The organism is Salmonella sp. 741265116_PST, from assembly GCF_046567715.1.
In the GTDB taxonomy this organism is placed as follows: domain Bacteria; phylum Pseudomonadota; class Gammaproteobacteria; order Enterobacterales; family Enterobacteriaceae; genus Salmonella; species Salmonella enterica.
In genome coordinates this window covers 1-47,711 of record NZ_JBKFPH010000030.1, presented here as the reverse complement: position 1 = coordinate 47,711, position 47,711 = coordinate 1, and the positions used below count along the sequence as shown (strand labels likewise).

Here is a 47,711-nt window from a genome sequence, read left to right as displayed (position 1 = left end):
TATGTGACTGGGGTGAGTGAGCGTAGCCAACACATAAGCGACTTGAAGTATGAAGGGTATATAAACTGTAAACTGGGCTATGCGTATAATACGAATCTTTCACTCAGAGAAACCTGCTGACAGCGTTAGTACTCCATTAATTAATTTTATACTAAATCTCTGTGGTATGGCACAGGCGTTTAGAAGACAGGTCAATTGCGATCTGCTGGCTGGGATTTCGTCGCGCCACTCAAAAATGCACAGAGTTTTTCCCCCGCCGTCAATGGCTCAATGGGCGTTTTTCCGAGGGCGGTCTCAGTCATGACGATGGCAGGACCAATAAGCATGGACCATGCTTCGCTCGCGTCTTGCTCAAGCGATGTGAAGGTAAGGAACAGTGTTTTATCTGAAGGAAAGCGGTGCTGAGTATTAAAAAGTTTCAGCCAGGCGCGGGACTGCCGGTCGGCCTGTGCTGATCGCGTGCCGAAGCGGAGTACTCTTTTTAGTATGGCGATACCCACAATGCCTGGCCCCAGAATAAAGGGACTCCCGACGTTTATGGTGACGCCGACCCCGAGAAAAACGAGGGCGAATGACAGCATGTTATCGACTCTTCTGGTAAGGGTACTGTACAGCTTTTCCAGAGAGTACCGGTAAAGAATTTGATAACTGATTTCATCCTTGCTCATACATCTCCAGATGGTTTTTCGATTACGCTCCGGTATGTTCCCGGAATCCTGACAGATTCTGCAATTATGCCACACTTCCTGGAGGGTATTAATTAGATAGAATATAAATAGCAGACAAATATTTTGAGCTTTTAGTCGATATCGCTTTGAAAATCATTTCTCCTACTCCAGGAGATGCTGTTGCCGAGAATCGTGTCAAACGTTGCCGCGTCGGTTGGGCTGCACAGGGTAACTCTCGCAGTCAGACTCTCATTATGGTCTCTAAATGGATAACCCGCAGTCGTAACACGCCGGATGTCACGACTGACTTTATTATTACCCTGGCTTGTTAAAGCGGCATGACCACATTTTCTATATATAATAATTTGTTGTCTTTCGACCAGTATTGTCGAGTTTTTTGGTTTAATTCAACAATCCATTTAAAAACGCCTGCTGTTGCCAGATCAGTACAGTACTTTTCATAGGAATGCTCCCTCGAAAAGTGTTTAGCTGAAGTCAATTTTATTAATTCCGTATTCGGTGTTGAATTGACTTTAATCAGCTTTCTATTGCTTTTAATGGAAATGAAGTGGCCTGCATGAGTGATAATTTTCACATTACCGGTAGCAACAAAATAGATGTAATAAGCGATATTATTATATTCCAGATCGATTAGAAATGCGTTGAAATTTGCATCCTTTCTGACGCGCTCGAAAAAGTGGTTAAGCATAAGCTGTAATTCCATTTGTTAATCTATTGTAAGTTATAATGTTGTGTGTTGTGTTAGAGTATTGTTGCTTAAAAGCAGCTATACAAAGATGTTACCTAAAAGCAATAATAATCGTCTGGTATCATATAGTTTACGTTATGATTGGGATAGTGTTGCAATTGTTACTGATTATTTCTTGTAGAGCGCTTTTTGACCACTAATAGATGAGTCAATCCATTTCATTTGTAGTTTTTCTGAACGCCATGAAAAGTCATAATATATAAAAATCAGTTAATTAATTGATGTTTAGATAAGGATTACAGTGGCGGAGAGGTTTGGCGTGGCGACGTTATAGGTTTTGAAAACGCGGCTAACTCGCTGGCAGGATAATTGACAGTCAGCGTTTGAATGGGGGCAAAATTGTAACAACATCAGCATAAATAATAATATTCATGAATGTTTTGTGTGACGCAGCAGTTGAATTGAAGTGATGTTTTACCTGTTCAGGATTGTCCCGATAAAAATGTTCCTCGATAAAAGTCGATCACCTTGCGCCGAAAAAAAAACAGGCTAAGTGACAGAAGAACAAAATTCATCAGGAAAATAAAATTTATAAAGATCAATGAGTAAAAATGGTTGTGGAGAAGGTGGCTATTTTTTGAAAGCAAGAAATATAAACAAAGTGTAGCTATGCATAGGTATCCAAAAGGAGAACTACCGTGACTAACATAACACTATCCACCCAGCCCTACAGAATCCATAGAAGTGACGTTGAACCAGTAAAAGAAAAAACAACGGAGAAGGACATTTTTGCAAAAAGTATTACTGCCGTTAGAAATAGCTTTATCAGCCTGTCGACGAGTCTGTCAGATCGCTTGAGCCTGCATCTGCAAACAGACATACCGACTAGCCATTTTCATCGTGGGAGCGCCTCTGAGGGTAGGGCAGTATTAACCAGTAAAACTGTTAAAGATTTTATGCTGCAAAAGCTCAATAGCCTGGATATCAAAGGTAATGCGAGTAAAGATCCGGCCTATGCTCGTCAGACATGCGAAGCCATGTTATCAGCCGTGTACAGTAATAATAAAGATCACTGTTGTAAATTACTCATCAGTAAAGGGGTCAGTATTACCCCCTTTCTGAAAGAGATAGGAGAGGCTGCGCAGAATGCGGGGCTACCTGGCGAGATAAAAAACGGCGTGTTTACTCCAGGTGGGGCAGGGGCGAATCCTTTTGTCGTCCCCCTCATTGCTGCAGCGAGCATTAAATATCCGCATATGTTTATAAATCATAATCAGCAGGTGTCTTTTAAAGCGTATGCTGAGAAAATCGTTATGAAAGAGGTTACGCCGCTGTTTAATAAGGGGACGATGCCGACGCCACAACAATTTCAGCTAACTATAGAAAATATCGCGAATAAGTATCTTCAGAATGCCTCCTGAAGATAGCAAACACAATACTGCTATTAACCATATGAATTAATAGCAGATTTTCTGAAACTATATATTCATTTTTATGGCGACGCTTTTAACAAAACGTCGTCATATTTATTTTAATATAAAAATCAAATGGATACTCTTAAAATTTAAAATAATTGTTATTACTCTAAATACCGGCATAACCAGACAGCTTTTTTGTAACGCCGCGTGTTGTTAAGTCTATGATATCCGCGCACGGATGATGTCTCGATAAGGATTAATGGTCTGTTAACTGTCAGGAGAGGTTATGCCGCCTTTAAAAAAAATTGTGCTGCTCCTGTTTGTGGGGGCGATGGTCGCCACGGTAATTACACCCGCATTGGCGCTGGTTTGCCTTGAGGATCACTCCGCTAAAGAGTGTGCTATATCGTGTGCTGAGGTGATGTGGTTTATGTTTCCGATATGTTTTTAAGGAGGGATAATATTGAATGTGAACAGGCGATAGTGAGTAGCTCGCTGCGCCAGGGGATAACACTCCCCTGGCGCAGCCAGTTATATTTTATTGCGATGATAACAAAGCATTTACTCGCTACTGATGAAATTTGCTATTTACAACAGTGTACGTTTACTAAGAGCCTATCCCATTAGGGCTATTTTACTTGCCATTTTGGACCTGGGCAGTGCTCGCCAAAACGCGTTAGCGTTTTGAACGCCGCTAGCGGCGGCCCGAAGGGCGAGCGTAGCGAGTCAAACCTCACGTACTACGTGTACGCTCCGGTTTTTGCGCGCTGTCCGTGTCCAAACTGGCTGCGCCAATAACGCCTGGTGGGATAGGCTCTAAGCAAAAAAAATCTGCACACGCTATCTTTTTATATCTGTCCTGGGTAATGAACGACAGGAAAAACATGATGCGGCCTGAAGAGATTTATCAGCGAATAGAGGCAAAGAATTGGCGGCATGTCTGGGTGGTCGGCGATATTCACGGCTGTTTTTCAATGTTAATGAAAAGGTTACGTGAGTGTCGATTTGATCCGCAACAAGACTTGTTAGTTTCTGTGGGCGATCTCATTGATAGAGGCCCGGACAGCCTGGGTTGCCTGGCTTTACTGCGTGAGTCCTGGATGACGGCGGTTCGCGGCAATCATGAACAAATGGCGCTGGATGCGCGGGCCTCAATGCCGTCGACGCTGTGGTTGATGAATGGTGGCGACTGGTTTACCCGCCTGACGGCTGAACACGCTGCGCAAGCTGAAGCGCTTTTTATCCTTTGTCAGCGGCTGCCCTGGATACTGGAAATTCGCTGCCGCCATAGCACGCATGTGATCGCTCATGCAGATTATCCAGCGTCAACCTATCAATGGCAAAAAAAGGTCGATTTACATCAGGTTCTCTGGAGCCGCGAACGACTCATAAATAAGCGCGGCGGGATTAGCGGTGCCGATCATTTTTGGTTTGGCCATACGCCGTTGCGTCGGCGCATGGATTTCGCCAACATACACTATATTGATACGGGCGCGGTATTTGGCGGGCAATTGACGTTAGCGCGGATACAATAGCGGTATCAGCGACCAGGGTTAAAAATCGCTATATTGCTGCGCAGGTCGCCAGAAGCCGTCGATAAAATCCTCTACCGGAAAACAGCCGCCATGGCGAATCCGTTGATCGTCCATCGAATAAAGACATTGCTGCTCGGTATCGTAGATGTCCACGACAATATCCTCGCATCCTCCATCCAGGTAACATACAAAAAGTACCAGTGCGAACATTACATCCTCAATGTTAACTACTTTACACGATAGTGTAGGAGAGGTTAGCGCAGGGGGGAAATGAGAAAAGGAAGAATAAATAACCCGCCTGGCGACGGGTTCTTTTTGAGTCAGGCAAGACGCATAACCCAGGCATCAGATTTAGGATCGTAATGATTACGGAACAAAACGGAATGTTCCCCGTTGAGAATGGCGGGAACGCTGGTTTCGGCATCCCAGGCGTCCAGTTGCATACATAAATCCGGATCGGATTTACAGGGAATAGTTAACGTTCGCTCCCCCGGCGATTCGCCATGTAATTCGGCATCGTCGATTTCAAAAGCGCCAATGCGCACACTGGTTTTCATCATCGTGCTCTCCGTTAATACGCTAATTGTGGTACGACCAGTTTAGCCGTCCATTTTTCAGCGTAGTCAACGTACGCAAAAGCGCCAGTCAAAAAGTGCGGTTTTTTTGTGCGCCTTTTAGCTGTTATCAGTAAAGAGTTTGCCATCACGTACCAGTTCACGCGGGTAACTGTTCTTTATTCTGGCGCCGATACATTTTGCCAGACCAAGAGGCTGATGCTGGAACGTCACCAGGACATCATCAGCGGCAGGAGGTGTTTGCGGATAAATATCCCGACCGCGATACCACTCCTCCGCCTCTTGCGCAGAAAGTTCGAACGCGTGAGCATGAGTCGGGCAGGCAAGGGCTATCGTTGCCTCATGTTGCCAGCGATAGCCTTTATTATGACTTTCGGCCAGCTTAATGCCGAGCCGGGAAAAACGGACTTTTCCGATCAGTGATTCAATCTCTGCCGGGAACAGCCAGACCTCTTTTTCACGCTGCCAAAGATGGAGATTTTCATCCCATAGCAGTCCGACGGCGTTGGCCGCTTGGGTAACGTGTAATGCTTCACGGCCTTTGAGGGGGGTAAAAGGAAACGTCCCCACTTTATACCCCGGTGCGGGCATGGCTGGAAGGGATGACATTTTACGCAGACGTGCGACAAAGAATCCTTCGCAGTCGTAAATTTGCGGGAAGACGTGCAGGAAGCCTTCCGGGGTGAGGGCGCGGTCAGCGTCAGGAAACAGATCACTCAGCGGCAAAAATTCAACGGCGTCGGCGTAGGTCTCTTTCAGCCAGAGGCAGACCTCTTCGTTTTCCTGGCGATTTAGCGTGCAGGTGGAGTAGACCAGCGTGCCGCCGGGTCGTAAAGCATGAAAAGCGCTGTCGAGCAGTTCCCGCTGTGTCGCCGCGATATCCAGATTGCTTTCTGGCGACCAGTTTTTTAGCGCATCAGGATCTTTACGTACTACGCCTTCGCCAGAGCAGGGCGCATCCAGCAGGATAGCGTCAAACATCTCCGGTAACGCAGCGCCAAATACGCGGCCATCGAAATGCGTCAGTGCGGTATTGGCGATTCCACATCGGCTGATATTAGCGTGCAGAACTTTGACGCGGCTGGCCGAAAATTCGTTGGCCAGAATGGCGCCGCAGTTCCCCATGCGGGCAGCGATCTGCGTGGTTTTGGAGCCAGGCGCCGCTGCCATATCCATGACCCGCTGCGGATGATTATCATCGGCGAACAGGGCCGCGACCGGCAGCATCGAACTGGCCTCCTGAATGTAAAACAGGCCGCTTAAATGCTCAGCGGTACTGCCAAGCGGCAATGCCTCTTCATCATCGCGCTCGATCCAGAATCCTTCATGACACCACGGAATTGGCGTGAGTGACCAGCCGTAGGGCGCGATTAGGGCAAGGAAATCAGCCACGGATATTTTAAGCGTATTGATGCGTATACTGCGGCGCAACGGGCGTTGGCAGGCCGAAATAAATTCATCAAAAGAGAGCGTGGAAGGCATTGCTTCACGCATTTGCGTCAGAAAAGCGTCAGGAAAATAGACAGCGTGTTGAGCCACAGGTGTATCGCCGGCAAAAAAACAGGCGCGCAGTGTAGCATAAAACGCTCCGGCGCGAGTACGCCGGAGCCTGGTGTTTAACGTGGCAGAGCGGTGCCCCATTCACGCCACTCTTTCGGTTCGCTCTCTTGTAACAGGAAATGCTTACCGGCTTGCGCTTTTGGCGCCAGCGGCGTACCTGGTGGAGTAGCGAAGGCGATACCGCCACGGATGAACTGATTAAATGTCCCCGTTTTCACCACGCCGCCGGTCAGACCAAAGTCGAGACTATAGCCGGAGGCGAGCCAGAATACGGAGTTATTACGCACCAGATATTGGTAACGCTTACTGATGCGCAAGGTGATCATCACGCGATCGGAGAGCGACCCCAGGGACATTCCGGTGACCGTTCCCACTTCGATACCGCGGAACAGGACGGGGGTGCCAATATTAAGCGAGCCTGCTTCTGGCGCCTCTACGACGATGCTTAACCCATCCAGATAGCGTGAGTCGGTAATCGTGGCTTCCTGCAGTTCAAAGTCGCGCCGCGCCGCGCCGCGTCCTGGCTCAACGTTAATATAGGGCTGGAGAATCGTATCCAGATGCTCGACGCCCGCCGCGGAAATTTGTGGCGTAATAACGGAAAAACGTGTCCCGGCGCGGGCAAATGTCTGTACGTACTCCGGATAAAGTACGGCTTTTGCCTGCACTTCATTACGTGCGGTGATCAATTCCAGCGTCTGGATCTGGCCGATATCAATACCGAGGTAACGAATTGGCATCCCTTCCGCCAGTTTTCCGGCGTCGAACGCGTGCAGCGTAATTTGTCCGCCTACCGCGCGAGCGGAGGTTTCTGAAGCATAAAGAATGCGTTTATCGCCTTTGTGCCGGCTGGCGCTGGCGCCGCTCAGGTTATCAAAACTAATGGCCCCTTTCAGCGCGCGGGAGAGTGGCGAGGCCTGTACCGTTAGGCCGCTGCCGTTAAGTTGCACCTTCGCGCCGCCTTCCGCCCAGAACACGCTATTGCTGGTTAACAGGTGGCGATACTCCGGCTTAATATGCAGGTCGATGTCAAAGGTATTGGCGCGTGGGCGAACGGTGATGACTTCGCCTACTTCAAATTTTCGATACAGCACGACGGAACCTGCCTGGACATCCGGTAACGTTTCGGCCGTCAGCGTTAAGGTGGTAGTTGGTAAGTCACTGAGGCTATTTTCCAGCGCTTTTTCCAGGTTAGCATAGAGCGGGTAGGTGGATTTCATCTTCCCGCCCGTACCGGGTAAAATACGAATTCCGCCGTCAATCCACTCGCTGGCGCTGGCGCCGAGGAACTCTACGCCGTCAAGGCCGACTTTGACATCCACCCGGCTGTTGACCACGAATTTACTGTCGCCCTGTACCAAATCCCGGTGCTGCGGTTCAATCGCGACGGTGAATGACACGCCTTTACTGGATAAGTTGCGCTCAATGACCTGGCCAATTTTTACACCATGTAAAATTAACGGCTGGCCCGGTTCGATGCCGTAACTTTCCGGAGCTGTCAGCGTCAGGGTTAAGGCATTCGCTTCATGCAGCAGGGCTTTTTCACCCGGCACCACCACAAATTCACTGCGCGGTTCGCCGTCGCCCGGCACCAGCTCGAAGGTTTTTCCGGTTAACAACGAACTGATATTCGCGTCACTCAGCGACAGTTTGGGATTGCGTAACTCAATACGCGTATTTTCCCGCATCAGCGGAACAACGCTGGGATCGACGGTCATCTCTCCGGTGACTTTACCGCCAGGGTTGAGCGTCAGTTTCGAAAGCTCACCCACCTCCAGTCCCTGGTACATGAGCGGCGTAGATTCCGCCTTCAGACCGTCTCCGCTGGGCAGCTCAAGTTTAACGATTACCCCTCGTTGGCTGTGGGCTAAATCTTTATATAAGCCGAACGTGTCATCCTGGGCGGCGGGTTTGGAATTGTCCGGCGAGTCAAACGCAATCGCGCCATTGACCAGGGCCGCGAGGCTTTCCAGTTTCACCTTCGCGCCGCTCAGGCTTAGATCGGCGTCAACGCCGGAGACATTCCAGAAACGACTGCCTTTTTTCACCAGATCGGTAAACCGTCGCTCAATCAGAACGTCAATCGTAACGCCCTGTTTGTTAGGGTTAATCGAATAGTCATACACCCGTCCGACAGGGATTTTACGGAAATAGACCAGTGAACCGCTATTAAGCGAACCGAGATCTGGCGCATGGAGATGAATCATCAGATCGCCGTTGCTAAGCCGGTATTTAGGCTGTGTATCCAGGGCGACGAAATGATCTCTGGGCTTGCCTTTACCTGGCATCATACCGATGTAATTCCCGCCGACCAACGCATCCAGGCCGGAAACGCCCGCCAGCGAGGCTTTGGGCGTCACCAGCCAGAATTGCGTCTCTTCGCGCAACGCATCTTCCATATCTGATTTGATACTGACGCGAACTTCAATTTTGCGCAGATCTTTGCTCAGGCTGACATCTTCCACGGTGCCGACCTCTACTCCCTGATAGCGAACGGGAGTACGGCCTGGTACGATACCGTCCGCCGACATAAAATCGATAGTCACGCTATTGCCGCGATCCTGGTAGCTATCCCACACTAGCCACCCTGCGATCATTAGCGCGATAAGCGGTAGCAGCCAGAAAGGTGAAATACGGCGTTTGGTTTTAATTTGCGCTTCAGTCTTCGAAGCGGGCGTTTCCTGACTCATGTGCATCCCAAAGTAAGCGGCTATCCAGCCATTCCACTGCAAGAATAGTCAAAATTACCGCTGCGCCGAAATAAAACGCAGCCGGTCCCATAGTAAAAGCCAGAATCTGATCGCGATTAATCAGAGACATGGTTAACGAGATAACGAAAAGATCCAGCATCGACCAGCGGCCTATCCATGTCACCAGACGCAGCAACAGAATTCGCGTCCGCAGTCCCTGTTCGCATTTAAAATGGATACTCAACAGTAGCGTAAACATCACGATGACTTTGGTAAACGGCACCAAAATACTGGCGATAAAAACGACGGCGGCGACGGCGATATTGCTGCTGGCAAGCGACATAATGCCCGACAGGATAGTATCTTCCTGACGCCCGCCATTAATGTAGATTACCGAGATAGGCAGCAGGTTTGCCGGCAGCAAAAAAACAATAGACGCCAGCAAGGCCGCCCAACACTTCTGTATACTCTGTTTTCTGCGTAACCGTAGCGGAATATGACAACGCGGGCAGCGTCCTTTCGCATCCGGATAGCCGCTAAAGTGGCAGCCAAGACAGACGCGCAATCTTTCGTCCGCACGTTGAGCAGGGCGCTGCGGATAAAATCGTTCCCATAGTTGCTCCACATTCAGATGAATCATAGTCAGAATGCTAAGAACCACCAACGAGACGAACGCTAAAAGCCCGATGCCCGGCTGCAGAAAGGCATAGTCCTGCACTTTGATAGAGGCAACGCCAATACCGACCAGATAGATGTCCAGCATCACCCACTCTTTCAGTTTTTCCAGCATCAGCAGGACTGGACGCAGATTCATGCCGAGAAGGCTGCCAAACCACAGATAAGCAATTGAAAAAACGAGAATAAGCGGCGCGCCCACTACGCAAAAGAGCACCATTGCGGCGGTTAACGGATCGCCCTGTTGCGTCATTTGCCAGATGCCGTGCATCACATTGGCATCAATGCGTACGCCCAACAGGTAGATATGGAGTAGCGGTTCGCTCCAGGCAAACGGCATCAATAGCAGCATGGTTACCGCCATCGCGGTCAGCCGCGTCAGCGACCAGTCGCGCCCATCGCGAATTTTGGCCTGGCAACGAGGACAATAAGCGCTTTGATGAGCGCTCATCTCCGGCAAGCTGAACAGCATGTCGCATTCAGGGCAGCGCTGGTAGTGGCTGCGCGGCAGCGCTTCGCTAATTGACCTGATCGTTAGCTTTTTTGTTGGCGTGACGTGTGAGGTGTTCAGAGCCATGTATCGTGAATCAAAGTGTTAGAATAATGTAATCTTAACTCATGACAGGAATAATCTTGAGCAAGAACGCATTTAATGCTTATTTTAATAGCCTGTGTTTAGGAGTAAGACCACGAAGTGATTATATAATGAGCAAAACAGAGCTATACGCGGCGTTAAACCGCGATTTTCAGTCGTTAATGGCAGGTGAAACCAGCTTTCTGGCTACGCTGGCCAATACCAGCGCGCTACTGTTCGAACGTCTTACCGAGGTGAACTGGGCGGGGTTTTATCTCCTCGAAGGCGATACGCTGGTGTTGGGGCCGTTTCAGGGGCGAATCGCCTGTGTGCGGATTCCGGTTGGTCGCGGCGTGTGCGGCGCAGCGGTAGCGCAGAATAAGGTTCAACGTATTGATGATGTTCATGCGTTTGACGGCCATATTGCCTGTGATGCCGCCAGCAACGCCGAAATTGTGCTGCCTGTCACGGTTGGCGAACGGATTATCGGCGTGCTGGATATAGATAGCACGGCGTTTGGCCGTTTTACCGAAGAAGATGAACACGGCCTGCGTACGCTGGTCGCACAGCTTGAAACCGTGCTTGCAACGACGGATTACAAAAAATTCTTTGCGAGCGTCGCAGGATAATCAACGGATAACGTAGCAATTACTGATGGCGTCATTATAATGACGCCTGTTCATGCCTGCTGCTTGTTGGCTACGTCCGTTGTAATCAGGAAATTTCATGGAAAATCAACCTAAGTTGAATAGCAGTAAAGAAGTTATCGCGTTTCTGGCCGAGCGTTTTCCTCACTGTTTTAGTGCGGAAGGCGAAGCTCGCCCGCTGAAAATTGGTATTTTTCAGGATCTGGTAGAGCGAGTTGGGGGCGAAATGAACCTCAGCAAAACGCAACTTCGTTCCGCTTTACGTCTTTATACTTCAAGCTGGCGTTACCTGTACGGCGTTAAGCCGGGCGCAACGCGCGTCGACCTTGATGGCAATCCGTGCGGCGAGCTGGAAGAACAGCATGTCGAACATGCGCGTAAGCAGCTTGAAGAAGCCAAAGCCCGTGTTCAGGCGCAGCGCGCAGAGCAGCAAGCGAAAAAACGCGAAGCTGCCGCGGCGGCTGGCGAAAAAGAAGACGCGCCGCGACGCGAGCGTAAACCTCGCCCGGTAGCGCGTCGTAAAGAAGGCACTGAACGTAAACCTCGCGCTGATAAACCGACGACGAAAGCGCCTCGTGCGCCTCGCGAAGAGAAGCACACGCCGGTTTCTGATATTTCAGTATTGACCGTAGGGCAGTCCCTCAAGGTGAAAGCGGGTAATAATGCGATGGATGCCACCGTATTAGAAATCACCAAAGATGGTGTCCGTGTACAGCTGAATTCGGGTATGTCTTTGATTGTACGCGCAGAACACCTGGTGTTCTGAAACGGAGGCCAGGCCTGGCATGAACACTTTTTTTAGGCTTACCGCGTTAGCTGGCCTGCTTGCATTAGCAGGCCAGTCCTTCGCCGTGGAAGATATTACGCGTGCCGATCAAATTCCCGTACTAAAGGAAGAGACGCAACATGCGACGGTGAGCGAGCGCGTAACGTCGCGTTTTACCCGCTCCCATTATCGCCAGTTCGATCTGGATGAGGCATTTTCGGCAAAGATTTTTGATCGCTATCTGAATCTTCTCGACTATAGCCACAACGTTTTGTTGGCGAGCGATGTCGAGCAGTTTGCGAAAAAGAAAACCGTGTTGGGCGATGAGCTGCGCACCGGTAAGCTGGATGTTTTTTACGATCTTTATAACCTGGCGCAAAAGCGCCGGTTTGAACGCTACCAGTACGCACTAAAAGTGCTGGAACGGCCAATGGATTTCACCGGAAACGATACGTTTAACCTGGACCGCAGTAAAGCGCCCTGGCCGAAAGATGAGGCTGAGCTAAATGCGCTGTGGGATGGTAAAGTGAAATTCGATGAGCTCAGTCTGAAACTCACCGGCAAGAGCGACAAAGAAATTCGCGAAACGCTGACGCGTCGCTACAAATTCGCTATTCGACGCCTGGCGCAGACCAACAGTGAAGATGTGTTCTCGCTGGCGATGACCGCTTTTGCGCGTGAAATCGACCCGCATACGAATTATCTTTCTCCCCGCAATACCGAGCAGTTTAATACCGAAATGAGCCTGTCTCTGGAAGGTATCGGCGCGGTGCTGCAAATGGATGACGATTATACTGTCATTAACTCATTGGTTGCCGGCGGCCCGGCCGCGAAGAGTAAGTCGATTAGCGTCGGCGATCGTATCGTCGGCGTAGGGCAGGCCGGAAAACCGATGGTCGACGTGATTGGCTGGCGTCTTGACGATGTGGTGGCGCTGATCAAAGGGCCGAAAGGCAGCAAGGTCCGACTGGAAATACTGCCGGCTGGTAAAGGGACGAAAACGCGTATCATCACGCTGACGCGTGAACGGATTCGTCTTGAAGATCGCGCGGTTAAAATGTCGGTGAAAACCGTCGGCAAGGAAAAAGTTGGCGTACTGGATATTCCAGGCTTCTATGTCGGCTTGACCGATGATGTCAAAGTTCAGCTTCAGAAGCTGGAAAAACAGAACGTTAACAGCATCGTTATCGATCTGCGTTCAAACGGCGGTGGGGCGCTGACGGAAGCCGTTTCGCTTTCCGGTCTGTTTATCCCTTCTGGTCCGATAGTTCAGGTGCGCGACAATAACGGCAAAGTGCGTGAGGATAGCGACACCGACGGCGTGGTCTACTACAAAGGCCCGCTGGTGGTGCTGGTCGATCGTTTCAGTGCCTCGGCATCGGAAATCTTCGCTGCTGCGATGCAGGATTATGGTCGCGCGCTGATTGCCGGTGAGCCGACCTTCGGTAAAGGGACGGTACAGCAATATCGCTCGCTAAACCGAATTTACGATCAGATGCTTCGCCCGGAATGGCCTGCGCTGGGTTCGGTGCAGTACACCATTCAGAAGTTTTACCGTGTCAACGGCGGTAGTACGCAGCGTAAAGGGGTCACGCCCGATATCATCATGCCGACCGGCAATGAAGAGACGGAAACCGGAGAAAAATTTGAAGATAACGCCTTGCCGTGGGATAGCATTGATGCGGCGAAGTACGTGAAATCGGACGATTTGACCCCGTTTGGTCCGGAATTATTGAAAGAACACAACGCGCGTATCGCCAAAGATCCTGAGTTTCAGTACATCATGAAAGATATTGCACGTTTCAATGCCATGAAGGATAAGCGCAACATCGTCTCTCTGAATTATGCGCAGCGTGAGAAAGAGAACAATGAAGAAGACGCTCTGCGTCTGGCGCGTATTAACGATCGGTTTAAACGTGAGGGTAAACCGTTGTTGAAGAAACTGGACGATCTGCCAAAAGATTATCAGGAGCCGGACCCGTACCTTGATGAAACGGTGAAGATTGCTCTGGACCTGGCGCATCTTGAAAAAGAAAAACCAGTGGAGCAGGCGGCAGCCGATAAGTAACGCTAAACAGGCACAAAAATTGTGCCTGTTTTTTTTTAACAAGCGCAGAAGTCGTCAGGATAATGCTACAAAATGTAAAGTTGTGTTTTTCTCGTGACTTACCGCCTGGTGATGCTTGAAAATGGCCATAAGACCCATACGATGTGGGTAATCGCATAGTGCGCTTTGTTAAATTGAGGTTAAAAGAAAATTATGATGCGAATCGCGCTCTTCCTGCTGACGAACCTGGCCGTGATGGTCGTTTTCGGGCTGGTTCTGAGCCTGACAGGGATACAGTCGAGCAGCGTGCAAGGCTTGCTGATCATGGCGCTGCTGTTTGGTTTTGGCGGTTCTTTTATTTCATTGCTGATGTCCAAATGGATGGCGTTAAAATCCGTAGGAGGGGAAGTTATTGAACAGCCTCGCAATGAAAGAGAACGCTGGTTGATGAACACCGTAGCAACGCAAGCGCGCCAGGCCGGTATCGCCATGCCGCAGGTTGCTATCTACCATGCGCCGGACATTAACGCGTTTGCGACGGGCGCACGCCGTGACGCCTCATTGGTCGCTGTGAGCACCGGTCTGTTGCAAAACATGAGCCCTGACGAGGCGGAAGCCGTCATTGCGCATGAAATCAGCCATATTGCCAATGGCGATATGGTGACGATGACGTTGATTCAGGGGGTGGTTAACACCTTCGTTATCTTTATTTCGCGCATTATCGCGCAAGTTGCTGCTGGTTTTCTGGGCGGCAACCGTGATGAAGGCGAAGGAAGTAACGGTAATCCGCTAATCTATTTCGCCGTTGCGACGGTGCTGGAACTGGTCTTCGGTATTCTGGCGAGCATTATCACCATGTGGTTCTCCCGTTACCGTGAGTTTCATGCCGATGCGGGATCGGCGAAGCTGGTAGGCCGTGAAAAAATGATTGCCGCGTTGCAGCGCCTGAAAACCAGCTACGAGCCGCAAGAAGCGACCAGCATGATGGCGTTTTGTATTAACGGTAAATCGAAATCGTTAAGCGAGCTGTTTATGACGCACCCACCGCTTGATAAACGCATTGAAGCGCTACGTAGCGGTGAGTACCTGAAATAATAAGCCCACTGGCAAGTATGAAAAGCGCGTCGAATGACGCGCTCAGACTGCTGACAAAGTCCTGGCTGAAAAGCCCGGACTTTGATCTAATAAGGTCAGTGCAAAAAACGGACTGACCGCCATGCTCAGAGAACCCTCCCCACAGCAGTACCAGTTTGAAACCATCACCCTCGACGAACTCGTTCCCGAAGACCATCTGGTGCGCAAAATAGACGCCGCCATCGACTTTGAATTTATCCGTGACGCCGTCGCCCATCTCTACTGCCCTGACAACGGCAGGCCTGCCATCGACCCGGTCCGCCTGATTAAAATGATGCTGCCAGGCTATCTCTTCGGCATCCCCTCCGAACGCCGTCTGGTGAAAGAAATCCAGGTCAATACCGCCTACCGCTGGTTCCTGCGCATGAGCCTGACGGAGAAAGTCCCGGACGCCTCCACCCTCAGTCAGAACCGCATCCGTCGCTTCAACGGCAGCGATGTCTTCCAGCAGATTTTTGACCATATCGTGGCGCAGGCACTGAGCCAGGGCATGGCCAATGGCCGCGTCCTCTATACCGACAGCACCCACCTGAAAGCAAACGCAAACCCGCGCAAAGCGGTGAATGAGCCGCGTCCGGAGGGCGTCAGCGAATACTTCGCAGAGCTGAACGCCGCGGTGGAGGCCGACAGGAAGCTGCACGAAAAAAAGCCGCCGCCCGGCGTAAAAAAGACGCCAGAAAGCGCCGTCGCCGTTAAGAACACCAAAGTCAGCACCACCGACCCGGAGAGCGGGTTCATGCACCGGGAAGGCAAGCCGAAGGGGTTCTTCTGGCTGGACCACCGCACGGTGGACGGGAAGCACGGCATCATCATGGACACGCACGTGACGCCGGGCAATGTGCACGACAGCCAGCCGTTTATCGCCCGGCTGAAGCGGCAGACGGAGCGGTTCGGACTGGAGCCGGTGGCGGCAGGCGTGGACGCCGGATACTTCACGGCGGCGGTGTGTCATCTGACGCAGGAGATGGGTATCGCGCTGGTGCCGGGGTACCGGAGGCCGAATAAAGGGCAGAATGATTACCAGAAAAAGCAGTTCCGGTATGACCCGGAGAAGGACGTGTATGTGTGCCCGGCAGGAGAGACGCTGAACTACGGCACCACGGACCGCAACGGCTACCGGCACTACCGGTCGGACAAAGCGGTGTGCGCGGGGTGCCCGGAGCGGGAGAGATGCACAAAAAACAGACAGATGCAGAAGACGATAACGCGGCACGTATGGGAAGAGGCGAAGGAGCAGGCAAACGCGCTGCGGCTGACGCCCTGGGGTAAAAAGACGTACGCGCGGCGTAAGGAGACGGTGGAGCGCAGCTTCGCGGATGCGAAACAGCATCATGGTCATCGGTATGCGCGGTACCGTGGTCAGATGAAGGTGCAGATGCAGTGCCTGCTTGCGGCAACGGCGCAGAATATGAAGAAGATGGCGCTGCTGGCGCTATTTTACTGGCTGATAATGGTGCTGAAAGGGTTGTCAGGGCGGTTGAGAATGCCGTCAGGGCAGCAACTCATGATGATGGGATGATACTGAAAAATATCGCGATCGCGACCTGCGGTCGCTACAAAAGAAAACCCCCATGCAAAAACATGGGGTTCGTCAGCAATCTGAGCGCGTCGAATGACGCGCTTTTTTTACGCCTGAACGCGTGGTTGCGTAATACGTAAACCGCTCACTACCGCCGCGAGAGTCGCCAGGATCGCCGCCGCGAGCAGCGAAAGGTGCGTACCGCTATCGCCAAACTGGTTCAACATCAGCGCTACCAGCGCGGCGCCAGTACTTTGGCCTAACAGTCGCGCCGTGCCCAGCATCCCGCTGGCGCCACCGCTGCGCTCACGCGGCGCGGAAGTGATAATGGTGTGATTATTCGGCGACTGGAACAGGCCAAACCCTGCGCCACAAAGGATCATCGGCCAGATAATATTCAGATCGGAGGGGGAGGCTGGCAACATGACCAGCGCAAACAACCCGGCTGCCATTATCACCATTCCCAGCGCCCCCAGCAAACCGGCATGAAGACGTTCTATCAGGTATCCCGCCAGCGGCGCCATCACCATCGTTGCCAGCGGCCAGGGCGTCAATAACAGGCCGGTTTCTACTTCGCTACGGCCCAGCACGGTTTGCAGATAAAAAGGTAGCGAGACCATGGCTAACATTTGCGCGCAGAACGAGCAAATTGACGTGCCGATCGAGAGTGAAAAAAGCGGAATGCGTAACAAGTCGATGGGTAACAAGGGTACGGGCAAAGAAAGCTGGCGGCGCACGAAGAAAAACCCGACCACGACCAGAACGAACAGCTCTGCGCCAATCAACGTTAGCGACTGTCCCTGGGCAAATCCGCTCAATGCGGTAATCAGCAGGCCAAATGTGAGCGCATTCATTACCGCGCTCGGTAAGTCAAAGCGCGGCTTAGTGTCATGGGCGATGTTTGCTGGTAAAAAGCGTATGGCCAGAATTAACGCGATGATACCTAACGGGACATTAATCAGAAACAGCCATTTCCATGATGAGATGGACAAAATCGCCGCGGCGATCGTCGGACCCGCGGCGGAAGAGACTGCGACGATAAAAGAGTTAATTCCCATACCTCGTCCCAGATGACGCTGGGGGTAGATAAGACGAATCAGCGCCGTGTTTACGCTCATTAGCGCCGCGCCGCCAAATCCCTGCGCGATGCGCGCCAGCGTCAGCATCTGCAGCGAGTCTGAAAGCGCGCAAAACAATGATGAAAGCAGAAATACCACTAAACCACATTTGTAGATCCGGCGATAGCCAAACATGTCGCCTAAAAAAGACAGGGAAAGCAGTGAGACGACAATGGCAATTTGGTACGCATTGACAATCCAGATAGAGCTGGCAGGGGAGGCATGTAAATCAGTCGCAATGGTTGGCAGTGCGACATTAGCGATTGCGCCATCCAGAACCGCCATCGAAATACCGATAATAATCGTCAGGATAGCGCCGTATCTCTGCGGGAGGGGCAGGCCATCGGCCCGTGTTTTTTCCATAAGTATTTTGTAATAAGGGGAATTATGAGCTGAATAATAATGTTAGCATTAATACTGAGTTGTTATGTCGCAGATTTGTAACGAAGTAAGCAAAGATGGATTGCGGGCGACCTGGCGTGAAATTATAATAAAAACTCGTTCTGAATTTTATAAAACGCTCGTAATGAGGTGATAAATGGCAAACGCAGATCTGGATAAGCAGCCTGATTCTGTATCTTCTGTGCTGAAAGTTTTCGGCATTCTGCAGGCGCTGGGTGAAGAGCGTGAAATAGGGATTACCGAGCTATCGCAGCGCGTCATGATGTCGAAAAGCACCGTTTATCGCTTTTTGCAAACCATGAAAACGCTGGGCTACGTGGCTCAGGAGGGGGAGTCTGAAAAATACTCTCTGACGCTAAAGCTGTTTGAGCTGGGCGCGCGAGCTTTGCAAAATGTTGATCTCATCCGCAGTGCGGACATTCAGATGCGCGAACTGTCTCGTCTGACAAAAGAAACTATCCATCTTGGCGCGCTGGATGAAGACAGCATTGTCTATATCCATAAAATTGACTCTATGTACAATCTGCGGATGTACTCACGTATTGGGCGTCGTAATCCGCTGTACAGTACGGCCATCGGTAAAGTACTTCTGGCCTGGCGCGACCGTGATGAGGTTAAGCAGATTCTCGACGGCGTAGAGTATAAGCAAAGCACTGGACGTACGATTACCAGCACTGAAGCGTTGCTGCCGCTGTTGGATGACGTGCGTGAGCAAGGTTACGGTGAAGATAACGAAGAACAGGAAGAAGGGTTACGTTGTATCGGCGTACCGGTATTTGACCGTTTTGGCGTAGTCATCGCAGGGTTAAGCATTTCGTTCCCGACGCTGCGCTTCTCAGAAGAACGCCTACAGGAATATGTGGCTATGTTACACGCCGCCGCGCGTAAAATTTCTGAACAAATGGGTTACAACGATTACCCCTTCTAAGCAACGTTATTAGCATGACGTTAAAAAAAAGCAGCTGCGAAAAATGTAGCTGCTTTTTTTATAACATAGAGCGGGATGAAATCGTAAAAGAAGATAATATCCGTCGGCTTATTTAACGGTTATTAAAATATTATTTAACAGTGCTTATAAACAACAGCCAAAATAGGAGAATTTATTGGTGATAGTTTCACTGTGAAATTATTTATTGCCGCTTAGCCATTATCCACTACGGTGGCGCTTTTTCTGAAAATGGGGCAGTCGGAAAAGCCAATAATGCCGCTGTTGGTATGGAGATATTGCGCCGTGCTGGTGCCGCGTGCGGTCAGGTAATGGCACTGTAAACCCAGCCCCGCAGCGTTCACTTTACTTCCCACCAGGACGCCATAGCCGCTCATCAGCAGGCCTATCCACACCAGGGCAAACAATACAATTGCGCGAATGATCAAACGCATTACTACCTCTTTTCTTTTTTAGTTAGAATAAGAGTAGCGTGTACATTGATTGAAACAAGTGAATCATTCCTAAAAACATATAATGCCGCTACAGTTACTCCTGGTTTAAGTAACTCATGATAATTTAGCGACATAAGATGTAAGATCGGAGAGTGGAGTGAAAAAATTTCGATGGGTCGTTCTCGGCATCGTGGTGGTAGTATGCCTGTTGCTGTGGGCGCAGGTGTTTAATATCATGTGCGATCAGGATGTACAATTTTTCAGCGGTATTTGCGCCATCAATAAATTTATTCCCTGGTAAACGTTTTACACCAGAGATTTCCTTCCCGTGTAGCAGTGGTAGAATGACGTCTCTACATTGAGGTGGTGAAATGAACGACGTTTTAAACTCTGGTGCGTTTTCTCTTGCATCTTTAATAGTATCAATGGTGGTTCTGGTGGTGGGGCTGGCGCTCTGGTTCTTTGTCAACCGGGCAAGTTCCCGTGCCAACGAGCAGATAGAACTGCTCGAAGCGTTATTGGATCAACAGAAGCGGCAAAACGCGTTGTTACGCCGCCTTTGCGAAGCAAACGAACCAGAAAAAGAAGCGGAACCCGCAACAGCGGCAAGCGAACCAAAAGAGGATGAGGACATCATTCGTCTGGTTGCAGAACGATAATGCTTACCGGGGCGCAAATGGCGCCAGTGTCATACGCCCCATTTCCCCGTCGGATCTGTCCGCGTTGCCGTTTGCAACTGATACTACAGCATCAACACCTTACATAATATATGGCTTTATATGAAACATAGTTTTATATATATAACAAATGGATATATGTCAATTTTGTGATACCGCTCATTCTCTATTAAAAGCGAAACGTTTCTCTCTCTTTATGGATTGTCATTGTTTGTTCATTATTTTAAGGCATTCTGTAAAGACGCAGAACATCACAAAAAGCGGTGTCGAAAATCGCTTTTCTTTTCTATTATTTTGATTAAAAGGTGTTTTTTATCATTGTGACAATTTATGCATAACTCAGCATAAAAAGTGATATGAAAAATACAGCTTTTAAATGTGATTTGATGCACTGGAAGAAGCGAAGTTATTGAGCTATGGTAGAAAAATGGCTTTTCAGCAGTGACGTTGTCAGGTGTCCGTCAGCGCGTGAGGATATATCTTTCGCAATTTTGTTGCATAAACGTGCTGTCAATTTGTGAAGGTTCTCGTAATTTGTGCGACGGATCGAGACACGTTTAAAAATGGCTTGCCATAATTAACGTTGTATGTGATAACAGGCTTTGGGTTAAACGAGGTACAGTTCTGTTTATGTGTGGCATTTTCAGTAAAGAAGTCCTGAGTAAACACGTTGACGTTGAATACCGCTTCTCTGCCGAACCTTATATTAGTGCCTCAAGCAGTAATGTCTCAGTTTTATCTATGTTATGCCTACGGGCAAAGAAAACACTCTAAGGAATTTTGCAAATGGCAAAGATTAAAGGTCAAGTTAAGTGGTTCAACGAATCCAAAGGTTTTGGCTTCATTACTCCGGCTGACGGCAGCAAAGATGTGTTCGTACACTTCTCCGCTATCCAGGGCAATGGTTTCAAAACTCTGGCTGAAGGCCAGAACGTTGAGTTCGAAATTCAGGACGGCCAGAAAGGTCCGGCTGCTGTTAACGTAACAGCTATCTGATCGACACCACTGATTTGATGCGTTTGTCGCGTCAGCCTCAGATATAAAGCCTCGCTAAAACCGGGGCTTTTTAATTCAATATCCTTCAAAATGTGTCTGGATGCACTCTCGTTAGCGATTTGTTGCAAAGGCGCGAGGTTATTAGCATTGTTTTTTCTGGTTTTTCCCGCCGTTTCCCGTTAAATCAATCACCTGAAAAATGATTCGGCTGGAGATCAGGTGAAAAAGAAAAGCGACGGCGATACCCGTAATTTTACGCCCATACGTTTTGCACTACTTTGCACTGCCATTCTGCTCAGTATGGCATTGTTGTTAGGGCGGGTGGCATGGCTGCAAATTGTTACGCCGTCGAAACTGGTGAAACAAGAAGATATGCGCTCGCTTCGTGAAGTGACCACAGCCTCTCCACGCGGCATGATCACCGACAGAGAAGGGCGACCCTTAGCGGTGAGCGTTCCGGTTAATGCTGTCTGGGCCGATCCGAAGACTATCATAAGCAAAGGTGGAGTTGGCTACAATGAGCGCTGGCAGGCGCTGGCTAGCGCCTTACATCTGTCGCTCAGTACGCTTGCGGAACGGGTAAACAGTAACCCGGCAGGTCGTTTTATCTACCTCGCGCGCCAGGTTTCACCCCAGCAAGCCGAATGGATAGATAAACTGAATCTACCGGGTATTAACCTGCGGGAAGAGTCGCGCCGTTTTTACCCTGCCGGACACGTAGCGGCCAATTTGATCGGCTTTACCAATATCGACGGGCAGGGAATAGAAGGTATTGAAAAGAGCTTTAACGCGCAACTGACGGGAAAACCGGGCTCCCGGCTGGTGCGTAAAGATAAATTTGGTCACGTTATTGAGAACATTACGGAAGTGAATCCGGTTCCTGCTCATGAACTTCAGCTTAGCATTGATGAACGTCTGCAAACGGTTACCGAAGATGCGCTGGATAACGCCGTCATCTGGAACAAAGCAGAATCCGGCGCTGCCGTATTGATTAACATCCCAACGGGTGAAATTCTCTCGATGGCGAGCTACCCGGATTTCAACCCGAACAACCGTGAAGGCGCGCAGTTGGACGATTTTCGTAACCGCGCGATTAGCGATACTTTCGAACCCGGTTCTACTGTGAAGCCATTGGTCATTATGACTGCGTTACAGCAGGGCATCGTGCAGCCGGACAGCGTTATCGATACCCATCCTTTTACTCTCGATGGACACCGTATCCGCGACGTCGGTTACTATCCGGAACTGACATTAACCGGCATTTTGCAAAAATCCAGCGATACCGGCGTTTCTCACCTTTCTCTGGCGATGCCGGTGCAGAAATTAATGGATACTTATAAAAGCTTTGGTTTCGGCGTGCCTACCGGACTGGGTCTCACCGGAGAGAGTAGCGGGTTATTACCGAAACGCCGTTACTGGAGTGATTTAGATCGCGCTACCTTCGCTTTTGGCTATGGATTAATGGTGACGCCGCTGCAACTGGCGCATGTTTATGCCACGATTGGCAGCTTTGGTATCTACCGTCCGTTATCGATCACCAAAGTTGATCCGCCCGTGATCGGCACGCGGGTAATGCCGGAAGAACTGGTGCACGAGGTGGAACATATGATGGAGAGCGTCGCGTTGCCTGGCGGCGGCGGAACAAAAGCCGCAGTAAGAGACTACCGTATTGCGGTCAAAACCGGGACGGCGAAAAAAATTGGCGATGATGGTAAATACGTCGATAAGTATGTGGCATATACCGCAGGCGTCGCGCCGGCAAGTAACCCCAGATTTGCGCTGGTGGTGGTGATTAATAATCCGCAAAATGGGGCTTATTATGGCGGCGCGGTATCTGCGCCCGTATTCAGCCAGATCATGGGCGATGTGCTGCGGCTGGAAAATATTGAGCCAGACGGTATGCCAGCCGATTCAGATCACCTTCTGGTGATGCATGACAGCCACGTTGCGGTTCCGGGCTCGTAAAGGATTTTCCCGGGGCGCAATTCGCGTTACACTTGCGCCCTTTAGCGCCCCAGTCCGGAGTTGTCATGTCGTTTACCTGTCCGCTTTGCCATCAGCCGCTTACGCAGATGAATAACAGCGTTATATGCCCACAGCGCCATCAGTTTGATGTGGCGAAAGAGGGCTACATCAATCTGCTGCCGGTACAGCATAAACGTTCGCGCGATCCGGGCGACAGTGCCGAAATGATGCAGGCGAGGAGAGCGTTTCTTGATGCGGGCCATTATCAGCCGCTGCGCGACGCGGTGATTAACCTGTTGCGTGAGCGGCTGGATCAGTCGGCCACGGCGATTCTGGATATTGGCTGCGGCGAGGGGTATTACACTCATGCTTTTGCCGAGGCGTTGCCGGGAGTCACCACGTTTGGACTGGACGTTGCTAAAACGGCGATCAAAGCGGCGGCGAAACGCTATTCGCAGGTGAAGTTTTGTGTGGCGTCAAGCCATCGACTGCCCTTTGCCGATGCGTCAATGGATGCGGTGATCAGAATCTACGCTCCGTGTAAGGCGCAGGAGTTGGCGCGTGTGGTGAAACCTGGTGGTTGGGTCGTTACCGCCACGCCGGGGCCGCATCATCTGATGGAACTAAAAGGGCTCATTTATGATGAGGTGCGTTTACATGCGCCGTATACCGAGCAGCTCGACGGATTCACATTGCAGCAGAGTACCCGCCTTGCTTATCACATGCAGCTCACCGCCGAAGCGGCTGTAGCACTGTTGCAAATGACGCCATTTGCCTGGCGCGCCAGGCCAGAAGTGTGGGAACAACTGGCTGCCAGCGCCGGACTTAGCTGCCAGACGGATTTCAACCTTCATCTCTGGCAGCGTAACCGTTAACCGTGAAAATGCGTCCAGAGGATCTGGACGCCAATTCCTATCAGTACGACCCCGCCGAGAATTTCAGCACGCTTACCCAACATTGGGCCGATAAAGCGACCGATCATCATTCCGAGGGTGGACATGATAAGCGTGGCGCAACCGATAGCTAATGCGGTAGCGATGATGTTTACCTGCAAAAACGCCAGACCGACGCCAACCGCCATCGCATCAAGACTGGTCGCAATAGCCGTCGTGACTAATAGCCAAAAGCTGTGGCGGCGTAACGGTGTTTCGTCTTCATCACTACCGCCGCGGATACCTTCGATGATCATGCGTCCGCCCAGAAAGATCAGCAGAACAAAGGCTATCCAGTGGTTCCATTCCAGAACGAATTTACTCGCCAATATCCCCAGCCCCCAGCCGATTAACGGGGTCAGCGTTTCAACCGCGCCAAAGATAAGACCGGTACGCAATGCTTCTGAGAATTTGGGTTTATGTAGGGTGGCGCCTTTGCCAATTGATGCCGCGAAAGCATCCATCGACATGCCGAAAGCGAGAAGAACAGTAGCAGTAAAGTGCATGACAACGTCCTGACCGGGGTATCCATTAAACACATCACTGCCCCCAGCAAACATGCATGTCGCCATTCTGTGACGAAATACACAGCAGTTGATGCGCCTATGGTCTCGCCTGACCAGCGGCGGCTGGTCCGTACGCGCCACGTTTTGCAACGAGTATGTTGACGCGTACATTTCCGGAGTCTGGAAATCGGCTACTCCCCAATTGACGGCGCAACATTAACATATTTTTAGAATATAAAACAACAGCGCTAAAATATTATTTGCCTTCTTATTGAAAACGATTTTCATTTAGATTTATTCATCAATAAAACGTTAAATTAAATAACAATTGGTCAATAGAAAATATAGCCTTAGCTATATTATGATTCGAAATAAAATTCGAAAAACATAGTTGAGGCTATATCTTAGATTATTGATTTTCAATAAGAAGCTTATATATTTTTTCCAGATCGTCGATATTGCGTACACGGATAAGCAAGCGTCGTTGTTCTAATTGCATCACCAGTACGCCGTCTTCCGATAAATTCATCTCTTTAATACGGTTATATTCTATCCAGACATTGGCGAAGAAAAAGCCACGTTGTTTAAAGATGATCCGTGGCGTGCGGATCCAGAATATATAAAACCCCATTAACGCCAGCGCGCTTAATAACCATGTGGTCATCTGCGCTCCGTGGCCGGTTACGTTGTTATAAATAAGGATGGCGACCAGCCCAACGAAGATAACGCTGTCTACGCGACCACGGCGGAGCAGGGCTATAGAAAGCAGAGTGGGGCCATTGCGACGGGGCATGATGAACTGATCGTAGAGAGCGTAAGCCAATAATGCGGCAATAAAGAGAATCAGCACCAGGTCCGTGATAGTCATTTATCCTCCAGAGAAATAAAAAAACGGGGCCGTTTGGCCCCGGTAGTGTACAACAGCCTTACTGGCCCAGCAGTCCTACGGAGTAGCCGGCGATACCAATGACGAAGAAGCCCACGATAATCCACAGCGGGTTAACTTTCTTACGCAGCAGCCACATACAGGCAAAGGTCAACAGTAGCGGAACCAGACCCGGCATCAGCTGGTCGAGAATGGTTTGCACGGTGGTAACGCGTGTCTGACCATCCTGACCGGTGATGGTGGAGACCACCAGCGGGATATTCACATGCGTCCACTTGTTAACCAATGCCCCCATGACAAACAGGCCGAGGATTGACGCCCCCTCAGTCAGTTTTTGCAGGAAGCCGCCGCCCATATCTTTAACGATATCGACGCCTTTGCGGTAGCCATAAGCCACGCCATAATAACGGGTCGCCAGACGCACCAGGTTAAACAGGATGAAAAACAGCAGCGGACCAAGCAGGCTGCCGCTCATTGCAATACCTGCGCCCAGCGCCGCGAATACCGGACGGACGGTACCCCAGAAGATAGGGTCGCCGACGCCTGCCAGCGGTCCCATCAGACCGACTTTGATACCGTTGATAGCACCATCGTCAATCTCTGCGCCGTTCGCACGCTTTTCTTCCATTGCCAGGGTCACGCCCAGTACCGGCGCCGCAACGTAAGGGTGGGTGTTAAAGAACTCCAGGTGACGTTTAATCGCCTGTTTACGCGCGTCATTATTCTCCGGATACAGGCGACGAATCGCCGGCACCATAGAGAAACAGAAGCCCAGCGCTTGCATACGTTCGAAGTTCCATGACCCCTGGAACAGGTTAGAACGAAGAAATACGCCGCGAATATCGCTCGGAGTGAGTTTTTTCTCGGTGGTAGTTTTAGTCATATCAACCATTTCGCTCACCTGTTAGTCCAGTTCGTTGTCGAGATCGTTATTGCCAGCAGCCGCTGCAGGCGCGCCCGCTACACGGTTGTATTTCGGGCTCAGCTGGATGTAAAGGATAGCCATCACTGCGCCGATGACACCCAGTGCGACCAGGTTGAAGTTTGTGAAAGCCGCGGTGACGAAACCGAGGTAGAAGAACGGCATCAGGTAGCCTGCGCGCATCATGTTGATAACCATCGCATAACCAACCACGACGATCATGCCGCCGGCGATGTTCAGACCGCCTGTGACGACTTCAGGAATCGCATTCAGCATTCCCTGTACTTCGCTGGTGCCTACGGAGATGGCAACGATAACCGCCGGGATAGCGATACGCATTGCCTGCAGGAACAGAGAAGAAACGTGCAGCCAGGAGAGCGCCGTCAGGTTGCCGTTTTCAGCCGCCTTGTCCGCTGCGTGCTGGAATGCCACGGTGATGGTACGAACGATAATGGTCAGTACCTGGCCTGCCGCCGCCAGCGGAATCGCCAGCGCGATACCGGCGCCAATGCTTTGATGCCCGGCGATGACCAGAACGGTAGAGATGATGGACGCCAGTGCGGCATCAGGCGCAACGGCAGCACCGATGTTCATCCAGCCCAGAGCGATCATTTCCAGAGTACCGCCGATGATAATACCGGTTTTCATGTCCCCCAGAACGGCGCCGATTAAGGTACAGGCGATCAGCGGACGGTGGAACTGAAATTCATCAAGTACCGACTCCATACCTGCGATACATGCGACGATGAACACCAGCACAATCTGAAGAGTGGTAATCTCCATTGTACTTCTCCTATTGCTATCTTAAGTGTGAAAGCTAATTAAATGCCGGCGGTTATTTCGCCACTTTGGCAATTAAATCCATCATTTTCAGTTTCGGATCGGTGGAAACTTTACGCACCTCAAGCTCGATGCCGCGCTCGTTGAGCTTTTTAAAGGCTTCGATATCCTTTTCATCGACGGAAACGGCGTTGTTCACCTGCGTTTTACCTTGACGATAGGCCATACCGCCAATGTTCACGGAAGTGACTTTCACGCCGCCCTCAACGATGCGCTCGACGTCGGTAGGATTGGTAAACAGAAGCATCACGCGTTCACCGGCGTATTTCGGGTTATTGTAGACGCGAATCATCTTCGCGACGTCAACCACATGCGCCGTAACGCCCGGCGGCGCAACTTGCGTCAGCAGCGTTTTACGAACGGTATCCGCCGCGACTTCATCGCTCACAACAATAATACGGCTGACATTGGTCTCTTTGGTCCAGCGGGTAGCGACCTGACCGTGAATGAGGCGGTCATCAATACGGGCAAGCCCGATAACCATATAATCATTCGGGCCCATCGGTTTTGCCGGCGTGGCCGCTTTTGGCGCGGCGGCGACTGGCGCTGGCGCGGCTTTTTCTACCGGTTTCGCTTTCAGCGCTTTTACGCCTTCACGACCGGTTTCTACCGCCAGTGCGACCAGCTCGTCAAAGCTCGGATCGTCGTCACGGGCCATAAACGTTTCGACCAGCATCGGGATGTTGACGCCGGCAATAACTTCATAGCGCTCTTTATCGACGACAATGCGGCTGGCAGCATTAAACGGACTGCCTCCCCATGTATCAACGAGAAATAGCACGCCTTTACTGGTATCGAGTTTAGCCAACTGAGCGTTGTACTTTTCGATCAGCGTTTCGGCATTTTCGCCTGGAACGAAATCGATCCAGCCGACGTTTTCCTGCTCGCCTAACAGCATTTCGGCTGTTTTAAGTAACTGCTCTGCAGCCCAACCATGTGTGCCTATAACAATAGCAATGGTCACTTGCTACCTCCTTTATTATTGTCAACACATCAACTTGACAGATGTATTTTTGAATCGCCGTCCGCAAGCGAATCGATTCAGATGAGGGTTACAACGAAAAACGCATGATTTTCGTGAATTATTTTAGATATCGAAAAAAATATTTTGTGTGATGGAGATCCGTAATTTTGTTTTCGATAATGAGAAATTTCGAAGTGTAAAATATCCCGGTTACATCTCTTTGCAAAGGAAGGTAAATCTTTGCCAAAAACCAGTTGTCTCTGTTATGTTTAGCTTCCGTTTAATTAGAATGGGGTATAGGGCAGCAGCCCGTTGTATGGATCGTCACCGACGTCATTTCACTCTTTGGCCGTTTTGCGCCTGTCAATCTGGCATATCTTGCCATAGCCTTACTTTGTTTATTGCGTTACCGCCTGCATCCTTTGAGATGTTGTGGGCGCCGTTTAGTCATTCCTTAAGCAGGAGCTTGTCATGGAATTATTAATGGATCCCTCAATTTGGGTGGGTTTACTCACGCTCGTCGTCCTGGAAATTGTCCTGGGTATCGATAACCTGGTCTTTATCGCGATCCTCGCCGATAAATTGCCGCCAAAGCAGCGTGACAAAGCGCGTCTTATCGGGCTCTCGCTGGCGCTGATTATGCGTCTGGCGCTGCTGTCCATTATTTCGTGGCTGGTGACCTTAACAAAGCCGCTCTTTACCGTCTGGGATTTTACCTTCTCCGGCCGCGATTTAATTATGCTGCTGGGCGGTATATTCCTGCTGTTTAAAGCGACCACCGAGCTGCATGAACGTCTGGAAAACCGCGAGCATGACACCGGACACGGTAAAGGCTATGCGAGCTTCTGGGTGGTAGTCACGCAGATTGTCATCCTGGATGCGGTCTTCTCGCTGGACGCCGTGATTACGGCGGTAGGTATGGTAAACCATCTGCCGGTTATGATGGCGGCGGTGGTGATTGCGATGGCGGTGATGCTACTGGCGTCAAAACCGCTGACCCGTTTTGTCAATCAGCATCCGACGGTAGTGGTGCTCTGTCTGAGTTTCCTGCTGATGATCGGCTTGAGCCTGGTGGCGGAAGGGTTTGGTTTCCATATTCCGAAAGGCTACCTGTACGCGGCAATTGGTTTCTCGATCGTTATCGAGGTGTTTAACCAGATTGCGCGCCGCAACTTTATTCGTCATCAGTCCACGTTGCCGCTGCGCGCGCGTACTGCGGACGCTATCCTGCGTCTGATGGGCGGTAAACGCCAGGCGAGTACGCAACATGAGACGGATAGCCCGGCCGCGATATCGGTGTCGGAAGGCGCCTTCGCCGAAGAAGAACGCTACATGATTAACGGCGTACTGACTCTGGCGTCGCGCTCCCTGCGCGGCATTATGACGCCGCGAGGCGAAATTAGTTGGGTGGATGCGAATCTCAGCGTAGCTGAAATCCGTCAGCAGTTACTCTCTTCTCCGCATAGCCTGTTCCCGGTATGTCGGGGCGAGCTGGATGAAATTATCGGTATCGTTCGGGCGAAAGAGTTGCTGGTGGCGCTGGAAGAGGGCGCGGACGTTGCGGCTATCGCCGCGTCTTCCCCGGCGATAGTGGTGCCGGAAACGCTTGACCCTATCAATCTGTTAGGCGTTTTGCGTCGCGCGCGCGGCAGTTTCGTTATCGTCACTAACGAGTTCGGCGTGGTGCAGGGGCTGGTTACGCCGCTGGATGTGCTGGAAGCGATTGCCGGTGAGTTCCCGGATGCCGATGAAACGCCGGAAATCGTTGCCGATGCCGAGGGCTGGATAGTGAAGGGCGGCACCGATCTCCATGCGCTACAGCAGGCGCTGGAAGTTGACCATCTGGTGAACGAAGAGGGCGATATTGCGACGGTCGCGGGGTTAGTGATCGCCGCTAATGGCCATATTCCTCGTGTAGGCGATGTCATTGATGTTCCGCCACTGCGGATCACCATTGTCGAGGCCAACGACTATCGTGTCGATCTGGTTCGGATTGTTAAAGAACAGCCTGCCCACGACGAAGAGGAATAACGTCACACGCAGGAATCAAGTCTATAGATGCGGCATCGCGGACATAATCTGTCCGTTATGCCGGGCGGGCGGCGGCGCGCTGCCCGCCAGCCACTGTGGAAATTCGCTAATGGGCATCGGCTTCGCATAGAGATAGCCCTGTAACATTTGCACACCATGCTGGCGCAAATGCTGTGCCTGTGTCTGGTTTTCGACCCCTTCCGCAACCAGTTCAATATTCAGTCTCTGCCCCAGCGCGATAATAATATCGGTCACCGTTGAATTGACCGCATCGGTACCGATGGCGGCGGTGAAGGATTTATCGATTTTCAAAATATCCGGCCGCAGTTTTTCCAACCAGGAGAGCGAGCTGTTTCCTGTGCCAAAATCATCGATGGCTAACTTCACGCCTTTACGATGCAGCTCGCGCATCAGGCGGTAATCAACGTCAAGCAACGCGTCGCGTTCCGTGAGCTCCAGCACCAGTTGCTGAACAGGTTCCGCACTAAACCAGTACTGATTAAGATCCTTGAGAAGCACGCCGTGTCGGAAATGGCTTGCCGCCACATTGATGCCGATATGAAACTGATGGTTGATGGGGAAGTAGTGCCGCTGCCGAATGGTTTCCGCAATCACATAGCGGGTCAGCGGCGCTATCAGGTTATGCTCTTCGGCGATAGGAATAAAAACATCCGGAGAGATCCAGCCCTGGCGTGGGTTGTTCCAGCGTAACAGGATCTCAACGCCGGTACACTGCTGCGTGCGGGCATTAAGCAACGGCTGACAAAATAGCTCAAACTCCCGTTCGGCAAGGGCCAGATTAATCTCCCAGGAAAAGCTCATTCTGCTGGCCGTTGCCAGCCAGGCGATATAACCGATCAACAGGCTAAGCAATACGGCCAGCGGTAACTGCGTCGGGAGATGTTTGAACGCCAGTACGCCTGCCGACGGCCCGCTGACGCTGATAGTAAAAGGGAAATGCCGCGATGAAAGCTGGTAACGCTCTTCATCTTTTTTTAATTCCGGAAGAGTATCGACCACGCCCCGACCATATAACAGGTGCCGTTTGCCGACCGTCAGGCTGGCGCTGGTAATTTGCGGCTGCTGCGGCTCAAGTAGCATAGTCGCCAGCAAGTCAATATTCACAATTTCCATCACGCCATCCTGGCCATCGGCAGAGGCGGGATACCACTGAATGAGGATCGGGCTTCCCTTGAGTAACGATTGGTCCGTGGAAAGTAGCAGCAGATCGCCAGCTGCGGGAAGATCGGGCTGAAGCTGGCGTATGGGAGTGTTACGGGCGCCAAAAATGCTTGAGCAGTAGAGAATTCCCTCTTTTACCAGCCCGATAGAACGAATGGTTTGCAGGCGGGCGGCTTGCTTACGCAACGGCAAATGCGCGGTCGCGCACGGAAGCTCAAGTAAGGGTAGCAGTATGTTTCGTCCGACCAGGAGAGGATGCAGCACATTATCCAGCGCATCAACGGCATGATTCGCGAATGCAACCGTGCGATGGTGATTTAAGTTCCGCTCCGAAATAAATCGGATGCTCAGCGTAAGAATGAGCGTGACCAGTGCACAAATCGTGCAAACAATGAAACGATTACGGCGATAATGATTGATGATCCGTTGTGCTGTTTGCATGCGGGCCGCCCAATAAGCGTTGGCGACAAAAGCCAACCGCGACACAGCAAGTGTAGTGGGGAAACGTGGAGTCGACGAGGAAGAGATAAAAATTTCGCCCATCCGTAGCAGATGGGCGAAGGGAGGGGAAACGGCGTTTAATCACACTGGACTTTAATGGCCAGCCCGCCGCGCGACGTTTCGCGGTATTTGGCGTTCATGTCTTTTCCGGTCTCGTACATCGTTTCGATGACTTTATCCAACGAGACGCGCGGCGCGCTGGTTCGACGCATGGCCATACGCGCAGCGTTGATCGCTTTAACCGAAGCAATGGCGTTACGCTCGATACACGGCACCTGCACCTGACCGGCAACCGGGTCGCAGGTCAGCCCCAGGTTATGCTCCATGCCGATTTCAGCGGCAACGCAAACCTGTTCCGGGCTGGCGCCCAACAGTTCAGCAAGGCCTGCCGCCGCCATCGAACAGGCGACCCCGACCTCACCCTGACAGCCGACTTCCGCGCCGGAAATAGACGCGTTCATCTTATACAGCGCGCCAATAGCGCCTGCCGCCAGGAAGTAGCGGGTGTAAATATCCGGGCTGACTGATTCAATAAAATGGTCGTAGTAAGCCAGTACCGCAGGAACGATGCCGCACGCGCCATTGGTTGGCGCCGTCACGACGCGGCCGCCTGCGGCGTTCTCTTCGTTCACCGCCAGAGCAAACATGTTCACCCAGTCAATGACGTTCATCGGATCGTTGGAAAGCTTATCGCTGGAAACCAGCATACGACGCAGCGCGGAGGCGCGACGCGGTACGCGCAGCGGCCCCGGCAGAACGCCTTCGGTATTCATACCGCGATCAATACAGGCCTGCATGGTTTGCCAGACGTGACCGAAATACTCTTCAATCTCTTTCTTGCTATGCAGCGCCAGTTCGTTTTGCATCACCATGCCGGAGAGTGAAAGGCCGGTGCTGTTGCAATACTCCAGCATTTCTTTCGCCGATTTAAACGGATAAGGTACAGTAACCTCATTCGTCGCTTCCTGGCCGAAATGCGCTTCATCAACGATAAAGCCGCCGCCGATGGAATAGTACGTCTTGCTATAAATGACCGTGTCGTCATGCCAGGCGTGGATCTGCATCCCGTTTTCATGCAGCGGCAAATTGCCGTTGTGAAAACGCATTCCGTCATCTTTCGGGAAGTCGACTTCGTGACGTCCCTGGGCCAGTAACAGACGCTCGCGCGTTTCGACGTCGCGAATAAAACCGGGGATACTATCAATATCCACGGTAGCGGGTTCATTACCCGCCAGACCCATAATAATGGCGATATCGGTATGGTGACCTTTCCCCGTCAGCGACAGCGAGCCGTAGACATCGACAGCGACGCGGGTAACGTTATCCAGTAATCCTTTTTCGACCAGGTCATCGACGAACTGTTTACCGGCTTTCATCGGGCCAACAGTGTGGGAAGAGGAGGGACCAATCCCTACCTTAAACATGTCGAATAGGCTAATCACGATAATACTCCTGACAGGGCAACCGGGGCTTCCGGTTACGATGTTATAACTGCGCATAGTGTAAGAGGGAACGCTGGCATCAGCTTAACTATTCACATGAATTAAACTAATGAATAACCGCGTTTTTACTAATATTGCGACAGTAATCTCAAGTCGTGTCTTGCGCGCGTAAAGTTAAGTATATACACGTTGCCCTTCAGGCTGCCTCTTTGGGGGAGGCGATTGTTACCGCCTTGAGGCAACGTGAATGGCGTTGTGTACAGTCAGGGCTTTACGCCGATTTGCAGCGCCAGCTCACGAAGAATGTTTGCGGTCATGCCCCAGACGAAATAATGCTCATACCAGGAGAGCCATACGCGGTGCGAATTGCCGCGACGGTAAACATCAAGCGGGTGATATCGACCCAGTTGCAACGCTTGCGCCAGCGGCATTTCAAACACCGCAGACACTTCGTCTTCACTGGCGCGCCAGGGGAGATTTGGCGGAATAATGCCGACCACCGGGGTGACCTGAAAACCGGTCACGCTGTCTACCGGCGGTAAAACGCCAATCACTTCCACGGCTTGCGGCGGGATGGCGACTTCCTCCTGCGCTTCGCGAAGCGCTGCGGCGATAAGCGAAGCATCGGTACTGTCCACGGCCCCGCCGGGAAAGGCGACCTGTCCGGCGTGTTTGCGCAAATGAATAGCCCGCTGGGTCAACAGCAGCCCCGGTTGGGGGCGGCGAACCACAGGGATCAGTACGGCGGCCTGACGTTGATTCAACGTTTCATGAGTCATCTGCGGGCGCAAAAGCTGAAAGCGCGATAAGAAATGATCGAGCGTCAGACGGCTGGTATCCACGTATTAGTTCTCCAGTGGGTGCAGGATACGATTAACTTTATCAAAAGTTTCCTGATATTCCGCTTCTTCCTTGCTATCGGCCACGATACCGCCGCCGGCTGAGCAATAGAGTTGGCCCTGCGTTGCCGTGACGGTGCGGATAGTAATACTGGTATCCATCCTGCCGCAGAAACTCAGATAACCGATGCTACCGCACCAGGCGTTGCGTCGCTGCGGCTCCAGTTCGTCGATAATTTCCATCGCCCGCACTTTAGGCGCGCCGGTAATGGAGCCGCCGGGGAAAGCCGCGCGCAGCAGATCGGTGGCATGAAGCGAGTCCGGTAAACGGGCGGTAATGGTGCTAACCAGATGGTGAACGGCAGGAAATGGTTCGACGACGAACAGTTCCGGCACTTTCACCGAACCCGGCACGGCGACCCGGCCAATGTCGTTACGCATCAAATCGACGATCATCAAATTTTCGGCGCGATCTTTCATTGAGTTGGCCAGTTTCTGCGCCTGCTGACGATCCGCCTGCGGATCGTTAAGCCGTGGAAGCGTACCTTTGATCGGGCGCGTCTGGATATGACCGTTCTCCAGTTGGATAAAACGCTCGGGAGAAAGGCTCAATATGGCGCCGTCATGTAAACGAAGAAAGGCGCTGAACGGGGCGCGATTTGCGCGGTTAAGGCGTTCGAAAGCCTGCCACTCATCACCCTCGTAGCTCGCCTGAAAACGCTGGGAAAGATTGACCTGATAGCAGTCCCCGCTGTGCAGCCAGGCCTGCACCTGACGAAACTTTTCGCCATACTCGCAACGCGTCATATTGGATTGCCAGGCCGAGGTAAGCCTGAAGGGCGTTCGGGTCGGCGCGCGCTGGCTGGTGAGCCAGCGATATCGGGCGTCTGCATCGTGATAGCTTATCAGCGACACTACCTGTGTATGGTGATCGACAATCAGCGCCCAGTCGTAAAGGCCAATCGCCATATCGGGTAAAGCGATATCGCGCGCAGCAGTATCGGGCAGAATTTCGAAACGCCGTCCTAAATCGTAACCAAACAGTCCCAGCGCGCCGCCCTGAAAGGGTAAGTCAGGGTCAGGCTGAGGATGAAAAGGCAGCGCCTCCAGTTGAGTCTGCAAAACGTGTGACGGATCGTCGAGAGTGACGGTGGTCGTGCGCGCAGTACATACCGTGGTTTCCTGCGCGCGCGTGGTCAGTGTGGTGACAGGTTCGGCGACCAGAATATCAAAACGGTTATAGGGATGAATAGCATCACCTGAATGCAGCAGCATCGCCCAGGGCAAATGGTTTACGGGCGCAAAATAGTGTTCAGCGGCGTCCGGACGCCAGGGTAAGGTGATAACAGTGGGAGATAACGTCTTCATCATTCCTGACTCGTTACAACACTACTGGCTTACCGCCGGGTAGCGTGAAATAATTAGCGCTAACAATTTAGCAGGAGTTAATCATGTTTGCAGGTTTACCTTCACTCAGTCATGAACAACAGCAAAAAGCCGTAGAACGTATCCAGGAATTGATGTCGCAAGGTATGAGTAGCGGAGAAGCGATTGCCCAGGTGGCGGGCGAACTTCGCGCCAACCATACCGGCGAACGGATAGTGGCGCGTTTTGAGGATGAAGACGAATAACCGGCTTATACCGCCGCGACAATCTTAATCTCAACTTTATATTTCGGATTCATCAACCCGGCCTGTACGGTACAGCGTACCGGCGCATGGCCTGCGACGACCCACGCATCCCACGCCTTATTCATGGCGGCAAAATCCGCTTTATCGCTCAGGAAAATAGTGGCATCCAGAATACGTGACTTACTGGAGCCCTGTTTTTCCAGCACCGCATCAATTTGCGCCAGAGTATTCGCCGTTTGCTCAAAAGCATCGGCGTCCAGGTTTTCCGGCACGCCGGTATACCACAGCGTATTATTGTAAATCACCACGTCTGACCAACGATCTTCGGCATCAATACGCACGATAGACATTACTTATTCCTCATTTGCTTTCCATTTGAATGGCTCAAGACTGCCACAATGTGGCGCCGCCGTCACCTCTGTAACTGGCGTAAGCCTTTCTACCCTGACATAATCCCTGTGTAAATTAACAGGGGGCAGTGTGACGGACGATTTTGCAGCAGATGGCCAACTGGCCAAAGCGATAACCGGCTTTAAACCGCGCGAACCACAGCGACAAATGGCGGTTGCCGTGACACAAGCGATTGAAAATGCGCAGCCTCTGGTTGTTGAAGCCGGCACCGGAACCGGGAAGACCTATGCTTACCTCGCTCCGGCGTTGCGCGCCGGGAAAAAAGTCATTATTTCGACCGGGTCGAAAGCGTTGCAGGATCAACTCTACAGCCGCGATCTGCCGACGGTAGCAAAAGCGTTGGCGTTTACCGGTAAGACGGCCCTGTTGAAAGGACGTTCAAACTACCTCTGCCTGGAGCGTCTGGAACAACAAGCGCTGGCGGGCGGCGATTTACCGGTACAAACGTTAAGCGACGTGATATTGCTGCGCTCCTGGTCAAATCAGACGCGGGATGGCGATATCAGCACCTGCGTCAGCGTGGCGGAGGATTCCCAGGCCTGGCCGTTGGTCACCAGCACCAACGACAACTGCCTTGGCAGCGATTGCCCGCTCTACAAAGAGTGCTTTGTGGTGAAAGCGCGTAAAAAGGCGATGGACGCGGATGTGGTGATTGTAAACCACCACCTTTTTCTTGCGGATATGGTGGTTAAAGAGAGCGGGTTTGGCGAACTTATCCCTCAGGCTGAAGTAATGATCTTCGATGAAGCCCACCAACTGCCTGATATCGCCAGCCAGTATTTCGGACAATCGCTCTCCAGCCGTCAGTTGCTGGATTTAGCAAAAGACATCACCATCGCCTACCGAACGGAACTGAAAGACACTCAACAGTTGCAAAAATGCGCCGATCGCCTTGCCCAGAGCGCCCAGGATTTTCGTCTGCAACTGGGGGAGCCCGGCTACCGGGGAAATTTGCGTGAACTGTTAGCCGACTCACGTATCCAACGGGCATTTTTACTGCTGGATGATACGCTGGAGCTTTGTTACGACGTGGCGAAACTGTCGCTGGGCCGTTCGGCGCTGCTGGATGCGGCTTTTGAACGCGCCACGCTATACCGTTCACGGCTGAAACGCTTAAAAGAGATCAATCAGCCGGGATACAGCTACTGGTATGAGTGCACCTCGCGCCATTTCACCCTGGCGCTGACGCCGCTCACCGTGGCGGACAAATTCAAAGAGGTGATGGAACAGAAGCCAGGTAGCTGGATTTTTACCTCGGCCACGTTGTCGGTAAATGATGATCTTCACCACTTTACCGCCCGTCTGGGAATTGAACAGGCAGAATCCATGCTGCTGCCCAGCCCATTCGATTATACGCGCCAGGCGTTACTCTGCGTACCGCGTAACCTACCGCAAACCAACCAGCCCGGCGCGGCGCGACAGTTGGCGGCTATGCTCAGGCCGATTATCGAAGCCAATAACGGGCGATGTTTTATGCTGTGCACCTCGCACGCCATGATGCGCGATCTGGCGGAGCAGTTTCGCGCCACCATGACGCTGCCGGTATTGTTGCAAGGGGAAACCAGTAAAGGCCAACTGTTACAGCAATTTGTTAGCGCCGGCAACGCGCTGCTCGTCGCCACCAGCAGCTTCTGGGAAGGGGTGGACGTGCGCGGCGATACGTTATCGTTGGTGATTATCGACAAATTGCCGTTTACTTCCCCGGACGACCCGCTGTTAAAAGCGCGAATGGAAGACTGTCGTTTGCGCGGTGGCGATCCGTTTGATGAGGTTCAACTGCCCGACGCGGTGATTACGCTGAAGCAGGGAGTAGGGCGTCTGATTCGCGATGCGGACGATCGCGGGGTGTTAGTGATTTGTGATAACCGGCTGGTGATGCGGCCCTATGGCGCCACGTTTCTCGCCAGCCTGCCTCCTGCGCCGCGCACGCGTGATATCGCCCGTGCCGTTCGCTTTCTTGCGATTCCATCCGCCGAGTAATTTGTTACGGAGTATGGTAAGATGCGCGCTATTTTATTGATCTAAGCACGAAACCTCATGCGAATTCTGGCTATCGATACCGCCACAGAGGCCTGTTCTGTCGCCCTGTGGAACAACGGTACTATCAATGCTCACTTTGAGCTTTGTCCACGAGAACACACTCAACGTATCCTGCCCATGGTGCAGGAGATTCTGGCCGCCAGCGGCGTCTCGCTCAATGAGATAGATGCGCTGGCGTTTGGGCGCGGTCCGGGCAGCTTTACCGGTGTGCGTATCGGCATTGGTATTGCGCAAGGGCTGGCGTTAGGGGCAAATCTGCCGATGATCGGTGTTTCGACGCTTGCCACGATGGCGCAGGGCGCATGGCGTAAAACCGGCGCGACCCGCGTACTCGCTGCGATTGACGCGCGGATGGGTGAAGTGTACTGGGCGGAATACCAGCGTGATGCGCAGGGCGTCTGGCGGGGCGAAGAGACGGAAGCAGTGCTGAAACCGGAACGGGTCGGCGAGCGGTTGAAACAGCTTTCCGGCGAGTGGGCGACGGTAGGAACGGGTTGGTCCGCCTGGCCCGATCTGGCGAAGGAGTGCGGCCTGACGCTTCATGATGGGGAGGTGTCGCTCCCGGCAGCGGAAGATATGTTGCCCATCGCCAGTCAAAAGCTGGCGGCAGGAGAGACCGTTGCCGTGGAACATGCCGAGCCGGTTTATTTGCGTAACGAAGTGGCGTGGAAGAAACTTCCCGGCAAAGAATGACTCTCACTACTATTACCCCCCATACTTTATGCTGTGGGGTGGAATAGAGGTCGAGAAAAAGGAGTCGCATCATGGCGGTTCAAAAACGGTTAATAAAAGGGGCGCTGGCGTGCGCTTTTGCGCTTATGCTGAGCGGTTGCGTGACTATCCCGGATGCCATTAAAGGTTCGAGTCCGACGCCGCAGCAGGATTTGGTGCGGGTGATGAATGCGCCGCAGCTCTATATCGGGCAAGAGGCGCGTTTCGGCGGCAAAGTTGTGGCGGTACAAAATCAGCAGGGAAAAACCCGGCTTGAAATCGCGACCGTACCGCTCGACAGCGGCGCGCGTCCTGTTCTGGGCGAAGCCTCGCGCGGCAGAATTTTTGCCGATGTGAACGGTTTTCTGGACCCGGTGGACTTCCGTGGCCAGTTAGTGACCGTTGTCGGCCCGATAACCGGCACGGTTGACGGTAAAATCGGCAATACGCCGTATAAATTTATGCTGATGCAGGCTACCGGCTATAAACGCTGGCATCTTGTTCAGCAGGTCGTCATGCCTCCACAGCCGATCGATCCGTGGTTTTACGGCGGACGCGCCTGGCCTTATGGCTATGGCGGTTGGGGATGGTATAACCCTGGGCCCGCAGAGGTTCAGACGATAGTAACAGAGTAACTCTTTGTTTTATCAATAAAAGAAACAGCGGCTGGTCCGCTGTTTCTGCATTCATAGAGACATAATAAAAATAAATAGTGACGCGCTTCGCAACCTTTCAGTTGTGTAATTAATAAACTGGTACGCTGAGTTAATATAATGTTAACGACTTGTTTATTAACTGGGGTTGTGATGACGACGAACACTCATTTTAGAGGTGATGCATTGAAGAAGGTTTGGCTTAACCGTTATCCTGCTGATGTTCCGGCGGAGATCAACCCTGACCGTTATCAATCCCTGGTTGAACTGTTTGAACATGCGGCGACGCGCTATGCCGATCAGCCTGCGTTCGTCAATATGGGGGAGGTAATGACCTTCCGCAAATTAGAAGAACGTAGTCGGGCATTTGCGGCTTATTTACAACAAGGGCTGGGACTCAAAAAAGGCGACCGTGTGGCGCTGATGATGCCAAACCTGTTGCAGTATCCCGTCGCGCTATTTGGTATTTTACGCGCCGGCATGATTGTGGTGAACGTTAACCCGCTTTACACGCCGCGCGAACTTGAGCATCAGCTTAACGATAGCGGCGCGGCGGCAATCATTATTGTTTCTAACTTTGCCCATACGCTGGAAAAAGTAGTCGAGAAAACGTCGGTACAGCACGTTATTCTGACGCGGATGGGCGACCAGCTTTCTACCGCCAAAGGTACGGTTGTTAACTTTGTCGTGAAATACATCAAGCGTCTGGTGCCAAAATACCACTTGCCAGATGCGATCTCGTTTCGTAGCGCGCTACAGCATGGCTACCGTATGCAGTATGTCAAACCCGAGGTTGTCGCTGAAGATCTGGCTTTCCTGCAATATACCGGCGGTACGACGGGCGTGGCGAAAGGCGCGATGTTGACCCACCGCAATATGCTGGCGAATCTGGAGCAGGTGAAAGCGACCTATGGGCCGCTGCTGCACCCGGGGAAAGAGCTGGTAGTGACCGCGCTGCCGCTGTATCACATTTTTGCCTTAACCATGAACTGTCTGCTTTTTATCGAGCTGGGTGGGCAAAACCTGCTGATTACCAATCCGCGTGATATCCCCGGCCTGGTCAAGGAGCTGGCGAAATATCCATTTACGGCGATGACTGGCGTTAATACGCTATTCAACGCCCTGCTCAATAATAAAGAGTTTCAGCAGTTGGATTTTTCTTCGCTGCATCTGTCAGCCGGCGGCGGGATGCCGGTGCAAAACGTCGTTGCGGAACGTTGGGTAAAGCTGACCGGGCAATACCTGCTGGAAGGCTACGGGCTGACCGAGTGCGCCCCGCTGGTGAGCGTCAACCCGCATGATATTGATTATCACAGCGGCAGTATCGGCCTGCCAGTACCGTCAACAGAAGCCAAACTGGTGGATGACGATGATAACGAAGTCGCGCCGGGTGAGGCCGGAGAGCTTTGCGTGAAAGGCCCGCAGGTTATGCTGGGATACTGGCAGCGTCCTGACGCGACGGATGAAATCATTAAAGATGGCTGGCTGCATACGGGCGATATTGCGGTTATGGATGAAGACGGCTTTCTGCGGATTGTCGATCGTAAGAAAGATATGATTCTGGTTTCTGGTTTCAACGTTTATCCAAACGAAATTGAAGATGTGGTGATGCAGCATTCTGGCGTGCAGGAAGTCGCGGCGGTTGGCGTGCCTTCCGGTAGTAGCGGCGAAGCGGTGAAGCTTTTTGTGGTTAAGAAAGATCCGGCATTGACTGACGATGCGTTGATCACCTTCTGCCGTCGCCATCTGACCGGATATAAGGTGCCCAAACAGGTCGAGTTTCGCGAGGAATTACCAAAATCTAACGTTGGGAAAATTTTACGACGAGAACTGCGTGACGAAGCCCGTGGCAAAGTAGACAATAAAGCCTGAGCGTTAAGTCAGCTAACGAGAGACGCCGGTTAAGCCGGCGTTTTTTTTGGCGCGAACCAAAGAGAACACGATTTGAATTACCAAATGATTGAAACGGACGATGCGCTGGCGAGCCTGTGTGAGGCTGTCCGCGCATGTCCGGCTATTGCTTTAGATACGGAATTTGTCCGTACCCGCACCTATTACCCGCAGTTAGGGTTGATCCAGTTATTTGACGGGGCAAATGTCGCCCTGATCGATCCGCTCGGCATCAGCGACTGGTCGCCGTTAAAAGCGGTGCTGCGCGATACGGGAATCACCAAATTTCTGCACGCGGGTAGCGAAGATCTGGAAGTATTTCTGAATGCGTTTGGCGAACTGCCGGAACCCCTGATTGATACGCAAATTCTGGCGGCGTTTTGCGGGCGTCCGCTGTCGTGGGGGTTTGCGTCGATGGTAGAAGAGTATACGGGCGTGGCGCTGGATAAAAGCGAGTCGCGTACCGACTGGTTAGCCCGGCCTTTAAGCGAACGTCAGTGTGAATACGCGGCGGCGGATGTCTGGTATCTGTTACCGATCGCCAAAAAGCTGATGATTGAAACTGAAGCCGCAGGATGGCTGCCTGCCGCGCTTGATGAATGTCGATTGATGCAGCAGCGTCGTCAGGAGATTCAGGCGCCGGAAGAAGCATGGCGGGATATCACCAATGCCTGGCAACTGCGTACTCGCCAGTTAGCCTGTCTGCAACTTTTAGCTGACTGGCGGCTGCGTAAGGCGCGTGAGCGCGATATGGCGGTGAACTTTGTTGTGCGTGAAGAAAACCTGTGGGCGGTCGCGCGTTATATGCCGGGCAGTCTCGGTGAGCTGGATAGCCTGGGGCTTTCCGGCAGCGAGATTCGTTTTCACGGCAAGACGTTGATATCGCTGGTGGCGAAAGCACAGGCGTTACCGGAAGAGGCATTGCCGGAACCCCTGTTGAATCTGATGGACATGCCGGGCTATCGCAAAGCGTTTAAGGCCATCAAAGCGCTGGTGGCGGAGGTGAGCGCGTCGCATCACGTCAGCGGCGAGCTACTGGCATCGCGTCGGCAGATTAATCAGTTGCTTAACTGGCACTGGAAATTAAAACCGCAAAATGGGCAACCGGAATTGATTTCCGGCTGGCGTGCCGAACTGATGGCGGAGAAGTTAACTCTTCTGTTGCAGGAGTATCCGCGTTAACGACGGTAATTGCCGGGAAAACGGCCAGTGAAATAAATGTCCGTATTCGGAATAATGTAAAAAAATAAAAAAGGCAGAAGAATCTGCCTTTTTTAATCCAGGAATTTTCCCATAAAAGAGCTTATTTTGACTCTTCGGCTTCCGGCAGCGTTACGTTAAGTTCAAGGATGGAGATATCACCATCTTTTTGCTCAAGCTGGACGGTAACCATTTCCGGATCGATTTGTACGTATTTACAAATGACCTCAAGAATATCTTTACGTAACTGCGGTAAATAATGCGGTTCGGCATCGCTACGGCGACGTTCCGCGACAATGATTTGCAACCGCTCTTTTGCAATATTAGCGGTACTCTTTTTCCGCGAGAGAAAAAAATCCAGTAATGCCATAATTTATCCTCCGAACAGGCGTTTGAGGAAACCTTTCTTCTCTTCTTCAATGAAGCGGAAAGGACGTTCTTCTCCCAACAGACGATCTACGGTATCTGCATAGGCTTTACCCGCATCCGCAGTGGCGTCAAGAATCACCGGTTCGCCCTGGTTAGATGCGCGCAGTACGGATTGATCTTCCGGGATCACCCCGACGAGTTTAATACGCAGAATCTCCAGTACATCTTCCATGCTGAGCATGTCGCCTTTATTTACGCGGCCTGGATTGTAGCGCGTCAACAGGAGATGTTCTTTAATCGGTTCTTCGCCATTTTCTGCGCGACGAGATTTCGATGCCAGAATACCCAGAATACGGTCCGAGTCACGGACAGAAGAGACTTCCGGGTTGGTCGTAATGATCGCTTCATCGGCAAAATAGAGCGCCATCAGCGCCCCGGTTTCGATACCCGCCGGCGAGTCGCAAACGATGAACTCAAAGTCCATCGCTTTCAGTGAGTCCAGTACCTTAGCGACGCCTTCGCGCGTTAGCGCGTCTTTATCCCGGGTCTGCGACGCCGGAAGAATGAAGAGATTTTCAGTACGCTTATCTTTGATCAGCGCCTGATTCAGTGTCGCATCGCCCTGAATGACGTTTACAAAATCGTAAACGACACGACGTTCGCACCCCATAATCAGATCGAGGTTACGCAGTCCGATATCAAAATCAATGACGACAGTTTTCTTTCCCTTCTGGGCCAAACCTGTAGCGATGGCCGCGCTGGAGGTGGTCTTGCCAACGCCCCCTTTACCCGAAGTAACAACAATAATGCGTGCCATAAAAATTCCTTGTTAAAAAGGGATCAATTCAACGGTTGAACTGTCAAAGCGTTGTCTGCTAAACGCAGGCGCGCCGCTTTGCCATAAAATTCTGCCGGGATTTTATCACTCAGCCAGTAAACACCTGCGATAGAGACCAGTTCTGCCGTCAGATGGGTACAAAAAATTTGCGCTTCCCGATCGCCGCTCGCCCCTGCCAGCGCGCGACCTCTCATCATGCCATAGACATGGATATTGCCGTCAGCGATAAGCTCTGCGCCAGCGCTGACGTGACTTGTAACAATCAGATCACATTGTGGAGCATAAATGCGCTGACCGGAACGAACCGGAACATCAATTAATCGCGTTTTTGTGATGGGATTAGCGTTTTGCGGCGGTTTGCTGGGCGTTGCCGGCTCAACGGGCGCAGGCCGAACCGCTTTCTCTTTACCTTCAGTCAGTAAAGGAAGACCCATCCGATCGATTTCTACTTTCAGGCTGGCGTCTTTACAGCCGCTCACGCCGATAATGCGTAAGCCGGTTGAGGTCACGATCTTATGCAGTTCCGGCCAGTTTACCGGGCTTTCAAGACCGCTAACGTTAATAACGACAGGGGCGTGTTTTAAAAACGCAGGAGCCTGCGCTATTTTGTCTTCTAACGCCTGACGAATAACCTCTGGTTCCGCTTCATGCAAATGAACCACTGATAAGGTGAAGCTACTGCCTTTAAGCTCGATTGGCGTGTTTGACATCCTGGCCTTACTCAATTTGCTATTTATCATCTCCGATACGGAGTGATATTCCGAAGTCCAGAAGGCATGTTATAGTCAGTATTATATTGAGGCAAGTCACCATCCCGTTAATTCAGAGTAAAAGTATGTTTTGTGTGATCTATAGAAGTAGCAAGCGCGATCAAACCTATTTGTATGTCGAAAAAAAAGACGATTTTTCGCGGGTGCCTGAAGCATTGATGAAAGGATTCGGTCAGCCGCAGTTAGCGATGATGCTGCCGCTTGATGGACGTAAAAAATTAGTCAATGCCGAGCTCGAAAAAGTAAAACAGGCGTTAAGCGAGCAGGGCTATTATTTACAATTGCCGCCGCCGCCGGAAGATTTGCTGAAACAACATCTTTCTTCGGTAGGACAAAATACGTCGCACGCTGACCGTTAAACGGTATTCGGCGCCGCGCCTGAATTCCATCATGATCTTAGGGGAAAATATGTATCAACATCGTAACTGGCAAGGTGCCTTGCTTGATTACCCGGTAAGTAAAGTGGTCTGCGTGGGCAGTAATTACGCAAATCACATCAAGGAGATGGGCAGCGCGACGCCGGAAGAACCCGTGCTTTTTATCAAGCCGGAAACCGCATTGTGTGATATTCGCCAGCCGCTGGCGATTCCGGCGGATATGGGCGCTGTTCATCATGAAGTTGAGCTTGCTGTGCTGATTGGCGCAACGCTCCGCCAGGCGACCGAAGATCATGTACGTAAAGCGATAGCCGGTTATGGCGTGGCGCTTGATTTAACCCTGCGCGATATTCAAGGGAAAATGAAAAAGGCCGGACAGCCCTGGGAAAAAGCCAAAGGTTTTGATAACGCATGTCCGATTTCAGGCTTCATCCCTGTCGCGGCCTTCTGCGGCGATCCGCAAAATACGCTTATCGGACTTAACGTTAATGGCGAGGTTCGCCAGCAAGGGTCGACCGCGGATATGATTCATCCTATTGTGCCTCTTATCGCCTATATGAGCCGCTATTTTACGCTCAAAGCCGGGGACGTGGTGCTAACCGGCACGCCGGCAGGCGTGGGGCCATTATTAAGCGGCGATGAGCTGGACATTCGTTTTAATGGCGAAACGTTGTCTACCCGCGTTCTGTAAAATCTGCTTGCCGCCTTCAGCGGCGGTAAAACTTGCATCTGCAGGCCAGACTGGTTATAAGGTGCAGCTTTAGTGCAATGGCGGATACTTTAATGAGCGATACACCTTTCTGGCAACGTAAAACCCTGGATGAAATGACCGATGCCGAGTGGGAGTCGCTGTGCGATGGCTGCGGTCAATGCTGCCTGCATAAGCTGATGGATGAAGATACAGATGAAATCTACTTCACCAACGTGGCGTGCAGGCAATTAAATATCAAAACGTGCCAGTGCCGTCATTATGAACGCCGTTTTGAATTTGAACCCGACTGTATCAAACTCACTCGCGAAAACTTGCCAGACTTTGAATGGTTGCCGATGACCTGCGCCTACCGTTTGTTGGCGGAAGGTAAGCCCTTGCCGACGTGGCATCCGCTGCTGACTGGATCGAAAGCCGCTATGCATGGCGAGCGAATTTCTGTCCGTCATATCGCGGTTAAAGAATCTGAAGTACGGGACTGGCAGGATCATATTTTAAATAAACCGTCGTGGGCAGAATAAGTCTTCGGCAAAACGGCTGATTGTTTACAATTCTTTAATTTACGCCGGGCGACCCCTGAAACCAGGAATTACGTGCAAATTCCGTCACCTGGCGTTATCACCGCCTTCTATTCTTCCCTGACGCGCCTTGTCGCTGCGCTCGCGCACGTATGGCGGCGACTCTATACTTTCAAAGCAGTATATCGCTGCCTATCCTGAGGAGTTACCCCATGAATAACCAACCGTTGCGCGTTTCAAAGGATCAGCCCAGGAAGCCTGATAAGACACCCGAAGACGAAGGAAAAAATCCAAAGAAAAACCAAAAGTAGTGCTGTAGGGTATCTTTAATAACTATGGTTCGTTGGAGGCTTTATGTCTGAACGTCCTGATTTAGTCGATCCATTACCAGAGGATGAGCAGCTTCCTGGTGAAAATATTCCGGATACGCCAGAGGGAGACGATCCTCTCGACCCGGATACCCAGAATGAGGTTGAAGATCCTCGTAGATAGCGTCTTGTGCTATTAACCAACCGCCTGAGGCACCGTCTGTGCCAGGCGGTTTTTTGCATCTTCTAAAGCGAAACATCCTGATAATCCTCAGAAAGATAGCCTATAATTTTTTGTACGTTAAAATAGTAGCGCGTCCATGACGACACTGTCTTATTGCGCTTAGCCGTTTGCGAGTTCAAAGGAGGAAATCAATGAACAGCGAAGAGTTGACACATAAAGCAGAAGAGGAAATCGCGGCACTCATTAGCAAAAAGGTCGCCGAACTACGGAAGAAAACCGGGCAAGAGGTTTCCGAAATAGAGTTCGTGCCGCGAGAAACGATGAAAGGGCTTGAGGGATACCACGTTAAAATTAAACTACTCTAGCGTTTAATTAGCGCCGTCAATCACCTGGCTACTGGGCGGGACGCCGCCCAGTGGTGACGGATTTACCGATGTCAGGCTTTTTTCTGTTGATACATTTCCTCGCCCTGATGGTCTTCCTCTACCCAAAAATGAATGTTGAACCGCGCATCATCGCTCAGCTCTACCCGATGCCAGTATTGCGGCGGACTGGTGGCGAATTGCCCGGCATTAATCACCACTTTCACTTCGGGTTCTGTCGCGGTTTCATTCGCAAAGCCATAGTAGGTCACGGTGCCTTCCATCACGCAGAGTTGTCCGAAAACGCCTGCTGCTGTGTTGTGATGAGAGAGCAGTGCCGCCGGAACATTCTCTTTGGTGAAAAAGGGGGTAGAGCGTTTAACTTTCCAGTTTGCCGGGATGCGTAAGTGGGACATAAGACATCTCCCTGATGTGGTGATTAAAAGATGTATTTAATATACACCTTTTAATCACTGGCAAACAACGCTTCGGGCAAAAAAAACGCTCCCGAAGGAGTAATGCCAGTCAGTTAAGCAACTGACTGGCTTTTTTATCCGCTTTTGGGTACTTCCAGGGCCTTTCCTTTACCACTCGCGGGAAGGACCTTTCTCTTCTTCCCGGCAGTTTCACCATCTGCCCC

At 51.5% G+C, this 47,711-nt stretch carries 53 protein-coding genes and 1 riboswitch; of the genes, 29 read left to right on the top strand and 24 right to left on the bottom strand.

The features are described from left to right. Positions 1 to 191: 191 nt before the first annotated feature. Both ACLD11_RS18055 and ACLD11_RS18050 read right to left on the bottom strand, forming a co-directional pair. Positions 192 to 668 carry a hypothetical protein gene (locus tag ACLD11_RS18055; RefSeq protein ID WP_156010606.1) on the bottom strand — a complete coding sequence of 159 codons (477 nt, stop codon included), beginning with the start codon at positions 666 to 668 and terminating at the stop codon, positions 192 to 194. A gap of 328 nt (positions 669 to 996) precedes the next feature. Beyond that, positions 997 to 1,392 carry a DUF1398 domain-containing protein gene (locus ACLD11_RS18050; RefSeq protein WP_156010607.1) on the bottom strand — a complete coding sequence of 132 codons (396 nt, stop codon included), beginning with the start codon at positions 1,390 to 1,392 and terminating at the stop codon, positions 997 to 999. Between the two features lie 683 nt (positions 1,393 to 2,075). Between ACLD11_RS18050 and sopE2 the strand changes: the two genes are divergently transcribed. The 4 genes from sopE2 to pphA all read left to right on the top strand — a co-directional run bounded on the left by sopE2 (position 2,076) and on the right by pphA (position 4,330). Next, complete coding sequence (gene sopE2, locus ACLD11_RS18045) at positions 2,076 to 2,798, top strand: SPI-1 type III secretion system guanine nucleotide exchange factor SopE2 (protein ID WP_411015207.1); 723 nt, start codon at positions 2,076 to 2,078, stop codon at positions 2,796 to 2,798. A 283-nt stretch (positions 2,799 to 3,081) separates the two neighbouring features. Continuing rightward, a complete protein-coding gene (locus ACLD11_RS18040; RefSeq protein ID WP_411012488.1) occupies positions 3,082 to 3,246 on the top strand; it encodes a hypothetical protein in 165 nt (54 codons plus the stop codon). Further along, complete coding sequence (locus ACLD11_RS18035; protein ID WP_310888099.1) at positions 3,237 to 3,422, top strand: serine/threonine protein phosphatase; 186 nt, start codon at positions 3,237 to 3,239, stop codon at positions 3,420 to 3,422. The genes ACLD11_RS18040 and ACLD11_RS18035 overlap by 10 nt, the downstream gene beginning before the upstream one ends. Positions 3,423 to 3,679: 257 nt before the next feature. Continuing rightward, on the top strand, positions 3,680 to 4,330 hold the full coding sequence (pphA, locus tag ACLD11_RS18030; RefSeq protein WP_411015206.1) for a protein-serine/threonine phosphatase: 651 nt from the start codon (positions 3,680 to 3,682) through the stop codon (positions 4,328 to 4,330). Positions 4,331 to 4,348: 18 nt separating this feature from the next. Here the strand turns inward: pphA and ACLD11_RS18025 are convergent, their stop codons facing one another. The 5 genes from ACLD11_RS18025 to yebS form a co-directional block, all read right to left on the bottom strand. Further along, on the bottom strand, positions 4,349 to 4,540 hold the full coding sequence (locus ACLD11_RS18025; protein ID WP_000457838.1) for a YebW family protein: 192 nt from the start codon (positions 4,538 to 4,540) through the stop codon (positions 4,349 to 4,351). Positions 4,541 to 4,650: 110 nt separating this feature from the next. After that, a complete protein-coding gene (locus ACLD11_RS18020; protein WP_024131167.1) occupies positions 4,651 to 4,887 on the bottom strand; it encodes a YebV family protein in 237 nt (78 codons plus the stop codon). Positions 4,888 to 5,004: 117 nt separating this feature from the next. Beyond that, positions 5,005 to 6,444, bottom strand: coding sequence for a 16S rRNA (cytosine(1407)-C(5))-methyltransferase RsmF (rsmF, locus tag ACLD11_RS18015; protein ID WP_411015205.1), 1,440 nt, complete (start codon positions 6,442 to 6,444; stop codon positions 5,005 to 5,007). Positions 6,445 to 6,521: 77 nt separating this feature from the next. Beyond that, positions 6,522 to 9,155 carry an MlaD family protein gene (locus tag ACLD11_RS18010; protein WP_411015204.1) on the bottom strand — a complete coding sequence of 878 codons (2,634 nt, stop codon included), beginning with the start codon at positions 9,153 to 9,155 and terminating at the stop codon, positions 6,522 to 6,524. Beyond that, the gene (gene yebS / locus ACLD11_RS18005) at positions 9,124 to 10,407 is read right to left on the bottom strand and encodes a membrane integrity lipid transport subunit YebS (protein ID WP_001207293.1); all 1,284 of its coding nucleotides are present in this window, start codon (positions 10,405 to 10,407) and stop codon (positions 9,124 to 9,126) included. The genes ACLD11_RS18010 and yebS overlap by 32 nt, the downstream gene beginning before the upstream one ends. A gap of 128 nt (positions 10,408 to 10,535) precedes the next feature. Between yebS and ACLD11_RS18000 the strand changes: the two genes are divergently transcribed. The 5 genes from ACLD11_RS18000 to ACLD11_RS17980 all read left to right on the top strand — a co-directional run bounded on the left by ACLD11_RS18000 (position 10,536) and on the right by ACLD11_RS17980 (position 16,517). Further along, entirely contained in the window at positions 10,536 to 11,033 is a 498-nt protein-coding gene (locus tag ACLD11_RS18000; RefSeq protein ID WP_001518229.1) for a GAF domain-containing protein, read from the top strand. Between the two features lie 97 nt (positions 11,034 to 11,130). Next, a complete protein-coding gene (gene proQ / locus ACLD11_RS17995) occupies positions 11,131 to 11,817 on the top strand; it encodes an RNA chaperone ProQ (RefSeq protein ID WP_411015203.1) in 687 nt (228 codons plus the stop codon). 19 nt (positions 11,818 to 11,836) lie between these two features. After that, positions 11,837 to 13,885 (top strand): carboxy terminal-processing peptidase, encoded by a 2,049-nt coding sequence (prc, locus tag ACLD11_RS17990; RefSeq protein WP_411015202.1) that lies wholly within the window; start codon positions 11,837 to 11,839, stop codon positions 13,883 to 13,885. Positions 13,886 to 14,077: 192 nt separating this feature from the next. After that, complete coding sequence (htpX, locus tag ACLD11_RS17985) at positions 14,078 to 14,959, top strand: protease HtpX (RefSeq protein ID WP_183059767.1); 882 nt, start codon at positions 14,078 to 14,080, stop codon at positions 14,957 to 14,959. A gap of 121 nt (positions 14,960 to 15,080) precedes the next feature. Further along, positions 15,081 to 16,517 carry an IS1182 family transposase gene (locus ACLD11_RS17980; protein ID WP_411015201.1) on the top strand — a complete coding sequence of 479 codons (1,437 nt, stop codon included), beginning with the start codon at positions 15,081 to 15,083 and terminating at the stop codon, positions 16,515 to 16,517. 107 nt (positions 16,518 to 16,624) lie between these two features. Here ACLD11_RS17980 and ACLD11_RS17975 read toward each other — a convergent pair whose 3' ends face one another. After that, a complete protein-coding gene (locus ACLD11_RS17975) occupies positions 16,625 to 17,998 on the bottom strand; it encodes an MFS transporter (RefSeq protein WP_080094822.1) in 1,374 nt (457 codons plus the stop codon). Between the two features lie 175 nt (positions 17,999 to 18,173). On the opposite strand from ACLD11_RS17975, the gene kdgR reads away from it, so the two are divergent. Next, on the top strand, positions 18,174 to 18,965 hold the full coding sequence (gene kdgR, locus ACLD11_RS17970; protein ID WP_411015200.1) for a DNA-binding transcriptional regulator KdgR: 792 nt from the start codon (positions 18,174 to 18,176) through the stop codon (positions 18,963 to 18,965). A gap of 212 nt (positions 18,966 to 19,177) precedes the next feature. Here the strand turns inward: kdgR and yobH are convergent, their stop codons facing one another. Next, entirely contained in the window at positions 19,178 to 19,417 is a 240-nt protein-coding gene (gene yobH / locus ACLD11_RS17965; RefSeq protein ID WP_411011908.1) for an invasion protein YobH, read from the bottom strand. Positions 19,418 to 19,574: 157 nt separating this feature from the next. Here yobH and mgrB point away from each other — a divergent pair, with 157 nt between their 5' ends. From mgrB to rlmA, 6 genes are all read left to right on the top strand, one after another. Continuing rightward, complete coding sequence (mgrB, locus tag ACLD11_RS17960; protein ID WP_000714547.1) at positions 19,575 to 19,718, top strand: PhoP/PhoQ regulator MgrB; 144 nt, start codon at positions 19,575 to 19,577, stop codon at positions 19,716 to 19,718. A 70-nt stretch (positions 19,719 to 19,788) separates the two neighbouring features. After that, positions 19,789 to 20,076: a YebO family protein gene (locus ACLD11_RS17955; RefSeq protein ID WP_001000660.1), complete on the top strand. Its 288-nt coding sequence runs from the start codon at positions 19,789 to 19,791 to the stop codon at positions 20,074 to 20,076. A gap of 648 nt (positions 20,077 to 20,724) precedes the next feature. Continuing rightward, positions 20,725 to 20,868 carry a DUF2627 domain-containing protein gene (locus tag ACLD11_RS17950; protein WP_001537930.1) on the top strand — a complete coding sequence of 48 codons (144 nt, stop codon included), beginning with the start codon at positions 20,725 to 20,727 and terminating at the stop codon, positions 20,866 to 20,868. A 12-nt stretch (positions 20,869 to 20,880) separates the two neighbouring features. Continuing rightward, a complete protein-coding gene (gene cspE, locus ACLD11_RS17945; protein ID WP_001062678.1) occupies positions 20,881 to 21,090 on the top strand; it encodes a transcription antiterminator/RNA stability regulator CspE in 210 nt (69 codons plus the stop codon). 219 nt (positions 21,091 to 21,309) lie between these two features. Beyond that, a complete protein-coding gene (gene ftsI, locus ACLD11_RS17940; protein WP_411015199.1) occupies positions 21,310 to 23,055 on the top strand; it encodes a peptidoglycan glycosyltransferase FtsI in 1,746 nt (581 codons plus the stop codon). Positions 23,056 to 23,120: 65 nt separating this feature from the next. After that, positions 23,121 to 23,930, top strand: a complete 810-nt coding sequence (rlmA, locus tag ACLD11_RS17935) for a 23S rRNA (guanine(745)-N(1))-methyltransferase (protein ID WP_183059602.1) — start codon at positions 23,121 to 23,123, stop codon at positions 23,928 to 23,930. On the opposite strand, the gene mntP is transcribed toward rlmA, so the two are convergent. The 5 genes from mntP to manX form a co-directional block, all read right to left on the bottom strand. Beyond that, positions 23,927 to 24,493: a manganese efflux pump MntP gene (mntP, locus tag ACLD11_RS17930; RefSeq protein ID WP_001518359.1), complete on the bottom strand. Its 567-nt coding sequence runs from the start codon at positions 24,491 to 24,493 to the stop codon at positions 23,927 to 23,929. The genes rlmA and mntP overlap by 4 nt on opposite strands. A gap of 111 nt (positions 24,494 to 24,604) precedes the next feature. Next, positions 24,605 to 24,706: riboswitch (yybP-ykoY riboswitch) on the bottom strand. Between the two features lie 196 nt (positions 24,707 to 24,902). Next, complete coding sequence (locus tag ACLD11_RS17925) at positions 24,903 to 25,361, bottom strand: DUF986 family protein (RefSeq protein WP_000156274.1); 459 nt, start codon at positions 25,359 to 25,361, stop codon at positions 24,903 to 24,905. A gap of 58 nt (positions 25,362 to 25,419) precedes the next feature. After that, on the bottom strand, positions 25,420 to 26,271 hold the full coding sequence (locus ACLD11_RS17920) for a PTS mannose transporter subunit IID (RefSeq protein ID WP_001518647.1): 852 nt from the start codon (positions 26,269 to 26,271) through the stop codon (positions 25,420 to 25,422). Positions 26,272 to 26,283: 12 nt separating this feature from the next. Beyond that, complete coding sequence (manY, locus tag ACLD11_RS17915; protein ID WP_000406918.1) at positions 26,284 to 27,084, bottom strand: PTS mannose transporter subunit IIC; 801 nt, start codon at positions 27,082 to 27,084, stop codon at positions 26,284 to 26,286. Positions 27,085 to 27,136: 52 nt separating this feature from the next. Next, positions 27,137 to 28,105 (bottom strand): PTS mannose transporter subunit IIAB, encoded by a 969-nt coding sequence (gene manX / locus ACLD11_RS17910; RefSeq protein ID WP_000150523.1) that lies wholly within the window; start codon positions 28,103 to 28,105, stop codon positions 27,137 to 27,139. 151 nt (positions 28,106 to 28,256) lie between these two features. Here manX and ACLD11_RS17905 point away from each other — a divergent pair, with 151 nt between their 5' ends. Then, entirely contained in the window at positions 28,257 to 28,589 is a 333-nt protein-coding gene (locus tag ACLD11_RS17905) for a protein YoaL (RefSeq protein WP_011233029.1), read from the top strand. Next, positions 28,577 to 30,136: a CNNM family cation transport protein YoaE gene (gene yoaE / locus ACLD11_RS17900; protein ID WP_000421815.1), complete on the top strand. Its 1,560-nt coding sequence runs from the start codon at positions 28,577 to 28,579 to the stop codon at positions 30,134 to 30,136. The genes ACLD11_RS17905 and yoaE overlap by 13 nt, the downstream gene beginning before the upstream one ends. Positions 30,137 to 30,157: 21 nt before the next feature. On the opposite strand, the gene ACLD11_RS17895 is transcribed toward yoaE, so the two are convergent. From ACLD11_RS17895 to pabB, 4 genes are all read right to left on the bottom strand, one after another. Further along, a complete protein-coding gene (locus ACLD11_RS17895) occupies positions 30,158 to 31,759 on the bottom strand; it encodes an EAL domain-containing protein (RefSeq protein ID WP_001192519.1) in 1,602 nt (533 codons plus the stop codon). A 137-nt stretch (positions 31,760 to 31,896) separates the two neighbouring features. Continuing rightward, a complete protein-coding gene (sdaA, locus tag ACLD11_RS17890) occupies positions 31,897 to 33,261 on the bottom strand; it encodes an L-serine ammonia-lyase (RefSeq protein ID WP_000624273.1) in 1,365 nt (454 codons plus the stop codon). Positions 33,262 to 33,524: 263 nt separating this feature from the next. Next, entirely contained in the window at positions 33,525 to 34,103 is a 579-nt protein-coding gene (locus ACLD11_RS17885; protein WP_000381544.1) for a CoA pyrophosphatase, read from the bottom strand. A gap of 3 nt (positions 34,104 to 34,106) precedes the next feature. Then, a complete protein-coding gene (gene pabB, locus ACLD11_RS17880; protein WP_411015198.1) occupies positions 34,107 to 35,471 on the bottom strand; it encodes an aminodeoxychorismate synthase component 1 in 1,365 nt (454 codons plus the stop codon). An 80-nt stretch (positions 35,472 to 35,551) separates the two neighbouring features. Between pabB and ACLD11_RS17875 the strand changes: the two genes are divergently transcribed. Next, positions 35,552 to 35,731 (top strand): YoaH family protein, encoded by a 180-nt coding sequence (locus ACLD11_RS17875; RefSeq protein WP_000457328.1) that lies wholly within the window; start codon positions 35,552 to 35,554, stop codon positions 35,729 to 35,731. Positions 35,732 to 35,736: 5 nt separating this feature from the next. On the opposite strand, the gene ACLD11_RS17870 is transcribed toward ACLD11_RS17875, so the two are convergent. Then, entirely contained in the window at positions 35,737 to 36,081 is a 345-nt protein-coding gene (locus ACLD11_RS17870; protein ID WP_000029550.1) for a RidA family protein, read from the bottom strand. 130 nt (positions 36,082 to 36,211) lie between these two features. Here ACLD11_RS17870 and ACLD11_RS17865 point away from each other — a divergent pair, with 130 nt between their 5' ends. The 5 genes from ACLD11_RS17865 to rnd all read left to right on the top strand — a co-directional run bounded on the left by ACLD11_RS17865 (position 36,212) and on the right by rnd (position 42,618). Further along, a complete protein-coding gene (locus ACLD11_RS17865; protein ID WP_000128807.1) occupies positions 36,212 to 38,122 on the top strand; it encodes an ATP-dependent DNA helicase in 1,911 nt (636 codons plus the stop codon). A gap of 57 nt (positions 38,123 to 38,179) precedes the next feature. Beyond that, the gene (gene tsaB, locus ACLD11_RS17860) at positions 38,180 to 38,875 is read left to right on the top strand and encodes a tRNA (adenosine(37)-N6)-threonylcarbamoyltransferase complex dimerization subunit type 1 TsaB (protein ID WP_183058887.1); all 696 of its coding nucleotides are present in this window, start codon (positions 38,180 to 38,182) and stop codon (positions 38,873 to 38,875) included. Between the two features lie 71 nt (positions 38,876 to 38,946). Next, on the top strand, positions 38,947 to 39,528 hold the full coding sequence (locus tag ACLD11_RS17855; RefSeq protein ID WP_000290594.1) for a Slp family lipoprotein: 582 nt from the start codon (positions 38,947 to 38,949) through the stop codon (positions 39,526 to 39,528). A 204-nt stretch (positions 39,529 to 39,732) separates the two neighbouring features. Continuing rightward, on the top strand, positions 39,733 to 41,418 hold the full coding sequence (fadD, locus tag ACLD11_RS17850) for a long-chain-fatty-acid--CoA ligase FadD (protein WP_000758418.1): 1,686 nt from the start codon (positions 39,733 to 39,735) through the stop codon (positions 41,416 to 41,418). Positions 41,419 to 41,490: 72 nt separating this feature from the next. Next, positions 41,491 to 42,618 carry a ribonuclease D gene (gene rnd / locus ACLD11_RS17845; protein WP_001109128.1) on the top strand — a complete coding sequence of 376 codons (1,128 nt, stop codon included), beginning with the start codon at positions 41,491 to 41,493 and terminating at the stop codon, positions 42,616 to 42,618. 121 nt (positions 42,619 to 42,739) lie between these two features. On the opposite strand, the gene minE is transcribed toward rnd, so the two are convergent. Genes minE through minC form a run of 3 tightly spaced genes read right to left on the bottom strand, consistent with a single transcriptional unit; the run spans position 42,740 to position 44,553 of the window. Next, complete coding sequence (gene minE, locus ACLD11_RS17840) at positions 42,740 to 43,006, bottom strand: cell division topological specificity factor MinE (protein ID WP_001185666.1); 267 nt, start codon at positions 43,004 to 43,006, stop codon at positions 42,740 to 42,742. Between the two features lie 3 nt (positions 43,007 to 43,009). Continuing rightward, the gene (minD, locus tag ACLD11_RS17835; protein WP_000101047.1) at positions 43,010 to 43,822 is read right to left on the bottom strand and encodes a septum site-determining protein MinD; all 813 of its coding nucleotides are present in this window, start codon (positions 43,820 to 43,822) and stop codon (positions 43,010 to 43,012) included. A gap of 23 nt (positions 43,823 to 43,845) precedes the next feature. Next, a complete protein-coding gene (gene minC, locus ACLD11_RS17830; RefSeq protein WP_411011916.1) occupies positions 43,846 to 44,553 on the bottom strand; it encodes a septum site-determining protein MinC in 708 nt (235 codons plus the stop codon). A 125-nt stretch (positions 44,554 to 44,678) separates the two neighbouring features. Between minC and ACLD11_RS17825 the strand changes: the two genes are divergently transcribed. The 5 genes from ACLD11_RS17825 to ACLD11_RS17805 all read left to right on the top strand — a co-directional run bounded on the left by ACLD11_RS17825 (position 44,679) and on the right by ACLD11_RS17805 (position 47,074). Further along, positions 44,679 to 44,972: a YcgL domain-containing protein gene (locus ACLD11_RS17825; RefSeq protein WP_001537109.1), complete on the top strand. Its 294-nt coding sequence runs from the start codon at positions 44,679 to 44,681 to the stop codon at positions 44,970 to 44,972. A 49-nt stretch (positions 44,973 to 45,021) separates the two neighbouring features. Further along, complete coding sequence (locus ACLD11_RS17820; RefSeq protein WP_023196939.1) at positions 45,022 to 45,681, top strand: fumarylacetoacetate hydrolase family protein; 660 nt, start codon at positions 45,022 to 45,024, stop codon at positions 45,679 to 45,681. A 92-nt stretch (positions 45,682 to 45,773) separates the two neighbouring features. Continuing rightward, positions 45,774 to 46,220, top strand: a complete 447-nt coding sequence (locus ACLD11_RS17815) for a YcgN family cysteine cluster protein (protein WP_001285703.1) — start codon at positions 45,774 to 45,776, stop codon at positions 46,218 to 46,220. 351 nt (positions 46,221 to 46,571) lie between these two features. Further along, complete coding sequence (locus ACLD11_RS17810; protein ID WP_156010612.1) at positions 46,572 to 46,709, top strand: hypothetical protein; 138 nt, start codon at positions 46,572 to 46,574, stop codon at positions 46,707 to 46,709. Between the two features lie 191 nt (positions 46,710 to 46,900). Further along, the gene (locus tag ACLD11_RS17805; RefSeq protein WP_001083583.1) at positions 46,901 to 47,074 is read left to right on the top strand and encodes a GnsA/GnsB family addiction module toxin; all 174 of its coding nucleotides are present in this window, start codon (positions 46,901 to 46,903) and stop codon (positions 47,072 to 47,074) included. A gap of 71 nt (positions 47,075 to 47,145) precedes the next feature. Here the strand turns inward: ACLD11_RS17805 and ACLD11_RS17800 are convergent, their stop codons facing one another. Next, a complete protein-coding gene (locus ACLD11_RS17800) occupies positions 47,146 to 47,487 on the bottom strand; it encodes a DUF1971 domain-containing protein (RefSeq protein ID WP_000018967.1) in 342 nt (113 codons plus the stop codon). 109 nt (positions 47,488 to 47,596) lie between these two features. Beyond that, a partial coding sequence (locus ACLD11_RS17795) for a hypothetical protein (RefSeq protein ID WP_411015208.1) occupies positions 47,597 to 47,711 on the bottom strand: 115 nt, incomplete at its 5' end.

Bases quoted from the DNA above. Each gene is read 5' to 3' on its own strand.
- ACLD11_RS17975 (WP_080094822.1), bottom strand. From the start codon at position 17,998: ATGGAAAAAACACGGGCCGATGGCCTGCCCCTCCCGCAGAGATACGGC.
- ACLD11_RS18055 (WP_156010606.1), bottom strand. From the start codon at position 668: ATGAGCAAGGATGAAATCAGTTATCAAATTCTTTACCGGTACTCTCTG.
- ACLD11_RS17820 (WP_023196939.1), top strand. From the start codon at position 45,022: ATGTATCAACATCGTAACTGGCAAGGTGCCTTGCTTGATTACCCGGTA.
- ACLD11_RS17875 (WP_000457328.1), top strand. From the start codon at position 35,552: ATGTTTGCAGGTTTACCTTCACTCAGTCATGAACAACAGCAAAAAGCC.
- yoaE (WP_000421815.1), top strand. From the start codon at position 28,577: ATGGAATTATTAATGGATCCCTCAATTTGGGTGGGTTTACTCACGCTC.
- ACLD11_RS18010 (WP_411015204.1), bottom strand. From the start codon at position 9,155: ATGAGTCAGGAAACGCCCGCTTCGAAGACTGAAGCGCAAATTAAAACC.
- ACLD11_RS17800 (WP_000018967.1), bottom strand. From the start codon at position 47,487: ATGTCCCACTTACGCATCCCGGCAAACTGGAAAGTTAAACGCTCTACC.
- proQ (WP_411015203.1), top strand. From the start codon at position 11,131: ATGGAAAATCAACCTAAGTTGAATAGCAGTAAAGAAGTTATCGCGTTT.
- yebS (WP_001207293.1), bottom strand. From the start codon at position 10,407: ATGGCTCTGAACACCTCACACGTCACGCCAACAAAAAAGCTAACGATC.
- ACLD11_RS17950 (WP_001537930.1), top strand. From the start codon at position 20,725: ATGTGTGGCATTTTCAGTAAAGAAGTCCTGAGTAAACACGTTGACGTT.
- ACLD11_RS18040 (WP_411012488.1), top strand. From the start codon at position 3,082: ATGCCGCCTTTAAAAAAAATTGTGCTGCTCCTGTTTGTGGGGGCGATG.
- yobH (WP_411011908.1), bottom strand. From the start codon at position 19,417: ATGCGTTTGATCATTCGCGCAATTGTATTGTTTGCCCTGGTGTGGATA.
- ACLD11_RS18025 (WP_000457838.1), bottom strand. From the start codon at position 4,540: ATGTTCGCACTGGTACTTTTTGTATGTTACCTGGATGGAGGATGCGAG.
- prc (WP_411015202.1), top strand. From the start codon at position 11,837: ATGAACACTTTTTTTAGGCTTACCGCGTTAGCTGGCCTGCTTGCATTA.
- htpX (WP_183059767.1), top strand. From the start codon at position 14,078: ATGATGCGAATCGCGCTCTTCCTGCTGACGAACCTGGCCGTGATGGTC.
- ACLD11_RS17895 (WP_001192519.1), bottom strand. From the start codon at position 31,759: ATGCAAACAGCACAACGGATCATCAATCATTATCGCCGTAATCGTTTC.
- ACLD11_RS18000 (WP_001518229.1), top strand. From the start codon at position 10,536: ATGAGCAAAACAGAGCTATACGCGGCGTTAAACCGCGATTTTCAGTCG.
- minD (WP_000101047.1), bottom strand. From the start codon at position 43,822: ATGGCACGCATTATTGTTGTTACTTCGGGTAAAGGGGGCGTTGGCAAG.
- ACLD11_RS18020 (WP_024131167.1), bottom strand. From the start codon at position 4,887: ATGAAAACCAGTGTGCGCATTGGCGCTTTTGAAATCGACGATGCCGAA.
- cspE (WP_001062678.1), top strand. From the start codon at position 20,881: ATGGCAAAGATTAAAGGTCAAGTTAAGTGGTTCAACGAATCCAAAGGT.
- ACLD11_RS17920 (WP_001518647.1), bottom strand. From the start codon at position 26,271: ATGGTTGATATGACTAAAACTACCACCGAGAAAAAACTCACTCCGAGC.
- ACLD11_RS17810 (WP_156010612.1), top strand. From the start codon at position 46,572: ATGTCTGAACGTCCTGATTTAGTCGATCCATTACCAGAGGATGAGCAG.
- ACLD11_RS17855 (WP_000290594.1), top strand. From the start codon at position 38,947: ATGGCGGTTCAAAAACGGTTAATAAAAGGGGCGCTGGCGTGCGCTTTT.
- ACLD11_RS17805 (WP_001083583.1), top strand. From the start codon at position 46,901: ATGAACAGCGAAGAGTTGACACATAAAGCAGAAGAGGAAATCGCGGCA.
- ACLD11_RS18050 (WP_156010607.1), bottom strand. From the start codon at position 1,392: ATGGAATTACAGCTTATGCTTAACCACTTTTTCGAGCGCGTCAGAAAG.
- ACLD11_RS18035 (WP_310888099.1), top strand. From the start codon at position 3,237: ATGTTTTTAAGGAGGGATAATATTGAATGTGAACAGGCGATAGTGAGT.
- ACLD11_RS17905 (WP_011233029.1), top strand. From the start codon at position 28,257: ATGGAGATCCGTAATTTTGTTTTCGATAATGAGAAATTTCGAAGTGTA.
- rlmA (WP_183059602.1), top strand. From the start codon at position 23,121: ATGTCGTTTACCTGTCCGCTTTGCCATCAGCCGCTTACGCAGATGAAT.
- ACLD11_RS17815 (WP_001285703.1), top strand. From the start codon at position 45,774: ATGAGCGATACACCTTTCTGGCAACGTAAAACCCTGGATGAAATGACC.
- minC (WP_411011916.1), bottom strand. From the start codon at position 44,553: ATGTCAAACACGCCAATCGAGCTTAAAGGCAGTAGCTTCACCTTATCA.
- pabB (WP_411015198.1), bottom strand. From the start codon at position 35,471: ATGATGAAGACGTTATCTCCCACTGTTATCACCTTACCCTGGCGTCCG.
- manY (WP_000406918.1), bottom strand. From the start codon at position 27,084: ATGGAGATTACCACTCTTCAGATTGTGCTGGTGTTCATCGTCGCATGT.
- mntP (WP_001518359.1), bottom strand. From the start codon at position 24,493: ATGCACTTTACTGCTACTGTTCTTCTCGCTTTCGGCATGTCGATGGAT.
- tsaB (WP_183058887.1), top strand. From the start codon at position 38,180: ATGCGAATTCTGGCTATCGATACCGCCACAGAGGCCTGTTCTGTCGCC.
- ACLD11_RS17925 (WP_000156274.1), bottom strand. From the start codon at position 25,361: ATGACTATCACGGACCTGGTGCTGATTCTCTTTATTGCCGCATTATTG.
- ACLD11_RS17980 (WP_411015201.1), top strand. From the start codon at position 15,081: ATGCTCAGAGAACCCTCCCCACAGCAGTACCAGTTTGAAACCATCACC.
- ACLD11_RS17870 (WP_000029550.1), bottom strand. From the start codon at position 36,081: ATGTCTATCGTGCGTATTGATGCCGAAGATCGTTGGTCAGACGTGGTG.
- minE (WP_001185666.1), bottom strand. From the start codon at position 43,006: ATGGCATTACTGGATTTTTTTCTCTCGCGGAAAAAGAGTACCGCTAAT.
- kdgR (WP_411015200.1), top strand. From the start codon at position 18,174: ATGGCAAACGCAGATCTGGATAAGCAGCCTGATTCTGTATCTTCTGTG.
- pphA (WP_411015206.1), top strand. From the start codon at position 3,680: ATGATGCGGCCTGAAGAGATTTATCAGCGAATAGAGGCAAAGAATTGG.
- ACLD11_RS17825 (WP_001537109.1), top strand. From the start codon at position 44,679: ATGTTTTGTGTGATCTATAGAAGTAGCAAGCGCGATCAAACCTATTTG.
- ACLD11_RS17955 (WP_001000660.1), top strand. From the start codon at position 19,789: ATGAACGACGTTTTAAACTCTGGTGCGTTTTCTCTTGCATCTTTAATA.